The organism is Acinetobacter sp. YH12144, from assembly GCF_013418345.1.
GTDB classification, from domain to species: domain Bacteria; phylum Pseudomonadota; class Gammaproteobacteria; order Pseudomonadales; family Moraxellaceae; genus Acinetobacter; species Acinetobacter amyesii.
The window spans coordinates 1-57671 of the sequence record NZ_VPCD01000023.1; the positions used below are offsets into that span (position 1 = coordinate 1).

Here is a 57671-nt window from a genome sequence, read left to right on the forward strand (position 1 = left end):
GTTTCAGCTTAGACCAGTGTTGATCATTCAGCATAGTTCGAGGCATAGCGAGAAGTAAGTTTGGTTTGGCGATTAAATTTTACTTTCTCGCTATTTTTTTGAACAGCAAATGTCAACAGACCCTAATATTTTGGTATATTTTGCTTTTATGATTAGTAATGGCTCTTGATTCATTCTTTTGTGTAATATTGTTTGTTGTGGCAGTATGATATTTAAAGCATAAAAAATCACCCTAAAAGGGTGATTTTTTTGACTTTTGAATAAGTTTTAAAACTTATTTTTCAACGCCAGCAGCTTGACCTGCATATTTAGCGTTTGCATAGTCCCAGTTCACTAGGCTTTCTAAGAAAGTAGAGATGTATTTAGGACGAGCGTTACGGAAGTCGATGTAGTAAGCGTGTTCCCAAACGTCGATAGTCAACACAGCAACTTTACCGTGAGCAAGTGGAGTGTCAGCATTTGAAGTTTTAAGGATAGAAAGGTTGCCGTTTACTTCGTCAGCAACTAACCAAGCCCAACCTGAACCGAATTGAGTTGCAGCAGCATTTGCAAATTCTTCAGCGAATTTTTCGTAAGAACCGAAAGCTTCGTCGATTTTAGCTGCTAAAGCGCCAGTAGCTTTACCGCCACCGTTTTTAGCCATACAGTTCCAGTAGAATGTGTGGTTCCATACTTGGGCTGCATTGTTGAAGATACCAGCTTTAGAAGCATCGCCTTTAACAGCAGTGATGATTTCTTCTAAAGTTTTGCCAGCAAGGTCAGTACCTTCAATTGCTTTGTTTAGATTAACCACATAAGTATTGTGGTGTTTGTCGTGATGGTATTCTAAAGTTTCTTTGCTGATGTGCGGAGCAAGATCTTCGTAACCGTAAGGTAACGCTGGTAAAGTAATCGTTGTCATGTTTTCAATTCCTTGCATTTTGCTGGGTTTTGACATTAAGTGCCGTTATTGTAATAGATTCTTGCAGTAAAATGCGCATTGCTTATAAATAACAATACAGAATAAAGCCTGAAAATATACGTATAAGGACTGAGCCAAAGACCAAGACGATTTAAATTAAATCGGGTTGTTTAATTCGAAATAACTATACTCAATATTGAACTGTTCTGAAATAGCTTTTGCGAGTCGTTGTACACCATAACGCTCGGTTGCATGATGTCCACATGCATAATAATGCACGTTTAATTCTTCAGCCTCATAAAAAGTGCGTTCACTCACTTCACCTGAAATGTACGCATCACAATCTAATGCAGCCGCCTTGCCAATAAAGTCCTGTGCGCCGCCCGTACAAAAACCAATTTTTTGAATAGAGGGTTTATCTGCTGGCAGGTGAATGGCATCAAATCCTAATCTTTCAGAAACGAACTCTTTAAACGCCGCTGGAGTCATGGCTTGTTTTAAATAACCAACATTGCCAATAGGATTGCGCTCAGTAGGATCTAAGGCTTCAATATTCTCTAATTCGAGCAAATCTGCTATCGCTGCATTATTACCTAAAGTAGGGTGACTATCTAAAGGTAAGTGATAGCCAACTAATGAAATATCTTTTTTGATCAGGCTTTTGATGCGTTTGCCGCGCATACCAGTGATTGGGTAAGCTTCACCTTTCCAAAAATAACCATGATGTACCAATAGCAAATCAGCTTTCGCTGCTATCGCGGCTTCAATCGCTGTTTGTGACGCGGTAACTGCACATAAAATTTTATGCACTTCTGCTGAGCCTTCAATTTGCAAGCCGTTGGGAGCATAGTCCTTAAATTCATGTGCTTTGAGTGTGCTGTCACACCATTGAATAATTTCACTTAACTGAGCCATATACTGTCCAAAATCTCAAAAAGATGCATCAAAATTTACGATTGTTTAAATTGTAACTAAAGAATCACAAATCTCTGTGTTTATTTTTAAGTTTGTTGAAAATATTACATTACAATACGATATAAATTATTTAGCCATCAATGAATTATAAAATTTAGAGGATATAGACGTGCGTCGGACCTTTACATGGTTACCTTGGGTATTATTAATACTTGTGATCATCGGTTTCTTTACATGGCAACAGGTTCAAAAACCTAAAGCACCCATTGCCCCAGATGGGGTTAAAATGCCTGCAGAAAAGGTTGAGCCTCTCATTGATACGTCGCGTACAGGCGGTGTAGTTTCGTATAGTGCTGCGGTAAAAGTTGCTGCTCCAGCGGTTGTCAATATTTTCACTACGCAAAAAGTGAAACAATTGGATCATCCTTTATTAAATGATCCTGTTTACCGTGAGTTTTTTGGTAATCAACTTCCAGATCAAACCAATCAAAACGAAAATAGTTTAGGTTCAGGTGTGATTGTTCGTCCAGATGGCTATATTTTGACGAATAACCACGTGATCGCACAGGCCGATCAGATCGTTGTGGCTTTACATGATGGTCGTCGTGCTGAAGCGAAAGTTGTGGGTACAGACCCAGATACAGACCTAGCTGTGATTAAGATTGAAATGAGTCAATTACCGGTTTTGCCATTTAAGCTAAGTGGCAATGAAGTCGGTGATGTCGTCCTAGCGATTGGTAACCCTTTTGGCGTGGGTCAGACGGTTACGCAAGGGATTATCTCAGCTACAGGTCGTTCAGATTTGGGAATCAACACTTACGAAGACTTTATTCAAACAGATGCTGCGATCAACCCCGGCAACTCTGGTGGTGCTTTAATTGATGTTGCAGGGAACTTAATTGGTGTAAATACCGCGATCTTCTCGCAGTCAGGTGGCTCTTTGGGGATTGGTTTTGCCATTCCTGCAAAAGTATGTCAACAAGTGCTGAACGCTATTTTAAAAGATGGGCGAGTGGTTCGTGGTTGGTTAGGTATTAGTTTACTTCCAATTAAACAAGAAAATATTTTAGATCCACGTGTGAATGGTGTGATTGTCGCAGATGTCATTCGTAATGGACCTGCAGCACAGGCAGGTTTAAAACGTGGTGATAAAATCATGAAAGTGAATAATGAGCTGATTACCTCGACCTCACATTTAATCAATTACGTTGCACAACAAGCGCCATTGAGCACTATGCAAATTGAGATTGAGCGAGACGGAAAGGCGATGACATTACCTGTACAAGTGGGAGAGCGTAAACTGCAAACTCAAAACAGTGACTCGCAATATATTCCATTACCCCGCTAGCATAGAAAATCCCTCTTCATGAGGGATTTTTTTTGAGTTCCTTTTTTTGTATATCGCTTTGAAGAGCTTCGTTTGCGCCAAACAATGCGCTTTGAAATTGAAATATCAATTACAAAAATGCATTGCACGCTTTGCTGAATTTGGCTTAATTTATAAGCAATAATAATCAGATAAGCGTATAAGAATATGAGCTTTTTACCCGCAGAACATGCCAAAGTTTTATCCAGTCAAGCCAATTTAGATATCGCCTTATATAAGGCACGTTTGGCTTTGCTGATTGAAGAAAATGCCAAACAGGGGAATACCGCCGTATTTACGGTTTTACCCAAGCATTTAGCTTTAGAAGAGATTCGAAGTTTATCTGCTGAACTTACAGAATTGGGATATCAAGTTCGATTTGAAGTGAATGAATTTTTTTATAATTTTAATGTGTACTGGATTTGATTCGGGATTCACGACATTTAAGGTCCTAAGTTAAAAACAAGATGAAACCCTTTAGAAAACCACGATAATCGTAGTTTTCTAAAGCCGTTTTATAACGCAGTAACTTATTTAGATTTTTGATAGTCATTAATGACTTCAAGTGCCGCACGAAAGGCTTCTTGAGTCGCCGGTGCGCCACAATATGGCAAACTATGAAGTAACACTTCCTGAATTTCTTCTACAGTCGCCCCATTATTTAAAGCACCTCGGACATGACCCTTGAGTTCTGTTGGACTTTTTTGTGCAGTTAAAAATGCAATGGTAATCAGTGAGCGATATTTACGGGGTAAAACGCCTTCACGCTGCCAAGTTGAACCCCATGCATGCTCATTAATCCAATCTTGCAAAGGTTGAGTAAATGGCACGGTATTGTCTTGAGCACGTTTAACGAAACTTTCACCCATAACTTCAGTACGAACTTTTAAGCCATTTTCATAATCTTGTTGTGACATGTAGCAAACCCTCTGTGATGTAATTTTGCAGTACAGCCTATACCTTTGACTCTGCGATACCATTGGCTGATGGTCGTATAAAAAAGCCATCCCATTGTTTAACAGTGGAATGGCTTTTATTTTGAGAAAAATAAAGCTCAAAATCGATGAAGAAGTTGATTAATAACGCAGGAAGGCTTCTGGTTCATCATCAGTGTGTTGTTGCTTTTTCACTTCTGGTGAAATGGTTAAATGTGGATTGGATAGCTCAAGTTCGTGGATGAGCTGCATGTCAAATACATCTGTGAGCATACTGTCATAGCGTTGAATGTTGTAAGTGCTGAGCTGTTCAGCTTCGGAGGCAGTAATGACTTTTTGTGCAATTGCATCGGCTATATGTGCTTCAAAAGTTAAACCTTTGAATTGACCTTTAGATTCAGCTTTTTTAAATTGGTTCCACAGCGGTTCAATTTTTAACAGTTGTAAAAAGGCATTTTCCATACGACCAGAAACTTCATCTGCTGCTGTGCTGTAATACACGTGCTTTTTCAGTTCTTGGCGGAAAGTATTGTCTAGCATCATTTGAGTGGCAACTTCACGTTTTAAACGGTCTGTCGGTTTAGCAACAACTCGTCCAAACGGAAAGCAGATGATTTTTACTATACTTGCGGCTAGTCGCATTGGGAAGTTGTCAAATAAGCCCTGGAAAGCTTTTTCAACATTGTACAAAGCTTTATCTAATGCAAGTTGCGCATGTAATTGTTCAGCTTCACTTCTTTGACCTTGTTCATAATATTTAAGAATAGCCGTCGCGATAAATAAATAAGAGTGAATGTCTGCAAGTCGGCCCGAAAGCATTTCTTTACGTTTAATATCACCGGCTAATAGGCCAAGACACATATCTGCAGTCAGCGCGAAATCGGCACTGAATCGATTAATTTTTTTATAGTAGGGGCGGCTAAATTCATCTGCTGAAGCTGGTGAGTCTGATGGGCCACCAGTGAACGCATAAGCAAAGGCACGTGCAGTTCGGTTAAAAGTATAGCCCAAGTGCTTAAAGAGCATTTCGTTGAATGTATTGAGTGCAGCGTTTTTATCTTCGGCTTGAAGTAATTGTAGCTCTTCAAATAAATATGGATGACAACGCATGGAGCCTTGTCCAAAAATCATCAGAGAGCGACTTAGAATATTGGCACCTTCGACAGTAATTGACACAGGAATGGCCTGATAATTCAAAGCTAAAAAATTACGAGGTCCCATTTGCACGGCACGTCCACCGACGATGTCCATGCCATGATTGACTACTTTACGCATGGTTTCAGTGGCATAGTATTTGGCCATTGCAGTCATTACAGCAGGTTTGCCGCCTTGGTTTAAACCACAAGTCACCAAATAGCGGAATGCTTCAAGCATATAAGCATCTGATGCGATATCACTCGAAGCTTCTTGTACACCTTCAAAATTACCCACGGAAATTTTAAACTGCTGACGAACTTTGGCAAATGCACCGACATTTAGATATGCCATTTCACCGGCTGCCGTTGACAATGCAGGGAGTGAAATACCACGACCAACCGCTAAGCATTCCATTAGCATACGCCAGCCTTTGCCTGCATTTTCAATCCCACCAATGATCCAGTCTAAGGGAATAAAGACATCTTTACCTTCAACTGTCCCATTCATAAATGGTGAGCCTGGATTATGACGAGGGCCTGTAATGACACCGTCATGACTCGCCGGTAGCAGCGCGCAGGTGATACCATATTCCGTTTTATTTTTATCTCCCAATAAGCCATCTGGATCGTATAACTTAAATGCAAGACCAATGACGGTGGCAATTGGTGCAAGAGTAATCCAGCGTTTGGAGAAGTTCATGTTTAAGCCGAGCACCTGTTGTCCCTCAAAAGTGCCATAACAGACGACACCTGTATCTGGAATAGCGCCTGCATCTGAGCCTGCTTCAGGGCTGGTGAGTCCAAAACATGGAATTTCTTTACCTTTTGCAAGGCCAGGGAGGTATCGGTCTTTTTGTGCTTCGGTACCATAGTGTAGAAGTAATTCCCCCGGTCCAAGAGAGTTGGGCACCATACAACTGACTGCGGCAGTCAGTGAGCGAGATGCAATCTTGCTCATGACACGGCTTTGTGCAAATGAGCTAAATTCACGGCCCCCGTAAGATTTTGGAATCACCAATCCTAAGAAACCATTATCCTTAATGAATTGCCAAGCTTCTGGTGGGAGGTCTTTATGTTTATGGTGAATATCCCACTCGTTGAGCATGGCACAAAGTTGCTCGACTTCATTATCAATGAAGGATTGTTCTTCAGCACTAAGCTGTGGATAGGGATAAGCCTCAAATTTTTTCCAATCAGGCGCACCCATAAATAGCTCTTTTTCCCACCAACTTGTTCCTGCATCCAACGCTTCACGTTCCGTAGTACTCATACTCGGCATCGCATTTGCTAAGGTTTTATAGGCAGGTTTGGTGAGTAGATTGAGCCTCAGTGGGTCAATCAACACAACTAAACTTAAAGCAATAAGTGGGATGCCAAGTATTAATGACCATGGGGTTAAAAAGGCGAGTGCAATTGAAACAAATATCAGTGTTATTGCGCCTACAGCTCGTGAAAGTTCAAAGAAAAAAACGGCCCAAAGAGCAAAAATAAAAAGTACTGCACTGAGTATAAATAGCATTTGTTATGGCTCCAGTGACAAGGGCCAGAGCGTTATGCGTTTAAAACAGCCTACATGCGTTTAAAAATGATCTCATCTTTTGTCTTTCTGATTTTAAAGTGCATGAGACTGTCAAAATTGCATCACTCGGCTGGTGAGTGTGATTGGAAAATTGTGCGAATATAATGAAAGCGCAAATAAAGTGTTATCAATAGATTGATTAATAAATAATCACAATACAATCCCTATCGGGCAAAAAAATGTCACATTACGTAAACTTGGATGATTCGATATATTGGATAACGTTTAAGGAACGCACTATTTTCGAAAGATCTTATATTTGGAAACGAATTAGGCTGAGTGTGTGTGAAAGCCACAAAAAAAGCCCTCAATCAATGAGGGCTTTAATTTGCGATGTTTTAAATCTTTGCGTGATTAAGCTTCAATCGTTTGAACTGCAATTTTCTTTGCAGGATCAGTTTTACGACGTACCGCAGGTACTGGCTCACCATAGTATTGACGGTCAGCAAAGTAGCTTGAACGGACCATTGGTGCAGCCCAAATGTTTTTGAAACCAAGCTTTTGACCATGTGCTGTGTAACGATCAAACTCTTCAGGTGTAACGAAACGATCGATCGGTGCATGTTCTTTAGAGGGCTGTAAGTACTGACCAATGGTGACATAGTCAACATCGTGTGCTTTTAAGTCGTCTAATAACGCGATCACTTCTTCTTCAGTTTCACCAATACCGACCATCAAACCACATTTGGTTGGAACATCTGGGCAGTATTCTTTAAACATTTTTAATAAGTTTAGAGAGTGTTGGTAGTCAGAGCCCGGACGCATTGCTTTATACAAACGTGGCACGGTTTCAATGTTGTGGTTAAACACATCAGGTGGACACTCCGTCATAATACGAAGGGCAACATCCATACGACCACGGAAGTCAGGAACTAGAATTTCCAAAAGTGTTTTTGGACTCAAGTCACGAGCTTCTTTAATACAGTCAACAAAGTGCTGTGCGCCGCCATCAACTAGGTCATCACGGTCGACCGACGTAATTACGGCATATTTCAAACCAAGATTGGCAATGGTTTCTGCCATGTGACGTGGTTCATCTGGGTCAAGAGCATTGGGACGACCATGCGCAACGTCGCAGAATGGGCAACGACGAGTACAGATATCGCCCATAATCATAAAGGTTGCAGTACCGCCACCGAAACATTCAGGTAAGTTCGGGCAAGCCGCTTCTTCACACACGGTATGTAATTTTTGTGCGCGTAAAGTTGTTTTAATACGTTGAACTTCATCAGGGGCAGCCATTTTGACCCGAATCCAGTCAGGCTTACGAGGCGTTTCAACCGTTGGCACGACCTTCACAGGTATGCGAGCGACTTTTTCTGCGCCACGAAGTTTTACACCCTGTACAGGTTTACGGTTCTCAGACATATTCAACTTTTCCACTGTTTTTGACAAGGAGATATTCAAAAAATTAGCTCGATCATTATAGCGGACTTGAGCTTAAATAGGGGGAAAACGATATTCATATAATAAATGTGGTTATCACATAATATATGTGAGCTAAATATCCAAAAAAGTTAGGATATACGTCATAATACAGCCTAGATTAAAGAATATTTGTAAAGGAGCGTTGAATGCCACGTAAGAAAGAGGTCGTTAGTGGAACTTTCGTGAAATACGATGCGGTAGTTCTGGGTTCTGGCCCTGCGGGTGAAGGCGCTGCAATGAAACTTGCTAAATCAGGTAAGCGAGTTGCTATTGTAGATATGCGTGAACAGCTTGGTGGTAACTGTACCCATGTAGGAACAATTCCAAGTAAAGCATTACGTCAGACCGTTTCAAGCATTTTACGTTACCAACGTGACCCTATGTTCCAAAAAGTCGGTGAATGGAAACAGTTCACGATGAAACAGGTGTTACGTAATGCGCATAAAGTGATTCAACAACAAGTTGAAACTCATTCACGTTTTTATGACCGTAATAAAATTGATATTTTCCACGGCCGTGCGTATATCCAAGATCAAAACACTGTTTTGATTTTTAGCAATGAAGGTATGACGGAAACTTTAGTATTCCAGCAATTAGTGATTGCTACAGGTTCACGTCCTTACCGTCCAGCTGCTTTAGACTTTAATCATCCTCGCGTATTTGATTCAGACAAAATTTTGGATCTGGATTATTCAATCCAAAAAATCATCATTTATGGTGCAGGTGTGATTGGTTGTGAATATGCGTCTATCTTTATTGGTCTAGACCACAAAGTTGACTTGATCAATACACAACACAAATTACTCAGCTACTTAGACGATGAAATCTCAGATGCATTGTCATATCGTTTACGTGAGCAGGGTGTACTGATTCGCCACAACGAGCAGATTGATCATCTTGAAACACATGATGATCACGTGGTTCTTCACTTGCAAAGTGGTAAGAAAATTAAAGCCGACGCGATTTTGTGGTGTAACGGCCGTTCTGGTAATACCGATGGTTTAGGCCTAGAAAATGTAGGCATCAAACCAAACAGCCGTGGTCAATTAACCGTGAATGATCAATATCAGACTGAAGTAGAGAATATCTTTGCAGCGGGTGATGTAATCGGTTGGCCATCACTTGCATCTGCTGCATATGACCAAGGTCGCTGTGCCGGTTCTAACATGAGCGGTGAAGAAGGAATTGCACCTGTAACGGATATTCCTACAGGTATTTATACCATTCCTGAAATTTCTTCGATTGGTAAAACTGAACAACAGTTAACGGAAGAAAAAATTCCGTATGAAGTAGGTCAGGCATCTTTCCGTCATTTGGCACGTGCGCAAATTACGGGCGACACCGTGGGCGAGCTTAAAATCTTGTTCCATCGTGATACTTTAGAAATTTTAGGCGTTCACTGCTTCGGTAATAATGCTGCGGAAATTATTCACATTGGTCAGGCCGTGATGAACAGCCCGAACAATACGATTAAATATTTCGTAGAAACCACATTTAACTATCCGACTATGGCGGAAGCGTACCGTGTTGCAACATTGAACGGTATGAACCGCTTATTCTAAGGTTAAATTTAACTTAGATTGTGCAATGAAAGACCCGTAAGTTTCGGCTTGCGGGTTTTTTATTGTTAGAATAAAGTGCATGAAAAATATACAAGCAATCCACTTATAATCATCAACATTTCCAACTCATTTTAGGTAACCCATGACGATCCGTTCAGTGACTATTCAAGGTTTTCGATCTATTCATCATATGAATTTGACCTTGTCGCGTCTGAATATTGTCAGTGGTCCGAATGGTTGTGGTAAATCCAATCTATATAAAGCTGTACGTCTCCTACATGAAGCTGCAAATGGCCAATTATCCCAAGCTATTGCAAATGAAGGCGGGATTCAAAAAATCATGTGGGCAGGTGGTCACCGTGCGGGTGATCGATCGAAAGACCCTAAGCGCATGAAGCTTGCAGTGGAGATGGAGCATTATGAATATCAACTTGAAATTGGTTTTCCTGAACCGCTCATCACCTTGTTTGCACTCGATCCTTTGGTCAAAGTTGAAGGGATTTGGTTAAGCGGCTATCAACGTCGAAAAATGAGCGAGTTGTTGGAAAGAACCAACCAAGCGGCATTTCTTAAAAATGTTGATGAAGAACGGATTGCTTATCCGATGGCATTAACACCAGAAGAGTCGGTGTTTGGACAATTGTCCGATCCACACTTATATCCCGAAGTTTCACAAGTGCGTGAGACCATGAAAAACTGGCGCTTTTATCATGAGTTTTCTGTCAGTGGAAATTCACCGATCCGTGTCCCACAGGTGGGCATTCGTTCGCCAGTTTTAGCGCATGATGGTACAAATTTAGCTGCGGCTTTTGAAACCTTGCGTGAGCGGGGCAACAGTGAAACCTTGTTTGAAGTACTAGAAAAAGCCTTTCCGCAGACCCAATTTTATGTGCAGGAAATGGGTGGGCGCTTTCAAATGATGATGCAAAAGCAAGGGATCTTAAGACCTTTAGAAAGTGCAGAATTTTCAGATGGGACTTTACGGTTTCTGTGTTTAGCCGTGGCTTTGTTGAGTCCTAGGCCCCCAAATTTTATGGCACTGAATGAGCCAGAAAATAGCTTGCATCCCGATTTATTACCTGCCTTGGCGATGCTGATTGCCGAAGCAAGTCGCTATACGCAGCTTTGGTTGACCACACATTCCAATGAACTGGTTGAAATGATCAAACAGTATAGTGATGTGCAGCATTATCAACTAGATCAAGTCGAGGGGAAGACCGTGGTCAAGGGCGCAAGCTTAATCGATGAGGATTAGATTATTCCTTTAGCTATAGTTTTTTTGCTTAAGTTTAAAAAGGTAGAAAAGTTAAAAAAGCATAATAGCCGATAAAACTGCTTATTAAGCTAAACCAGACTGGCAGCTTGCTGCGAAGTAAAGCAATAACGACGGCAACAAATATAAAGTCCGTCCATTGAATGATGTATTTCTGGCCCATTTGAAATAGTAGGCACAGTAATAGACCGACGACAGCTGCATTGATTATTTTTAAGGTGCCAAAAAGCATCGGGTATTTCATCAACTTATTCCAAAACGGTAATAAGCCAAACAATAATAAAAATGATGGTAAAAATATCGCCACAGTCGCGAGTACAGCATTTAAGAGTAGCACATCAGTCATGGGTAAAAGTGTGCCGAGATAGGCGGCGAAACTAAACAAAGGTCCCGGCATGAGTTGTGCAAGGGCATAGCCTAAGTCAAAATTTTCATTACTGATCAGTCCTGTAGAGACAAAGTCCTGATGTAAAAATGGCAAAATAATATGTCCACCACCAAAGACGAGGGATGCTGTGCGGTAGAAGCTTTCTAAGCTGAAAGCCAATATATTGCTATGTTGTATATCGAAGAATGGCAGAACGAAAAAAGGGCTGATAAAGGCGAGAAGCCATAGCCAAGAGGTGCGAGTATTTTCATGTGCATTCTGGCTAAAATTGTCATGTTTGGGTGGAACTGTTTCGGCGATATTTGGCTTTTGGCTGTGTAATTGATTTGACGATAAAACTAAACCGATAATTGCAGTGCATAAAATCACCAAAACTTGATTTAAAGAAAATTGAAAGAAATAAATAAAAAATGCTGCTAAAAGCATGACTAGATACTGAAATTTTGTTTTACAGAAGCTTCGCATCATTTGCCAAAATGCCCATGCAACAACGGCTAGTACAATTAACTGAATAACATGAAAGAATAAAGTTGAGAGTTGATTACTGAGTTTTATACTTAAAGTGGCCGCGGCACACATCAGCAGGGCTGAAGGTAAAGTAAATCCTAACCATGCAAAACAAGCACCTTGATAGCGGTTGAGTTGAAATCCAATCGCCATGCCTAGCTGGCTACTGGTTGGGCCTGGAAGGACTTGAGCCAAGGTAAGCAAATGCGCATATTCATGCTCTGTTATCCATTTTTCTTGTTTCACAAAATATTGAAAAAACAACACCAAATGTGCCGCAGGTCCACCAAATGCAATACACCCTAATCTTAAAAAGGTGAGAAAGATGACAAGGTTTCGTTGTGGTTTGGACTGGCTCATGCGTTACCAATATTTAAAATCAAAAGTAAGGTTATGAATTTCTAAAGGATAAAATTATGAAAGTTAAAAGATCTTAAAGGCTGATTATTGCAGGAGTATGTAAATCCTGCTTCAAAAATATTTTGAAGTGCTTAGCAGGGAAAAAGATAATTGGACGAAGTGACATAGTGCTGTCCCACATGCACATGGCGTCGGTTTCCGCCGCTGATTAGCATCAGCACATACACATAAAAAATTGTCTAAAAATGACTTCTCCAAAATCAGACACCTTATCAGAAATTTTGAGCGCTTTATTGAAGTGGTTGATGAGTGGCATTGCATCGTTACTTTCAATCATGGCATTTGCAGATGATCAGCTACCGGCTACACAAGCATTAGCAAGTTATACAGATCAAAACAGTTGGCAGGGCATTCAGCACTATCTACCCAAAGAATACCATTTAACAGAAACGCAGCGACCCAAAGAAGAGTGGTGGAGTTGGCAGGGTCATACTGTTCACTTAGATACTTATCGGAATCCACAGGCAAAAGTGAAGGTGATTCTGTTTCATGGTGTGGGAACAAATGGTCGACAAATGTCGATGATTTTGGGTTATCCTTTGGCACAGCGTGGCTATGAAACTATCGCTATTGATATGCCCGGTTATGGCCTCACCCAAGTCAAAAAGGGCTCAAAAATTCGTTATGATGATTGGGTTCAAGCAGGTAATGACCTCATTGAAGCCGAGCTACAAAAAGATCATCGTCCTATCGTTTTGTATGGGCTCAGTGCTGGTGGTATGTTGACCTATCACGTGGCGGCAAAGAATAAAAAGGTCAAAGGCATCGTCGGGATGACCTTTTTAGACACTTCAAATCAAACCGTGCGTGATCAAGTCTCTTTAAATAAATTTATGAGCCGCGTGGGCAGTCCAATGGCTCATGTGACAGCACATACACCATTATCAGCATTGCCAATGCCGATGCGTTGGGTAAGTAAAATGCATCGTTTGGTGAATAATGACGCAGCATTGCAGGTCTTTTTAAAAGATAAAACGTCAGCTGGGAATAGTGTATCGGTTAAATTTCTAGATTCGTATTTATATTATAAAAATGATACGCCACCGGAGCAGTTTAATGTCTGCCCAATTCTACTGACGCAGCCTGAACAAGACCGCTGGACACCTTTGGCTTTAAGCCAGCCATTTTTAACACGGATTCATCAAGTTCCAGTCGATGTCGTCATGTTAAAAAACGCAGGACATTATCCTTTGGAACAACCGGGACTCGATCAAATGGTCAATGCAATCGATGCGTTTTATCAAAAAGTCACGCAATAATCTGTTGAAAGCGTGATGCGTAATTCATACCAACATAGATATAAAAAACCGCTAGAAGGCGGTTTTTTTATTGGGACTTTATCGTGGAAATATTTAAGCAAAATGACCATGTTGAAAATCATAAAATGCCTGACGTATTTCATCTTCAGTATTCATTACGAATGGTCCATGTGCCGCAATAGGTTCATTTAAAGCTTCGCCACTTAAAATAAGCAGTTTGGTTGCTTCAAAAGATTTAAGTTTCAAGGACGATACTTGGTCACTGACATATAAAGTCTGTTTCGCATCAAAGCGTTGACCTTCGATTTCGATCGCGCCACTTAATACAAAAATCATGTTATTCCACTGTGGGTTGAATGAAAATTCCTGTTCAGCATTTGCATTCAAGCGCACATCCAATACATTCATCGGGCTAAAGGTTTCAGCGGCGCCCAATGTATCTTCAAATTGGCCAGCAATGACGCGTACCACGCCAGCATTTTGTGCAAGCTTTACTTCAGCAATATTGGCTGTTGTCAGTTCTTGATAGCGAGGTTCAGTCATTTTGGCATGACGAGGTAAATTGACCCAAAGTTGTACCATGTCTAAATTTCCGCCAGTTTTGGCAAAATCTTTAGAATGGTGTTCTTCATGCATAATGCCTCGACCCGCAGTCATCCATTGCACTTCGTCTTTGGCAATGCTGCCGTGATTTCCTTTAGAGTCAAAATGCTCCAATTCACCTTCATAAACAATGGTCACTGTTTCAAAGCCACGGTGTGGATGTGACCCAACACCACGTTGATGATGACTTGGAGAGAAATGATATTGGCCGGTATAGCCCATAACGAGGAATGGACTGGTTTGATTGCCCATTTCTTGCATAGGGAGCATAGAGTTTGTTGGGAAGCCATCGCCCACCCAAGTGCTACGATCACTATGATAAACACGTTTGATTGAATTCATAATTCAGCCCTCAATATATTGCTTCTGAGATCTATTATTGAGGTATAGTGAGGGAATGACAGGGCGAAAAACTCAACAGATTATTCTAAAAATGAAACAATCATGCAAAATTTAAATGACTATTACTACTTCGTGCAATTGGTGAAATACCAAGGTTATACCAAAGCCAGTGAAGCATTGGGTATTACAAAATCTAAACTATCACGCCGTATTACAGAATTAGAGACCCGTTTGGGTGTACGTCTGATTCAGCGGAATACGCGAAAATTTACTGTGACTGAAATAGGACAACAGTTCTATTTACATTGCTTAAAAATTTTAGAGGAAGTCAGCGAAACGGAAAATTTTGTGCTCAGTACGTTGAACGATCAACTCTGTGGCCAGATTAAAATTTCTTGTCCTGTGGCTTTGGTGGAAATGCCTGTTGCAAAAATGGTCACCGATTTTATGCAGCAATATCCAGACATCAGTGTGCATCTGATGGCGACCAATCATCGGGTTGATGTCATTGAGGAAGGCGTAGATTTAGCCATTCGTGTGCGCAATATGCCTTTAATGGATAGTGATTTGATCGTTCGAGATTTAGATGCTTGGGATCATGTTTTAGTGGCATCGCCACAACTTTTCTTCGAGCGTGAAATGCCACAGCAATTGGCTGAGATTCAAAATTTTCCGTGTATTGGATTTGACCGGCCTAAACATTTTTGGGATTTCCGACATCGTGAAAAAAGTGAAACCCAACAAATTGAATTTCATCCACGCTTAAGAACTGACAGTTTTGGTGCGATGATTTCTGCTGCTATTTCTGGCGTGGGAATCGCTTCTTTGCCCAAAGTGTTTGTACGTGATGCTTTAAAAAGTGGTGAGTTAATTGAGCTATTTCCTGAATGGCAATTGCCGCAAGGGGTCATCCATGTTGCATACGCGACACGACAAGGTATGCTGCCGGGTGTACGTGCGATGTTAGATCATTTGATTTCAGGTTTTAAGGCCTTAGATATAGATCATCCGTAATTTGAGCAGTGTTCTTATTGTTTTCATATTCTAATTATTTTGGGTTATTGCTCAAACACGGATTTTACAGGGTTATTTATTTTTTATTGTTGGCATGAAGTTCAACATTAGTATGGTCGTCCTCCTGCTAAGCTAATTCGCTTTAATAAGCGGCGTTGGTCTGAAGGGAAAGGGCGGCGTGAGTGTAATGTCGCTTGGTTATCCCAAAATACAATGTCACCTTCTTCCCATTGATGTTCATATCGAAACTCAGATTTCAATAAATGTTCACGTAAAGATGCAATCAATTCACTGCCTGACTGATCATCGTAGTGAACCAATTCCACTTCAGATCGTTCATTTAACCACAGCCCTTTACGGCCACTTTCTGGATGGGTACGTACAAGCGGATGTGGATAGGCATGTCCAACAATCGGTTGGTCTTTGAAACGGTAAAGCGGTGTAGCGCCATATCCCGTTGTGCCTTTATTATTTTTGGCACGGACAAATGGGTTATAGGTAATGAGTTGAAGTTGGTCTAAATGTTTTTGTGTCGCTTCATCTAAAGCTTCATAGGCTTTAATGGTGTTATACCATGAGGTTTGTCCACCGTCTTGCGGTAGTTCAATGGCATAGAGTAATGAACCAAAAGATGGCAGCGGAGTCCACTGATGGTCTGCATGCGCAGCCAATTCACCATGTCCAGTGTAGTCACCTTTGCCGACTGCATTTGAAACAGGTACCACGTCTGGTGGTGTACCGGTATCATCTTGTGACGCCAGCACAGGAATATCTGCACCGGGACGGAAGATTGAACCGAAGTAACTTGCAAACGCGAGATACTGTAAATCATCTAGACTTTGATGTTTGAAAATTAAAATCAAGTGTTCTGCCAACGCTTGTTTTAAACGGTAGATGGTTTCCCCAGACTGTGCTTTACGCGCATCTAAACCATAAACCACAGCCCCCAAAGCTTGGTCATGTTGCGCTTCAATACGAATTTCATTGCCATCTTGAAATTGTTCTGCTTGATGCCAACGTGGAGCATCATGGATGGCTTGTGAAAGTTGAGTTAATGCGGTCATTTCATAAGTTCTCAAATTGTTCTTTATTGAGACTTAATCTATGGAAGAAAGCGCAGGATGGAAAATTAAAAAATAAGCTAAGTTTATGAAAAAACGTATGATTAATACTAATATGCTGAAAATGCAGCTTTTATTGAATCGTGTAGAAAATAGCTAAAAAACTGCTGTTGTAGTGTTGATAAAACAGCAGTTTGAATTGGAATTATTGCTTCAATACGTCTTTAATGTGCACAAAACGCTTGGTTAAAGTATTCGAATAATTCAGGCGTTTGGCTCCATAAGCCGATGGACAATGCCAACAAGGCCAGAATACTGATGCCAATACTGAGCCGGAACCACAGTGTTGAATTAGTCATGAATGACACTTTCCTCATTAACCATGAAATGTACCAATACCCCAAAAATACTCAGGACAATCGAAAAAATCCAAATGGCATTATAGTTACCGGTCATATCGTGGTTCACACCACCCAACCAGCCACCAAAAAATGAACCGACTTGGTGTGTAAAGAACACGATACCACTCAGCATACTGAGATATTTAACGCCAAACATATTGGCTACAATACCGTTGGTGAGCGGTACGGTAGAAAGCCATAGTAGACCCATAATGACGCCAAATGCATAGATTGTCCATGTGCTTAAAGGCAGCAAAAGAAAGGCAATAATGGCAATGCCACGTAAACCATACAGTCCCATCAACAGCTTTGGTTTGGAATATTTGCCACCGAGCCAACCAGCTGTGTAGGTGCCGACAATATTAAACAGTCCAACGAGCGCTAGGAAAATAGTGCCCGTAGTGGCATTAAAGCCATGATCGATTAAATATCCCGGAAGATGGATGCCAATAAACACCACTTGGAAGCCACAGACAAAGAAACCGAGTGCTAGAAACCAAAAGGGTTTATGCTCCCAAGCCAATTGCAAAATTTGTTTAAAAGTCAGAGAGGCTTCATGCGTATTGGTTGCATTTGGTGCAACATACATTGGTGCTTTTAGCATCCAAGCTAAAGGAATAATAAGTGCAATTAAAATGGCGCTGAGCACCAAAGCCGACGACCAACCAAATTTTTGCAACAACAGTAATGTAGAGGGCAGCATAATGAACTGACCAAAAGAACCTGCTGCACTGGCAATACCCATGGCTAAACTACGTTTTTCTGGATGCGCTGCACGACCTACGGCAGAAAGTAATACTGGAAAAGATGTGGCTGAGAGGGCTAAACCCAGGATTAAACCTGCACTTAAATTAAGCAGTAAACCGGTAGAGCTGATGGCCATGAGTAATAGTCCGAGGGCATATAATGCACCACCGACGGCGACCACGATCTTACTGCCATATTTATCTGCAAAAGCCCCAGTAATCGGCTGCACAGCACCCCAAATTAGGTTTTGCATGGCAATGGCAAGGCTAAATACGTTATGTCCCCAACCAAATTCATCACTCATCGGCACGAGATAGAGGCCAAATGCATGACGCACCCCTAAAGACAATGCCAAAATAATTGCACTGCCAATGAGCATGTAAATCAGTGGCTTTGAGAATCGAGTATCAGACATACAGCAGGCTACATTTTTTAAATTTAACCCAATGTTATTCGAATAAACGCAGAGTTGCGATTAAATTTAATTCACCAAACAATAAATTTTTTTTATAGGTAACTATGGATGAATAAAGGAAATTGCCTCAGCAGAAATTCAAAAGTGTTTAAAAGAGGTTGAAGGCATAATTCAAAATAAAAGACCATATATAGCCTAATAAAAAAGACGGCTGTAGCCGTCTTTTTTTATATTCAGGTTATTAATTAGAAACGCATACCGATACCTGCATACGCAAGAATTGGATTTACCTCAATATCTGCTTTAGAGGTAATTAAAGTTCCATGTTCGGCATTGGACACAGTAATCGTTGTTTCATTTTTTAAATGAGCATAACTTACTGAACCTACTGCGAACCATGTATCATTAAAGTCGTAAGTAAAGCCAGCTGTAGCAACGGGAGCAAAGACATCAGTAGCCTCAAGTTTAACTTTAGGTGTACTACCATTACTTTTCAGATTATCAGGAACTGATGTGCCATAAGGGAGTTCACCAATTTCCAGAGCTTTACCTGCTTGACCATCTTTAATATTTGCAATCATATGACCCGCTTTGATCAAGTCCTGCTCAACATTCTTATTCATTTCCAATTCGTTGAAATAAGCATACATCACACCCAGCCCTACATAAGGACGGAACTTATTTACACCTGTTTTACCAAAGTGATATTGGAATTCAAAAGCTGGTGTCCAAGCACGAGCAGAAGCAGCCTTATCCTGTGCACCTAAATCTGTAACTAAAATATCTTTTTTCAAGTCGATACTCTGTAAATCAATTGATCCGGGAATACTCGGAAAGAGGTCTATAGATGGCGTAGCTTGCGCAGAGAAAGGCGCATAAATTCTTCCTTTACCTTTTAAGTCCACTGTTGGTGGAATCCCGGCTTTAATTTCAAGAGAAATATTATCGGTAAAAAAGTAATTGGTCATGATCCCTAGGGTAGTCACATCCTCGGCTTCTAAACCTGTTCCTGGATTGTTCCAGCTTGAGAGATTATAAACTTCAGCAGAACCACTCAGATTTGCAGAAAGCGTATCGACCCCTAATCCATCTAGAAGTCGAAGGATTGCGGTGGTTGAATTTGAACCCATGTCAAGATCGAGATTATTTTGAACAGCTTGAATACTGACATTACCTACTGCAGATGTAATGCCTTCGTTAGCTGCGGTATTTACTTTGAAAGGTTGTGCTTTCCCTTGTGGCATAACATGTAAAGCACCCACCGAAACTGAAAAACGTTTAAAGCCATCGCCTTCTTGCAGGCTAAAATAAGGGGAATCGGCATGAGTCAAAATAGGCATTAATGCCATTGAGCCAATAAACGTCCCTAAAACCTTTTTCATTTGAACTCCTTGTTCAATTTATTCATCTTTGTTTTTGTTATTGTTAATAAACTAAACTTGGCTCAATTAATCTGTATGAAAAACAAGAGTACTAAGTAGGTGAAAAGTTAATAAATAAGGAAATGTATTTCATTAAGTTTAATTATTTTAGTAATTATGTAATTTTTTAATTTAAAAATAAAAAAATACTGGTTCGCTCTGCTTTTTAGAAAATATGAATAGCCATCGATTTTTTAGACATCTTTTAGTTAGATAAAATAGAACACTTAAGACGTATTTTTTATCCTGAACATGATATCGAAATTAAATGAATTGTTATGAGAGTGCATAATAAAAGACTTGTTTTTACATTCTGCTCTTTTTTTTTGTACAATAGGCTGAGTTATTATTGAGTCAGTCTGATGAGCTCCCCAAATACTCCCAAGAAAAAGCCTTTAGTTAATTTACCGTTTCCTTTGAAGCAAGCTGAACAAGGTGCGACAGATGAGATCCTTGAAGATCTTCGTCCTAAGCCACAACGCTATGCGGATAGAACCTGGATGCCACCACGTGGTACCCGCCGTTCGATGGGAAAACGCTAAGTTTTAAAATAAAAAAGCCATGGTATTTGACCATGGCTTTTTTATTCGCTGATATTTAAATCATGCAACTTACTGAGAGACTGACATTCTTCGGTCATTATTTTGGTAATGAGTTCTTTTCTGGTGATACATCTCTTGATCGGCACGTTTTAGCATGTCTTCAAGACGTTCATCTGCATGACTGGTTGCATGCCCGATCGACAGGCTGATTGGCTGATGTGAGTAAAACTGGTTATCGACCAGTAAAAGTTCATGCAAACTATTCAAACAGTTTTGCAAAGCAGTCTGATCTGCACCCGGTAAAAGGACTACAAATTCATCTCCACCAATTCGTGAGGCAGAATAGGGCGTATGTTGAATAAGTTGAGTCAGGATGTTGCCCATACGACGTAACAGGTTATCTCCGGCATCATGTCCAAGGCTGTCATTCAGCTCTTTCAGTCCATTGAGGTCCATAAAAATACAGGATACTGGGCGCAGTGAATTACGCTCTAGACGGTTCAGTTCCTGCATATAAAATGAACGGTTACATAGCTTGGTGAGAACATCATGTCTGCCTAAATATTCCAGATAATGCTCCGCTTTTTTGCGTGCGGTAATATCCGTCAGCGCAACTTGAACAACGCTCCAGTCATCTAGATAATCAGGAAACACGGTAAATTGCAGTAAAACATGGCGAATACTGCCATCCAGTGCATAATTTACCGCTTCACGCTGATGATGCAGATTGCCATTCCAAAGCTCAATAAGCTGTTCTTTAAAAGTTTGAAGCATTTCTTTGGCAAATACTTTATGTACATTTTTGAGCAAGATTTCTTTATCCGAAGCGCCAAACAAATCAAGGGTGGCCTGATTAACGTCAACGATCAATATTTCCTTAATACACTCTTGTACAAAATCGGGGTGAACATCCAAAAATGTCACAAAATCTTCTATACCTAAAGCGCGAAGCTGATCTAATTTTATTTTAATCCGGCTGAAATCTTCTACCCAAAGTGAGGTTGGAGAATAATGAAAACGCGCTTCTGCCAAATGACGACTTTGTTCTTGTAAACGGCAAGCTTCAGTATAAGAGGTGATATCTTCAGTCGTAATTAAAACGGCAGATAAATCCTGCTCATGACTCGGTAGCACGATGCCTTTGAGTTGAATGTCTAGGCGTTGTCCATTGAGCGTATAGTTCACGGCAGAATGGGAAAAATGCGTTTCACCATTCCACAATGCAACCAACTCTCTAATGTGTGTTTGACACATCTCCGCCTGAAAAACTAAATCAAGGTTTTGACATAAATGTTCAAAGTCACGTGCTTGATACAGTTCTAACGTTTTTGCGTTGACCTGTAAGAGTTTTATTTTTCTCGCACATTGCAGAATACGTGATTCATCTTGTTGAAGAAAAGTGGAGAGATCCTGCACACCTTGCTGACGCCAGAGATCAAATTGTTTTTTGACTTCACTGTAATCTTCAAGCCACATGGCAATGGGGGATAGCTCAAAAAAAGGAGAATCTAGCATGTCTATTTTATGTGCTCGTCATTCTTCATGATAATTACAGCATGTAGTATAAGACGAAAAAAATGATATTAAAATAATGTGATATGTAAAATAAACTTTATTTTTAATGTGACTTAAGTCGCTAAAAGTCATTAATCCACCTTAGATAAAAAGCCAATGTAGACTTTGGCTTTTTTGGGGGGAAATGAGGTGAAAATAGTCTTTAGCGGCTGGCTTTACGAGCTTTATTTTCAGGCTTTGGTGCAGCGATTTCACGTTCAGCTTTCCAAACATCAATAAAATCTTTTTCATTAATATTGTACAGTTCAAGTAGGGCTAAAATGACACCGCCAAACATCATTGGGCCTTCTGAGTTGCTTTGAAACTCAAATATTTTCCCATTCAGGGCATGCAAAATATCTTCAATTTCAAAAATACGGTCACGACCATTGCTATCTGTCGGGTACATTTGGGTATTCAGCACAATTTTCGCAAGACTTTTTTCATTATCTGTTAAGGCTAGAACATCAACCAATTCATCTGCCGAAGGTGCAAAAATTACCGAGTCTTGAAAAATTGTATGTAGAAGTTTCGAAGTAAGTTTAGGTAAAGCTTTTTCAACGAAAGGACGGAATGAAATTGGAAAAATAACATTTCTAGAAATCCCCTTAAACATGGGAGCAATTTCTTCAACTTTATAGCCAGCGACACCACAGCCAATCGAAGTAATGAAATATTTGGTCTTCGGATGATTCTTGGTATAGATTTTAAAATCATCAACATAATGTTGAATCTGAGACAATGGCATTTGTTGTAAATGCTCATTCATCGTTGGAATAGCAAAACTTTGACCAGCCCATCCACGACCAATACCATTCATTGCGCCAAAATGCTCTAGTGCGGTACGCGCTGCACCGCCAGCATGTTGACCTGCCATATTGCTGCCAAAAACAAAAATGGTATCTTCAGCTAAGTTTTTAACAATACTTTCGTCATGATATTGATAAGTCATAAAGTTTGATCTGTGGCGTCCTTTTGTCCATGTTGCAGGTGAAATTTACCTAGGTCAAGTATCAATCTGGGGTAAATGAACGCTTTATCTATGAGTTTTTTAGCTCAAAGAGTTTCTTCGAAAAAAATTGGCTCAATTAGGTGCTTTATAATTTTGAAGATGATGAAAAAATCTAGAAACTTATACTAAATAAAGATTAATTCTGTCTGTAAGAGACTTTGGCTTTTTACATAAATTTAGCGTTGTTTTGTGCAACTTTGCCCTCATAATAAAGCCCTATAAAAACTGTTGAAGAAGAGTGTGATGCAGGAACAGCCTTTTGAACTGGTAACACAATATCAGCCCGCAGGTGATCAACCTCAAGCGATTGAGAAATTGGTTAAGGGGATTGAGAAAGGAATGCATGACCAGTTGCTCTTAGGGGTAACAGGTTCGGGTAAAACCTATACCATGGCAAATGTGATAGCTCGCACGCAACGTCCAACGATTATTATGGCGCATAACAAAACTTTGGCTGCGCAGCTTTATGGCGAGTTTAAAGCCTTCTTTCCGCATAATGCTGTGGAATATTTCGTCAGTTATTATGACTATTATCAGCCCGAAGCCTATGTGCCATCTTCAGATACCTTTATTGAAAAAGACTCATCGATTAATGATCACATTGACCAAATGCGTCTTTCGGCAACACGGGCATTATTAGAACGACGTGATGCAATTATTGTAGCGTCAGTTTCAGCCATCTATGGTCTGGGTGATCCCAATGCCTATATGAGTATGCTTTTGCATATCGTTGAAGGTGACCGTATCAGCCGTGATGACATCATTCGGCGTCTGGTGGAAATGCAATACACCCGCAATGAACTCGAATTCCTACGCGGCACATACCGTATCCGTGGTGAAATTATTGATATTTTCCCTGCAGAATCGGATCAAAATGCCATTCGAATTGAGTTGTTTGATGACGAAGTTGATTCAGTTCGATGGTTTGATCCCTTGACGGGCAAACTGGTCCGAAAAGTGCCACGTATTACGATTTATCCAAAGAGCCATTACGTGACACCTAAAGATAATTTACAGCGTGCAATTGGGACTATTCGTGAAGAGCTTACAGACCGACTGGGTTTCTTTCGTGCAAATGATAAATTACTCGAAGCACAGCGTATCGAACAGCGCACACGTTATGACTTAGAGATGATGCAGCAGCTTGGCTATACCAACGGTATTGAAAACTACTCACGGCACTTATCTGGTCGACCTTCAGGTGAAGCACCGCCGACTTTGTTTGATTATGTACCTGATGATGCCTTATTAATCATCGATGAATCGCATGTGACTGTTCCACAAATTGGGGCCATGTATAAAGGTGACCGTTCGCGTAAAGAAAACTTAGTGAATTATGGTTTCCGTTTGCCAAGTGCGCTTGATAACCGTCCAATGAAATTTGAAGAGTGGGAGCGGATTGTTCCGTCGACCATTTATGTCAGTGCAACGCCTGCACATTATGAAATGGAAAAATCTGAACAAGTCGTTGAGCAAGTGGTTCGACCTACAGGTTTGGTCGATCCTGAAATTGAAATTCGTCCAGTCTTGACGCAAGTGGATGATGTACTGTCAGAAATTAATAATCGTAAAGATTTAAATGAACGTGTGTTAGTCACAACACTAACCAAACGTATGGCAGAAGATTTAACTTCATATTTGAAAGAATACGGCATTAAAGTCGCTTATTTACATTCAGATATCGACACTGTTGAGCGCACTAAAATTATTCATGAATTACGTTCGGGTGTATACGATGCAATCGTTGGGATTAACTTACTACGCGAAGGCTTAGATATGCCCGAAGTGTCTTTGGTGGCCATTTTAGATGCAGACAAAGAAGGCTTCTTACGTTCTGAGCGTTCATTGATTCAAACCATCGGTCGTGCAGCACGTAACTTAAATGGTAAAGCGATTTTATATGCAGATCGTATGACCGACTCCATGCAAAAAGCCATTGATGAAACGGATCGTCGTCGTAATTTACAGATCGCATTTAACCTTGAGCATTGCATTACGCCACGCAGTGCAGTACGTCAAAACGTCAATGATATTGATACAGGTGAAGTACTGACAGATGATGAAATCGATGCAAAAATTTCAGATCAGGCTAAGGCATTAACTGCAGATGAACGTCATTTGATGTCAGATCCAAAACTTTTAGCAAAACATATGAACAAGCTGGAAAAAGAAATGCTGAAGGCATCGAAAGATTTACAGTTTGAACAAGCCGCTCGATTACGCGATGAAATCTTGCGTTTAAAAGCACAGATGATTTCATAATTTTGTTAGACAAGATGCGGAATATTGTCTGAATTACATACATAATTCAGACAAGAAAATGATTTTTAGAGCAATCTTTCCGCTAGAGTAAAAACACGAGAGAAAGAATTACTTAATTTTCATCGAATGTTTTGCATCGAAATGAGGCATAAAATGACAACAACGAATCTTCCGAAAGCTGGTTTTAAGCTCGCAAAAATTGCACTTGTTGCAGCAGTGTTAATTGGTTTGGGTGCAGCCACAATGGCCTATGCACAGACGAAACCTTTACAGACTGTGGAAAAAGTCGAGCTCGATCGTTATTTAGGTATGTGGTATGAAGTTGCTCGTAAGCCTTTAGTCTTTCAAAAAAGCTGTGACCGTGATGTTACCGCGGTCTATACCTTAAATGAAAACGGCAATATTAATGTCAATAATCGCTGTGTATCGAAAGATGGCACCAAGAAACAATCAATAGGCGAGGCATTTGTACAAAATGCACCGTTTAACTCAAAATTAAAAGTCAGTTTCTTACCTGAAGCGATTCGTTGGTTGCCTGTGGGGCGTGGTGATTATTGGGTGCTCAAAGCCGATGAAGACTATCAAACAGTCTTGGTGGGTGAGCCTCGTCGTAAATATATGTGGGTGCTTTCTCGTTCGGCTCATCCAGATCAGGAAGTGATTCAGGAATATCTAAATTATGCTCAATCTGTTGGTTATGACTTATCAGATATTATTCATACCAAGCAGACAGTAAAACCATAAATCTAAATATTTGAACAAATGCTAAAAAACCATGCCTGTGCATGGTTTTTTATTTGCTAGAATGTCTCTGCGAAAAGCTTGATCAATCAAGCAAAATATCAAATTTATGGTGTATTTTGGACTGGAGTGAAAGATGTATAAAGGCGTTGCATTGTCTGTATTGGCATCGGTCACTTTTGGTATTTTGTATTTCTTTACCATCTTTTTAAAACCTCTAGATAGCGAGCAAACATTTGCATGGCGCATGTTAGCGACCTTACCATTTTTAACGCTATTTATGTGGTGGATGAAAGATTTAAACAAAGTCAGTGAAATTTTTTGGCGAGTGGTTAAGCAGCCGATTTTTCTGATTTGGTTAATCATCAGTTCTTTTTTATGTACTACACAGCTTTGGTTGTTTTTGTGGGGGCCGATTAATGGCCGTGGACTAGAAGTTTCTTTGGGATATTTTCTACTGCCTTTAGTGATGGTTCTGGTCGGATGTGTGCTGTATAAAGAAAAACTTTCTAAATGGCAGATGGCTGCCGTGGCACTGGCAATTTTAGGTGTCAGCCATGAAATTTGGCGTATTGGCAGTATCGCGTGGGAAACTGTTTATGTCGCTGTGGCTTATCCAATTTATTTCTTTTTACGTCGTACCTTTAAAACCGATCATTTGGGTGGTTTTTGGTGGGATCTTTGCTTAATTTTGCCTGTAGCCTTTTATTTAGGATTTATTCATAGCGATAGTTTAGAGCTAATGTCGTTATTCCCGTATCTGATTTTGGCGGTTTTAGGACTGGGTTTTCTGAGTGCGCTTGGCTTAGGTAGCTATATGTTGGCGAGTCGTTATTTGCCATTTGTGATTTTTGGTTTGTTGAGTTATTTAGAACCCGTGTTGTTAGCTTTTGCATCCATCGCATTGGGGGAGCGAGTAGAAGCCGAAGAATGGCTGACCTATATTCCAATTTGGGGTGCGGTATTGTTATTGGTGATAGAAGGCATCTTACATCTGTTTAAACAAAAGCAAAATGAACGTGCGCTAGCAAAAAATGTAAAAGCGTTAAATGATCGAATCGATTCTTAGACTGAAAATATTGGTACGGTAAATTGATCAGTTCACAATTAACACTTGCTGTTTTTTAAGAAAATCTTAAACTTAGAAAACTAAAACACGCCATGATTCAATTTATTGTTTAGGAAGAACAGCATTGAATGATGGTGTACAAAAATATTTATTTTAGATAAAAATAAACTGAAATCGATAAAAGATCGATTAAAGAACCAAGATACAGGAAGCAGTCAGTGGTTGTCCCATTTCATCAAAGCGCTAAACTTTTACAGCTAGAGCCTGTGTTGGATCAGCATTGGCGGAGTATTGTATCTGAAGTATGCACTGATCTTGATCAATCCAATTTAGCACAGATACAGCAGGTGTTATCGCAAAAAGGTATTCGTTGGGAGTCTTCATCACAGTCGTATCAAAGAGATGTACCGATGAATTTGGGCATGCTGATGAAAGTACTAAAATATGATGTCATGCGTGAGCATGCACAGTATTTGGCAACACAGCTCGAAGAACTTCGAACATTGACAATGAGTATTCAAGTTGCGCAAAAATTAGAAGAAAACCTAGCCTATATCAATAAAATAGATGCCGAAGAAGATTTTGAATTACAGCATGAAAAAAACGTATTACATCGGCATTTCATTTTAAATGCTGCACAAATCATCCGTGAAATGGATTTGATTGCGCCGAGTGATGCACGTGAACTCACTGCCCAGCAAGTCAAAATTTTCTTGATCGAAATTTTCTTAAAGTCACATATGTTGGGGCAATTTTTTGATGCCACTATCCCGAAATCGTCTGAGATTTGGCAACATCCGATTTTTAAATACTATTTAAAGCGTGAACAAAAAACGAGATATTTACAAATCGTACAAACATCTGAGTTTATTTATATTTTGTCACCTGATTTAGATTGGACGACGCAGTATTCAGCAACGCGGTTTTTATCGACAAAGCACAATGATGCCTTAGCAGACGACGTTTTTGATGGGGTGGCCATAGATTTAAATACTGCTTTAGAGAATCAGCAAATAGACGAATTAAAAATTCAAGTCTCTAAGCTGGCATCTATTGCAGGTTTTATACATTTAGATCTGCAAAATTTAATGCAGCAACTACATATACGGGTAGATAAGCATCTACTTTTAATGCTGCATGTAGAGGATGCCACTCAATTAGTGACGGTTTTACCTACTTTTGAGCAGCAGTTCAATACATTGATCTTGAAGCCATTGCATCAGACTGTTCAATATCAACTGAGTGAGCAGATACAGCATGATTTTTTATTTTTCCATAGCATGCAAATATCTCAGAAGCTCATCACGAGTCTAAACGTCTTAAGTAGCTGCCCGAAGTTTGAGGCGAGTTTGGAGTTAAAACGACTGCGACTTCAACTACAGGCTTGGCAGGTGCTTTTGTTGAAACGGCGTGCTCAAATTTTTCATGTTCAAAACGAAGATGAGTGGGAATTACATCATCAGCAGTCACAGCAAATTCATACGGCGCTGAAGGCGATCTTGCAGCCGGTCGATGATCAACAGAAGATCTTTGCTACAGACGCAACTGTAGAAAATACGGGTACCCATGGCGCGCATGCGCATGTTGGATTTTCCAAACGCATGACGAAAACAGGGGAGTATGAAAGCCTTGAAGCCGATGCTTTAAAAGCGCAGCAGCAAAAAAAGCGCCAGACTTATATGCAGGTTTTAATGTTGCTGAAGGAACATGCTTCACAGCTCGTCAATCTTGATTTTGAGCCATGTGAAAATGCCTTAAACGTGCGATCTTTTAGTGATCAGAGATATTTTGCGATTAGTGCTGGTGAGAATAGTTTAAATGCACTACCGAAAATATTAGAGCTGAGTGTAAATTTCTTTGATTTTAATCTGGAAAAGTTTGCTGATAATCTGAAAAATTAACTGAATTTTAAATATAGATCTGACTTTAAATAATTTTAGGCAGTAACATTAGAGGCGTAATTTAATTCAAATAAAAGAACGATACGCTGTAATGTCATCCGCAATTGTCTGAGACAGGGTTACTTCTAATAAAAAATGTTTTTGCGATACTTTGAATAAATTGACGGTAGTGAACGAGTTTTGCGGTGAGGAGCATTGCTCCGCAAGATGGTTTCCTTATGAAGCACGCTTCTCATTTTGCCAAATGAGAAACAACGTTTCGTAAGAGTACCTCCGACTGAAGGCTAAACCCTTTATTCAAACTTTAGATGTAAGACTCCGTCGAATAGTCTTAAAAATCATTTAAAAATGTGAAATTATTATTACGAGCTTAACATCAGTAAAAATACTATAAATTGAGCAAAATAAAAAACACCGCAATTTGAAAAATATAATTATTCGTTCATCTTAGAGCTAAATGTGCTGAGATCTGGTTGATAAAACTACATTTGAAATTTTGTGAAAAAAATCTGCGAAAAAGTCCGTTTTTCAACTTTCGGCTATAAAATCATAATACTAATCATGATTATTTTGAAAATTGATAGTGAATATATAACAAAATAACCTTGTCGAAATCTGCTTTTAGATTCATTAATTTTCAGTTTTCCATTACAATTGTGGGGTTTTGAAATTTATGCTTAGATTTACAATTAATTAGAGGACGTATCTGTGAGCAAAGACACTATCGTTGCCCTACATGCAGAGCACCAAGGTCGCTGGAAAAACCGTGAAGAAATCGCGGAACGTATGATTGCCCTAGTGGGTCAGTTATATCGTGAAAAAAACATCGTAGCTACAGTATACGGTCGTTCTTTAATTAACCGTTCGGTTATCCAAATTCTTAAAGCGCATCGTCGTACTCGCGTACTTGACGTTGAACTTTCAGTTGTGAACACTTTCCCAATTCTTGAAGCTTTGGCGAAAATCGAAAACATCGGTACTGCTGAAATTGATCTTGGCAAACTTGCTGTTGAGTTCAAAGAAAAAGGCGGTGATGTTGACGCATTCGTTGCTGACGCTGTGAAATCACTTGAAGGCAATGCAACTAACGTTGAAAACCGTGATGTTGTACTTTACGGTTTCGGTCGTATTGGTCGTATCCTTGCACGTTTGATGATCAGCCAATCTGGTCTAGGCCGTGGTCTTAACCTTAAAGCAATCGTTGTTCGTAAATCATCTGACGGTGACTTAGAAAAACGTGCGTCTTTGTTACGTCGTGACTCTATTCATGGTCCATTCGCAGGTACAATTTCTGTTGATGAAGAAAACGAAGCAATCATTGCTAACGGTAACTTCATCAAAGTGATCTATGCGTCTAACCCATCTGAAGTTGATTACACTGCTTACGGTATTAACAATGCACTTGTAATCGATAACACAGGTAAATGGCGTGATTCTGAAGGTCTTGCACAGCACCTTAAATGCGCTGGCGCTGCACGTGTAATTCTAACTGCACCTGGTAAAGGTGACATGAAGAACGTTGTATACGGTGTGAACCAAGCTGACATCCTTGATGAAGATACAATCATCTCTGCTGCAAGTTGTACAACAAACGCGATCACACCAACACTGAAAGTGTTAAACGACAAGTACACAGTGATCAATGGTCACGTTGAGACAGTTCACTCGTTCACGAATGACCAGAACTTAATCGACAACTACCATAAAGCTGACCGTCGTGGCCGTGCTGCAACATTGAACATGGTTATTACTGAAACAGGTGCTGCTAAAGCTGTTGCTAAAGCGCTTCCTGCTCTTCAAGGTAAATTGACTGGTAACTCAGTACGTGTACCTACTCCAAACGTATCTCTTGCAATTTTGAACCTTACTTTAGGTCAAGATGTTGATCGTGAAGAAGTGAATGAATACATTCGCCAAATTTCAATCAACTCTAACCTTCAAGGTCAAATCGGTTATACAAACTCAACTGAAGTTGTATCGTCTGACTTTATCGGTTCACGTACCGCAGGTGTATTTGACGCTCAAGCGACAATCACTTCTGGTAACCGTTTAACTTGCTACGTTTGGTATGATAACGAAGTAGGTTATAGCTGCCAAGTATTGCGTATTGCGGAACAAATGGGTGGCGTAAGCTATCCAAAAATTCCTGCTGAAACGAATGCATAATTTGTGAAAGCTAAAAAAGAGCCTCATTTGAGGCTCTTTTTTATTGTGGAAAATAAAGTTGGCCAATCAGCTTAATAAAATCATATACATTAATTGATGGAAAATTCACCTTGATACGCTCATATGAATCTGTTAGCTTACAAATGGTAAGTACATTAAAAATAGTAAGTAATAACTAAAAACCGTGATCAAGAAAGGAACTCTTCAATGACCAAGTATGCAATCAGTCCATTGTTGGGACAGGTGCTATCTAATGAATGCCCATCCCGTGAAATACTGGAACATCTCACCAATAAATGGTCAGTGCTAGTATTGCGCTGTTTAAGTGAAGGTGTACATCGCTTTAGTGAGCTGAAACAGCGAATTGAAGGGGTCAGTGAAAAAATGCTGGCGCAAACCTTAAAAATGCTGGAGCAAGATGGTTTTATTTTAAGAACGGTGTATCCGGTTGTGCCACCCAAAGTGGAATATCAATTGACCATTACCGGTTCGCAAGCAGCAGAAAAAATAAACTATTTGATTGGCTGGGTAGAGCGCAGTTTGCCAGAGATTTTGGAAAATAAAGAGCGTGTTACTAAATAAAAATTAAATTGCTTTTGGGGAAGCAATAGATGAAAAAATCAGAAAATTTGATTGCGACAGTGTTAGCAGTCTACGCAATTATCTTAACCTTATGCATCGCTATTTATGCAATTTTTAAAAGTTTAGAAGTTGATATTACTTTAGCGACAAATCTTTTGCTTTGGTCGGCGGGCATATTTGCTCCAATAGCGGTCTTAATGACTTACACGAATTGGCGAGAGCAAAAAGGCAGTGAATTAATTGCTGCTCAATCTAAAGATTTAATAATTTATTTAAAGGAATATAAAGCTCAAACTAATAAGCTTCTGGCGCTTGTACTTAATAACTATTTAAATGAATTAGATAATGAAATGATAAAAAAATTTTTAGGTCCTAAAATCGAGCCATGTGAAATCAGAAGGATATGGGGTTCTTTAAGTCCCCTAAGGCAAAATATAAATGATGCTTTGAGTTTTATAAATTTTAATCAAGATAATAAAAAATTAGGAAAACTGATCGACGAATATCGTGAGCTTGCTAGCAAAATTGACTCGCATATATATGGAATAAATAATGAGGAAATCTATCATCAGTTTTTTAGGATAGCATTTTCTGAAAAACTTGATGAATTGATTGAGGAGATGTACGAATATGCGTTATATCGAAAAACATTAAATTTTTAATTAGTAATGAGAAAAGGAATAAACCATTCGATTTATTCCTCATAAAACACTTAATTTTTAACCATCTTATTAAAATCCCACCGATCAATCAGTAAAATTCCAATCGAAAAAACCAAAGCTAGAATCACACAACCCATCCAACCAAAATGCTGCCAGGCATATACTGCACCGAGTGAACCTATAGCTGCACCAGTAAAGTAAATCGTCATATACACCGCATTAATTCGCGAACGGGATTTAAGATCAATCCGATAGACCAAATTTTGATTGAGCACGTGAAATGCTGTTAAACCAAAATATGCCATGAGTACGCCAATCGCATAAATCACGATATTTTGCTGGGCAAAAAATAGAGGGATAGTTGAGAAAAACATCAAAGCAATACAGAGTTTTGCTACAAAGTTTTCTCTACCTTGTCCCACAATTTTACCCGACCAACTTGATGAATAAATCCCGATCACACCAAGCAAGCCAAACAGACCAATTTCAAAATCAGTAAAGTAATATGGCGCACTGCCTAAGACAAAAGTCATAGAGGTAAAAATCATCGACAAAATACCAAAACCCAAAGCACCAGCACAGGCACGACGAATCAGATGTGGATTATTTTGAGCAATGATAAACAACGAGCGGTAAATTCCTATCATTGTTAAACCTGCTTGCGGCGTCGTGTTCGGAAGTTTTTTCCACATGATCATCGCAAAACCTAAAGTGATGATACCACTGGTGAAATACACAGCATTCCAGGACCAATAGGTCGATACAAAGCCTGCAAATGTTCGCGATAAAATGATGCCCATGACCAAGCCGCTCATGAGTTTACCTACAGTGGCTGCGCTGGATTCGGGTGGGCTAATACTCGATGCAAAAGGAATTAGGACTTGTGCCGAAATTGCGCCAAACGTCGCACAAAGGGTAAATAGATACAGCGTGCTTAAGTTGCTACTTAACGATAATAAAATCTGAGAAAGAGCAGCAAAGACCATTAAGCTAACAATGAGTTTGCGCTTATTTAAAAAGTCACCTAGTGGGACCAAGAGCATTAAACCTAAAACATAGCCAATTTGTGCAATCACTACAGTCAAACCAGCTTCACTGGTGCTAATGCCTAAACCTTTTTCAATCGAATAGATAAGCGGTTGATTAAAATATGCTGATCCTGCGCATAGACCACAAGCAAGTGCCATCAATAAAACAAATTGTGATGACAATGGACTGATAGTATTCCTTTCCTTAGGATTTGACATAACAAAAACTCTGATTGCAAGAATTGCACTATATGAAGATGTTACGACAAGCAGAAATAACAAAAAACAACCAACTTAGCGTTGCGAGCTATATGTACATCAGACGATCAATTCAAGCTGGATTGTACTTTTAAAATTTTGATACAAGCTCAAAAAAAATCTGCTTGAAATGCATGATCTTCATGGAATAGTGAATAAATATAGTCGAGAAATTCTTTAAAATATGGCAGAATAAGCGGTTTTAAAGTTTTTAGAGGATTGGCAAATATGCGCTTTGTTGATGAAGCAGTCATTACCGTAGAGGCTGGCGACGGTGGCAATGGCGTAGCCAGTTTTCGCCGTGAAAAATTCGTACCATTTGGTGGTCCAGATGGTGGTGATGGTGGTCGTGGCGGTAACGTATACGTTCAAGCCGACAACGACACAAGTACCCTAGTAGATTATCGTTATACACGTAAATTCCGTGCAGAACGTGCTAAAAATGGTCGTGGAGCGAACTGCTCAGGCCGTGGCGGTGAAGATACCGTATTGCTCGTTCCAGTGGGCACAACAATTGTAGATACAGAATCTGGCGATATCATCGGCGACTTAGTGGCTGACGGTCAGCGTGTGTTAGTGGCAGCAGGTGGTGAAGGTGGTTTGGGTAATACTCACTTCAAATCTTCAACCAACCGTTCTCCACGTAAATGTACACACGGCTCAAAAGGCGAATATCGTGAAATTCGTCTTGAATTAAAAGTACTCGCAGACGTTGGTTTGTTGGGTATGCCAAATGCGGGTAAATCAACCTTTATCCGTGCAGTTTCAGCAGCGAAACCAAAAGTTGCAGATTATCCATTTACCACTATGGTGCCAAACCTAGGTGTGGTTGATGCCGATAGTCACCGTTCATTTGTAATGGCGGATATTCCGGGTCTAATCGAAGGGGCTGCAGAAGGTGCAGGTCTAGGTATTCGATTCCTGAAACACTTGGCGCGTACACGTATTTTATTGCACATCGTAGATGTTCAACCGATTGATGGTTCTGACCCTGCGTACAATGCAAAAGCAATTTTGGAAGAGTTGAAAAAATTCTCCCCAACGCTTTCAAAATTACCTGTTGTATTGGTACTCAATAAAGTAGACCAATTGGCGGCTGAAACGCGTGATGAATGGTGTGATCACATTCTCGAAGAGTTGCAGTGGAAAGGCCCTGTATTCAAAACTTCAGGTTTAACATTTGAAGGTACTAAAGACGTTGTGTACTACCTGATGGATCAAATTGAAGAACAGCGCGAACGCGAAACTGAAGATCCTGAATATGCTGCAGAAGTTAAAGCGTTCCGTGATCAGCTTGAAGTTGAAACACGTGAGCAAACGCTTGCTGCGAAAGAAGCATATCGTGAAATGCGTCGTCAACAACGTCTGGCAGGTCAAGGTGAAGACTTTGATGATGAATTTGAAGACGGTGATGATGAGGCAGAATCGTACTACGTACGTTAATTGCTGAATAAGTGTCAAAGCAAACAAGTCTGAGGACAAGATGATAGAAGTGGTAGATGGGCAACGTCAGCTCAAGGGTTGTAAACGTATCGTTGTTAAAATCGGATCATCACTACTCACAGCAAACGGAAAAGGGTTAGATCTGGAGGCAATCTCGCATTGGGCGGGACAAATTGCAGAACTACACAATGCAGGGCACGAGATCATTCTTGTGTCTTCCGGTGCTGTGGCTGAAGGGATGGTTCGAATGAATCTGGACAGCCGACCCACAGATCTACCCAGTCTTCAGGCTTGCGCAGCCATTGGACAAATGGGTTTAATACATACTTGGTCAAGCGTTTTAGAACAATGTTCTATTCGTACAGCTCAAGTTTTATTAACCCATGATGATTTGGCTGACCGTCGTCGTTATTTAAACTCTTGTGATGCCTTGCAGCATTTGATTGATTGGCGTGTGATTCCTGTGATCAATGAAAATGACACAGTGTCGACTGACGAAATCCGCTTTGGCGATAACGATACTTTGGCTGCGATGGTGGCTGGACAGGTTCATGCAGACCTTTTGGTGATTCTAACTGACCAAGAAGGCATGTTTGACTCAGACCCTCGTTCCAATCCAGATGCAAAACTGTTCCATACAGTACGTGCAATGGATGAATCATTATTCGATATGGCTGGCGGCGGCGGTAAATTCGGTCGTGGCGGTATGTTGACCAAAGTTCGTGCGGCACGTTTGGCAGCCAAGTCAGGTTGTCCAACAGTGATTGCGAGCGGCGATAGCGACAATGTACTTTCACGTGTGATGGCCGGTGAATTACTCGGTACCTTATTCATTACGGACAATGATCGTGTCACAGCCCATCAACAATGGTTAGCTGCACATTTACAAACAGCTGGTCGTTTAGTGATAGATGATGGTGCAGTCAAAGCCATTCGTGATAATCACCGCAGTTTATTACCTGTCGGTGTGAAAGCAGTTGAAGGGCATTTTGAACGTGGTGATGTGGTGGAATGTGTCGATACACAAGGTCATCGTGTTGCCGTTGGTCGTGTAAACTTCAGTTCACGTTCGGCAGAAATCGTCAAAGGTTTGGCCTCCGATAAAGTTCATCAAGTTTTAGGGGAAGCCCGATCACTTGAAATGATCCATCGCAATCATATGTCAATTTACTAAATTGAAAGATCAAAATCCTGCTTCCGAGCGGGATTTTTTATGGCATGTCATTTGAATATAGCGATAAAAATAGTAATAAGAGGAGAAGAATATGAGCGAAATTCAATATTTAAACATTCAAGATCTAAAAGATGAGCAGGCTCAACTGTGTGAATTATTGGCACAATGCGTGCAAGATGGTGCATCACTGGGTTTTTTAGCTAAAGAATCTAAGTCGCACTATGATGAATATTGGTCTGCTGTGACAAAGGATATTCAAAAGCATAAAACCTTTTTGTGGGCGGCGCTACAAAGCGGTGAAATTGTGGGCACAGTACAATTGGTTCGTGCCACCAAAGCCAATGCACTGCATCCTGCTGAGATTGAAAAACTTATGGTGCATCCAAAGGCACGTCAAAAAGGCATTGCTCATCAACTATTCACACTTGCAGAAGATCAAGCAAAACATTTGAACTTGAAATTACTTGTACTTGATACGCGTACAGGCGATGTCTCTGAAAAGCTATATGAAAAATTTAACTTTATAAAAGCTGGGATCATTCCGCAATTTGCATTGAGCCATACAAGTACAATAGATTCAACGACATTATTTTATAAATTATTAGTTTAAGTTGAAACGGATGGATATTTTAGACAAAAACTCCTGCACAGATGCAGGAGTTTTTCATTAAAGGTTCTTTTGATTAACTCGTTTAGAGAGTTCTTCCGCACTTTCAACTCGTTCAGAATAGCGATCTGTGAGGTAGGCAGATTGACCACGTGTGAGCAGGGTAAATTTATATAATTCCTCCATCACATCGACAATGCGAGTGTAATAGGAGGAAGGTTTCATGCGATCATTTTCATCAAACTCTAAAAATGCTTTCGCAACGGAAGATTGATTTGGAATCGTGATCATCCGCATCCAACGCCCAAGGATGCGCATTTGGTTAACAGCATTAAAAGATTGCGAACCACCACTGACTTGCATTAACGCCAGCGTTTTACCTTGAGTAGCACGAATGGCACCTGCAGCTAAAGGAATCCAATCAATTTGTGCTTTCAATATAGAGCTCATCGCACCATGTCGTTCTGGCGAACACCAAACCATGCCTTCAGACCATGCAAGTAATTCATGTAATTCCTGAACTTTAGGATGGGATGTTTCAGCATCTTCCGGTAGTGGAAGACCTTTAGGATGAAAAATTTTGACTTCTGCACCAAAATGTTCAAGGATTCGACCCGCCTCCAATACCGTTAAACGGCTAAATGAGCGTTCACGGTTAGAGCCATATAGCAGCAGAATGCGTGGCGGATGTTCAAGTGCTTTAGCTTGAACTTGTTCAAAACGCGGTGTTTCAAGTAGATCTAGTTGAATATTGGGGAGCTTCATTTTAGTTCTCTTTATACCATTTGCGTTTTAACCATAGCGATACACTCACTAATGCAATAAGCACAGGGACTTCAACCAATGGGCCAATAATCGTGGTAAATGCAATCGGAGATGCAATACCAAAGGTGGCGATGGCAACAGCGAGGGCAAGTTCAAAATTATTACCCGCTGCGGTAAAGGATATGGCAGTGGTTTTGGCGTAATTATTGCCCATCCATTTGCTCATCAAAAAGCTAATGAAAAACATCACCACAAAGTAGATCGTGAGGGGAATGCCAATACGCAGTACATCCATTGGAAGGCTCAAGACATCTGCACCTTTGAGGCTAAACATCACCACAATGGTAAAGAGTAATGCGATTAAACTGATGGGGCTGATTTTGGGTATAAATTGATTTTTATACCAAGCCAGACCTTTTTGTTTTACCAATATGGCACGCGTCAGGAAACCGAGCAGGAAGGGAATACCTAGATACACCAATACTGCATGTGTGATGGTCCAAAAGCTGACTTGGATCACTTGTGCTTCTATACCAAAATAAGGCGGTAAAAAACTCAAAAAGAACCATGCGTAGGTACTAAAAAATGCAATTTGGAAAATACTGTTAAAGGCCACTAAAGCCGCTACGTATTGGTTATCCCCACAAGCGAGATCATTCCAAACCAGAACCATCGCAATGCAACGTGCTAAACCAATCAGAATCAAACCGGTCATGTATTCAGGGTAGTGTTGTAAAAACACGATCGCCAAAATAAACATCAGGCAAGGTGCGATTAACCAATTTTGAACCAGTGATAGGTATAAGGTACGTTTATCTTTAAACACTTCAGGCAGCGCTTTGTAATCCACTTTGGCCAAAGGCGGATACATCATCAGGATTAAACCAATGGCAATCGCAATATTGACATCACCGATATTGAGTTGATTTAAAGCTCTTGAAGCACTTGGAATATAGACGCCAATCGCAATGCCTAGCCCCATTGCGATAAAAATCCATAGCGTTAGATTGCGGTCTAGAAATGACAGTTTTGCAGCAGCCATTATTGGATCTCTGAAATTTTTTGGATTTCTAGGTTGAGTTCTTCACGACTTAATTGCGTAAAATCGAGTGCAAATAAAGCATCTAAACGGCGGTTAATATGCGCCACGGTATCAAGAAATGCTGCAAGTTTTATTTCATCTACAAGCTCTAAATGGGAAGGATCTTCTAAGCCCCAGTGGGCTTTGATGGCAGAGCCTAAGTAAATTGGGCAAGCTTCTTGAGCGGCAGAACCACAGACGGTAATTACCACATCGGGTTGATATTGTTCACATGCTGCGATGGTTTTACTCGACAAACCCTCAGTCGGTAGATTGAGGTTTTGTAGGGTTTTCAAGGTAAACGGGTGGACTTGTCCTGAAGGTTTACTACCTGCGCTATAGGCATGGAAACCTTCAGGGGCACGATGGTTAAAAAGTACTTCGGATAAAATGCTGCGGCAGCTATTGCCAGTACATAGAAATAAAAAATTCATAGCGTTTCACACAATGTTGTAGTGCCTTTCGGAGAGTTTAAATCGAGATTTTTAAATTGTTCTTGGTGACGCATGACATCAAGTATTTGTGTACACCAAGTAGGCAGTGCAGGGTGAATGGAGTAATAGACCCATTGACCTTTGCGTTGATCACTCAAAACACTAGATGACCGTAGTAGCGCTAGATGGCGCGAAATTTTGGGTTGGCTTAATTCAAGGGACTCGGTGAGTTCGCAGACGCAGAGTTCACCTTTACATGCCAACAGCATGATGATGTTCAGACGAGTCTCATCTGCAAGTAATTTGAAAAATTCAGTCTGTTCCATGTTTATCTGTATATATGGATTTGCATATATCTTTACATATGAATATATGGATGTCCATATGTTTTCTTCAATAAAAATCCCACACTTGGTGGGATTTTTATATTTAGATCAGTTTAAAAGTCGAATGAAGTTTGTAAGAAGAAAGTACGTGGCTGACCTATATATTTACCACCTGTTGCATCTGATGAACGGGTGAAATACTGTTTATCAAAGACATTCTTAATACCAGCAGCAACTTTAACCCCTTGTAGCGAACCGCCAAAGTCATAGCCGGTACGCACAGCAAAAGTTGAATAGCCTGGAATATCGCCCAGTTTACCATTTGCCGTTTCTTCAGTTTGGTAGATGCCAGAATCTTGGTTACCTGGGGCACGTTGTTTAGATTGAGCATACATGTCGGCATTGATTGACCAAGCATCGTATTTATAGCCTAAGCCAAAGTTTGCGACATTTTGTGAATAGAAGGGCAAATCTTTACCTTTAAAGTTACCTGCTTCAGCAACTGCTTTGGTATAGGTGTAATTACCATAGGCTTTTAAGCCTTCGAGATTGTTAGCTAAATGTCCAAAGTCATAGCTAAAACCGGTTTCGATCCCTTTATGACTTGTAGCACCGAGGTCAGTCCAAATGCCATTGTTTGCAGCATCACGTTCTAAAATCAGTTCTTTGTCAAAATCTAGATAAAACGCAGTCAATTCAGCGCTCAAACCATTGCCTAAATATTTGGTACCAATTTCATAGTTATTAGACTTTTCAGGATGTAAGCCATCTAAGGTGGTGACCGCTGTAGTGCCTTGTGTTGTCGCTAACTGGTTATATTGCTGTGGACCAAAAGAAACACCTGCATTAGCAAAGAAATTCCAATGGTCTGTTGCTTTATACAGGACAGCTAAACTTGGTAAAAATTCATCTGATTGGATCGATGGATGAACAGTATTTTGTAATACGCCATTTTTATAGGCACTAAAACTGTTTTGCGTATCAATCAATTCAAAACGAACGCCAGGTGTAATATTCCATTTACCTAGTTCTATACGGTTATCAATATAAGCTGCGTGTGCTTTGGTGCCACCCGCACTGCGGGTACGTGCTATAAACTGACCGGGTTCAGCATCTGCAGCGTATTCAGTACGGCCTGCGAACTCGGTGCTTTCTTCATCCATATAACGGTAGCCTACAGTCACTTCATTCAGCGTGCTTCCTAAGCTATAGCTACGTGAATAACGTGGCTCAATGGCAAAGACTTTATAATCACGTGGTGAGGTATCTAAGCGATGATTGCCATTGGCTAAAGTAGATTCAAGGTTGCTGGTACGGAATGAATCGATGTAATAACTTAAAAGTTCAAAGTTGTTCGTGTCGTCTTTATGTGTATAACGTAGGGATACATCTGAACGACGGCCAGTGAAAAAGTCACGATAATGCGACGTTTGATATGGATTTACTTCGAATTCAGCAGCGCTTAAACCTTCAGGCATTTCACCTGTACCATCGTAGTGATGGAAATTTAATGCGATTTTATCCTGATCAGTGATGTCATAAGCGGTTTTTAACATGACATCATCAATGTCATTTTTATTGTTCGCTTCACGATAACCGTTGCCTTTAGTGCCTGAATAAAGTAAGGCAAGACCTAAACCATTATCTAATGTTCCACCAACAAACAGACTAGGACCTAATTTTACCTGATCTGTACCTGTTGCATATTCAGAGTTTAATGCCACGGTACCTTTAAAGTCTTCAGGAATGCTACGTGTGGCAAAGTTGATAATACCGCCGACATTTTGTGGCCCAAAACGGACAGAACCTGCACCACGGACTACATCAACAGATTCTATATTTCCTAAAGAGACAGGCGCCATCGAAAGCTGTGGTTGGCCATACGGTGCAAATGACATTGGTATGCCATCGATCAACACAGTTGAACGTGGAGAGAGGCGAGAAGTTAATCCACGAACGCCGATGTTTAATGATACATCGCTACCGCCAGTACCATTATTTTCTTGAACCTGAACACCGGGAACTTGGCGTAACGCATCTTTTAGAGATGTTGATGCGCTTTCGTTTAAGCGTTTACGGTCAATAATGGTCCGCGCACCGGCATGCTTTTGCACCTTCTTTTCATTGGCGTTTTCCAGCCAGTTCCCTTGAGTTTCAATGGTGATGGTCGGTAAAACATCTGCTTGTACTGTCTCTGTATTTTCAGCAGCAGAAGCCATAGTGGCAACCATGCTTATACCTACGGCAATACTCAGCGGTAATAGCGGGAAATTTTGAAGCTTTAGAGATTTTTTGCTTGAACTATACATAAAAGTGTGAGCAATGGAGAGAGAGCGCGTATCATAATCTTGAGAGCGATAAATTTAAATAAGGATGATTATCATTTAAAACTATGAATTTGATTAAGCTAATAGACTTTTTAATTTAAATAAAGAATAGGTGGAATTTATAATCAAAAAAACCGTGCTAAAGCACGGTTTCTTAAAGTGAATTTAATTATTTGAACTGGATAGAGCCATTTGCACTGACCGTGATTTTAGATTCACCACCTGCCATTTCTTGTTCAGGAATAGCATCGGCACTTGCAGCTTTCATCATAGCCATACGCGGAACTGGCTGACCACCATAATTGCTGGTATTTAAATTAATATTAACTAAGTTGTAGCCTGATTTATTCCATGCCTGAGCGAGCGCTTGGGCACGTTGTTGAAAGTTTTTGGATGCTTCAACCATCAGTTCATTTTCAACTTTTTTACGTTGCGCATCTGAAATGCTGAAACTGATTGATTCCGTTTGGAAATTTTGTTGTAACTCGCTCACCAATTGGCTAGCTGCTTTAAAGTCTGTACTTTCTAAACGCACTTCGGCACGACCACGCCATTCTTTCAATTTACGACTGTCATTGTCATAAATCGGGTAGGTGCTTTGAGATCCCGTCTCGATTTTTACCGCAGGGTATTTACGGGCTGTGTTCACCGCTTGGGTCATCAATTGGTTGATTTGGGTAGCAAGTTCAGCCGGTTGTTTATTTGATTTTTCAATATATAAAACGGCATGCATTTGGTCATTCGACACTTGGCGAGTGGCATCCGCTTGAATGTTCACGATGTTGTAATTGAGTGGGTCGGCTGCTTGAGTTGCTGCTGCCAAACCTAAACCTGATGCTAATAAAACAGTAGATAAGATAATTTTACGCATTGTTATGACCTATTCTTCTTTCAGAATGACTAATTAAGCTTATGCCCTTATCTTAAAAGGGGATTGTGATGGATTAAAGGAAAATCTGTGGTGGGATTGTAAATCTTTCAAGAAAAATAAATGCAGTGTTTGATGAATATTTATTTAAATAATCAGTACTTAGTTGTTTAAATAATTGAAGATTACAATAATCATTCATAAGTTGTAAAAAAGCATAAAATAAAAAGGTTTTCTTTGTTTTGTCACACTGTAAGATGATAATTCAAGATATCCATGGAATAGATCTGTTTTTTCTCTAAATTATCTTTTTATTTGATCATAAAAGTGATTTATTTTCTTGAAAAAGTCTGTATCATCCGCCTCCTAGTTAGCCCATACTCAAAGAGCTTTTAAAGCTAACTAGAAACTCATAAAGCACCGAGTCAAAGGACCGCAAGTCACCCGACTTATTTCTTTCAACCCATATCAGAGATGGTAATTCGATATGAGCGTTTCTTCTGTAAACCCTGCCACTAATTCTACTAACGAATACTATTTGACTCGCCAAAGCCAGATGGAATCCAATGTTCGTAGCTATCCGCGTAAACTTCCACTTGCGATAGCAAAAGCTTTAGGTTGTTGGGTTACTGATGTTGAAGGTACAGAGTACCTCGATTGTTTAGCTGGGGCAGGAACATTGGCATTAGGCCATAATCATCCTGCGGTAATTCAAAGTATCCAAGACACACTTGCAAGTGGCCTCCCATTGCATACTTTGGATTTAACAACGCCTTTAAAAGATGCTTTTACTGAAGCACTACTTGAGCAATTACCTGGTGGTAAAGAAGAGTATTGTCTACAGTTCTGTGGCCCATCTGGTGCAGATGGTACAGAAGCAGCAATTAAATTAGCAAAAACTTACACTGGTCGTTGTTCAGTAATCAGCTTCTCAGGTGGTTACCATGGCATGACTCACGGTTCTTTAGCTATGACAGGTAACTTGTCTGCTAAAAATGCTGTGAACGGCTTAATGCCGGGTGTTCAATTTATGCCGTATCCGCATGAATACCGTTGCCCATTAGGCATTGGTGGTGAAGCGGGTGTTGATGCATTAACGTATTATTTCGAAAACTTCATTGAAGACGTAGAAAGTGGTGTAACTAAGCCAGCAGCTGTAATCTTGGAAGCAATCCAAGGCGAAGGCGGTGTAGTGACTGCACCTGTAAAATGGTTAAAGAAAATCCGCGAAGTGACTGAAAAGCACAACATCGTGTTGATTCTTGATGAAGTACAGGCTGGCTTTGCACGTTCAGGTAAAATGTTTGCCTTTGAACATGCAGGTATTGAGCCAGACGTCGTTGTAATGTCTAAAGCAGTTGGTGGTAGCTTACCACTTGCAGTATTGGGTATTAAACGTAAGTTTGACGCATGGCAACCAGCAGGTCACACGGGTACATTCCGTGGAAACCAACTTGCTATGGGTACTGGTCTTGCAACAATCAAAACCATCAAAGAACAAAACTTGGCTCAAAACGCACAAGAGCGTGGCGACTTCTTACAAGCTGAAATTAAAAAATTAGCGGTAGAATTCCCATGTATCGGCAACGTACGTGGCCGTGGTTTGATGATTGGTGTTGAAATTGTTGATGAACGTCAAAAAGCAGATCACATGGGGTCTTTACCAGGTGATTCTCAATTGGCAGCAGCAATTCAAGCAGCATGTTTCAACAACAAATTGTTGTTAGAAAAAGGTGGTCGTAACGGTACAGTCATTCGTTTACTTTGCCCATTGATCATTAACCAAGCTGAATGTATTGAGGTGATCGTTCGCTTCAAGAAAGCACTTGCTGAAGCACTTGTTGCAACTCGAGGCGCGTAATAATGGTTGATTTTGCAGAACATCGTAAAGCGTTATTCTGCAATGATGCACAATCCATTGCTGACTACCAGTCAGCAATGGGCGAAGCGGTAAAAGCCGTTTCTGCATGGTTGCAAAATGACAAAATGTACACCGGCGGTAGCATTAAAGAGCTTCGTAGTGCAATTGCATTCAATCCTTCAAAAGAAGGTATGGGTGTACAAAAATCACTAGACCGTATGGTTGAGCTTTTCTTAAACAAAAGCTTAAAAGTACATCACCCACATTCTTTAGCGCACTTGCATTGCCCAACAATGGTAACAAGCCAAATCGCTGAAGTGCTCATTAACGCGACTAACCAATCTATGGACTCATGGGATCAAAGCCCTGCAGGTTCATTGATGGAAGTTCAGTTAATTGACTGGCTTCGCCAAAAAGTTGGCTATGGTGCAGGTCAAGCAGGTGTATTCACCTCTGGCGGTACGCAGTCTAACTTGATGGGCGTTTTGCTTGCACGTGATGCATGTATTGCTAAAAACTGGAAAGACGAAAACGGTAGACCGTGGTCTGTTCAGCGTGACGGCGTACCTGCGGAAGCAATGCGTAACGTCAAAGTGATCTGTTCTGAAAACGCACACTTCTCTGTGCAAAAGAACATGGCCATGATGGGTATGGGCTTCCAATCTGTAGTGACTGTTCCTGTAGATGCAAATGCACGCATGGACATGGATGCACTTGAGAAAACCATGGCGCACCTTCAAGCTGAAGGTAAAATCGTCGCATGTGTAGTTGCAACTGCGGGTACAACCGATGCAGGCGCAATTGACCCATTGAAAGAAGTTCGTGCAATCACCAACAAATATGGCGCGTGGATGCATATCGACGCAGCATGGGGCGGTGCTTTAATTTTATCGAATGATTACCGTGATATGTTAGACGGTATTGAACTGTCTGACTCGGTAACGCTTGATTTCCATAAGCATTACTTCCAAACGATTTCATGTGGTGCGTTCTTGCTGAAAGATGAAGCGAACTATCGTTTCATGCATTATGAAGCTGAGTACTTAAACTCTGCTTATGATGAAGAGCATGGGGTTCCTAACTTGGTGTCTAAGTCACTACAAACAACTCGCCGTTTTGACGCGTTGAAATTGTGGATGACGGTTGAAGCGCTAGGTGAAGAGCTTTATGGTTCGATGATCGACCATGGTGTAGGTCTAACACGTGATGTTGCAGATTATATCAATGCAACTGACGGTCTAGAAATGCTGGTTGATCCGCAATTTGCATCGGTATTGTTCCGTGTAGTGCCAGCAGGCTATCCAGCTGAATTGTTAGATACATTGAACCAAAACGTAGCAGACGAATTGTTTGCACGTGGTGAAGCGAATATTGGTGTAACTAAAGTAGGTCAGGTTCAATCTTTGAAAATGACGACTTTAAGCCCAGTAGCGACTTTAGACAACGTGAAGAATTTGCTTGCTCTGGTGCTTGCAGAAGCTGACCGTATCAAAGGCCCAATCGCTGACGGTACATATACACCTGCAATTGACTAATTGTCATTTTGTAGTTGTAGAAGAAGGAGCTCATTTGAGCTCCTTTTTTTTGTTTTAAATGAAAAGGCGCTTAATTTATTACATGGCCACAATTTTTCATTGAGTGATGATAGTTTACTGTGTAGGCAGATTTTTACTTTGACGGATCAAAGTAACTAAAATCCTTCTCAGGGAAAAGGTACATCCATGTGACCATTACCTTATAGTGACATCCCTGTCGCCAGTCGCGATATTCATTGATGTTTATCATTTGATGAATGAGATACCACTTAATATTTATAACCAATAGAAGGCTTGTAAAGGAGTTTCCCTCTCCTTGTAGGAGAGGGTTAGGGTGAGGTGAATGCAATACGATATTGATGTTATGCCGCAAATAATGGACTAAAACCTTTCTTACGCAGCAGTTTGCGGTACATACTCGAACTGCGGTCCGCAGGGAAATGCGCTTCGATGCTTAAATCTAAGGGTAAATATTCAGGCTTTTGCGATTCAGAGACTAAACGGTCTTCTTCAAATATTTTCAGGTTAAAGTCATAAGCATCTTCGACAGGTAAGTCTTTGTCATAATTGCGGCAAATGGGAGCAAATAGACGGGTGGAGCGGGCAGTCATGGGGGATGCCGCATTCATAATCACTTGCTTGCTGTCGTTTGGAAAATGTATGGTGAGCGTTGCAGTAAAGGGTAGATGAATCTCAAAATGCTGTAGCCATTCAAAGCCATCTTGTCCTCGTTGTTCTAATCCAATTGGGTAGCGCCCAACACTGCTCCAATAGTCTGCATTAAAGCCAGTTGCTGTTTCCGTGGTTTTATAGTCAGGCACTTCTACATTTTCAGGGTCGCCAAAGGTATCAGGATGTACCCAAGCAAAATGCGCGACATCAATAAAGCCTTCAAGCTGACGGCCTGCAAAACATTGAAAATCGACCGTTGGGCACACCAATTGCTGAAACTCGGCTTCATCCCAATATGGCATGACTGGAATGTTTGGCGCAGCATCTTTAGTGGCAGTGAGCGAACACCATATCAGTCCATAGCGCTCAACAGCGGCATAAGTACGTAAGTTAAAGCGAGGTGAAATTTTGTGCTCAGGATGTGCAGGGATGCGGTTGCAATGACCGTGTTCACCAAAGCGTAAGCCATGATAGCGGCAGACTACCCCTAGACCATCATTTTTACCTAAGCTGAGTGGGACGCCGCGGTGAGGGCAGGCATCTTTAGCGACAATCAGTTCTTCTCCCATTTTATAAATGACGAGCGGCATATCTAAAAGCATGGTGCCATAAGGCTGTTCTGTAATGTCTCGAGCGAGTGCAATGGGATACCAAAATTCTGCAAGTAAGTGCCAGTCATGTTCTTCAAAAGTCATATGCACAGGCAAGTCCGGATTAAATGTCGCAATGGCTTTACTGGTCATTTTAGGCTCTGTTTTTATGTAAACTTGCATATTGAGCGAACTAAAAATGTAATGAAATTTCAATTATTGGAATACGAGGAAATAAAAAATAGAACATGCAAATCTGCATCATTCAGAAAAAGAGGGGAATTTGAAAAAAGAAAATAAGACAAAATATGACAAGGACATGAATTCTTACGAATATCAAAGTAGAAATAAATAAGACCAATACTTTGATAAATTTCATTACATGTTGAAAAATAAAGAATTATATTTAAATCAATGTGCAATCATCAATTATCATAAAAGCGTCATAAAGATGTAACCTAACTGTCATACTCTAAAATCAAAATGCGTATATCGAAAAAGTACAAGACTTTATTAGAAAGTGGCGTACTCCAATAAATGCATCAATAAAGAGAGATGAGAATGCGCTTAAATCATATCGCACTTGCTATGGTACTCACTACTGGGGCAACAGTCGCTACAACTGCAAATGCAGCTCGTGACACGATCCAAATTGCTGGTTCTTCAACTGTACTGCCTTATGCAAGTATTGTTGCAGAAGAGTTTGGTAATACATTCCCACAATTTAAAGCACCTGTTGTAGGTTCTGGTGGTACTTCAGGTGGTTTGAAACAATTCTGTAATGGCGTTGGTGATAACACAATTGATGTTGCAAACGCATCTCGTAAAATTAAAGGTACTGAATTGGCTGCATGTAAAAAAGCAGGCGTTAACCAAATCTTAGAAATTAAAGTTGGATATGACGGTATCGTATTTGCTTCAAATGCGAAAAAAGCGGCATTCAAACTTCGCCCACAGCACGTATTTGCTGCACTTGCTGCTGAATTACCTTCAAAAGGTAAATTGGTTGCAAACCCATACACACGTTGGAATCAAATCGACCCAACTTTACCAAACGAAGCAATCACTTTAGTTATTCCTGCATCAAACCATGGTACACGTGAAGTGTTCCAAGAAAAAATGGTCGATGCTGGCTGTGAAACTTATGAAGCTTTCGCAAAATTAGATAAAGATGCTCAGAAAAAAGCATGTTCAACATTCCGTAAAGATGGTCGTGTGATTGAAATCGCAGGCGACTATACAGAGACATTGGCACGCTTAAAAACTTCACCTAACGCTGTAGGTGTATTCGGTCTAGGTTTCTATGACCAAAACCGTGACAAGTTACGTGTAGCAACAGTGAATAATGTAGCGCCATCTGAGAAAACAATTCTGAATGGTTCATACCCAGTATCTCGTCCATTGTTCTTCTATGTAAAGGGTGAGCACTTAAAATCAATTAAAGGCTTAAAAGAGTTCACAGAATTCTTCCTAAGTAAAAAAGTATCAGGTAAAGGTTCTAAGCTAGAAAAAGCAGGCTTAATTTCAATGTCTGACAAAGAACGTGCTGCGGTACTTGCAAACTTCAAAGCGGGTAAAGCAGTTAAATAATTGGATTGAAACAGCCAATGGCAGGGTCGACCTGCCATTGGCTTTTTGCAAAGAAACAGTTTTTTCAAGAAGGGCTTTTGAAAAAACAGTGGAGATTACATGAATCTGCTACTTATTGGTGTGTTGCTCGCAATTATTGCAATCGCTTATCAAGTTGGACTGATCAAAAGTCGCAAACTTGCAGGTAAAGGCAATAACTCAGCAATGTTGCATTCACGACCGGGCTACTATGGTGTTTTGGTCGCTTTATGGTGTGGGATTCCCGCTTTTTTAATCTTGATTGTTTGGAACTTGGTTGAACCGAGTATTTTTCAACACGTTATTTTAAATAATGTCCCTGAAAATATTCGTTTAAGTTTAGATCCTGCAAGCACGAGCGTAATGGTTGACCGCGTTCAAGCGATTGCTTCTGGTTTTGGAGTAAGTGATACGCCAGCTGCATATGAACTTGCAGCAGCAGAACAGTTAAAGAAAATTGAGAACATTGGTTCATTCGCGAAATTAGCAGTTGTAGTAAGTGCGGCATTGATTGGTTTAGTGATGGCTAAACGTCGCATTGCAGAAAAATATCGTGCACGAAACCAAGTTGAAAAAGTTTTAAATGTGGCATTGGCACTATGTTCAGGCGTGGCGATTTTGACCACTGTCGGCATCGTAATGTCGATGTTTAGTGAAGCCATGCGTTTCTTTAGTTTTGTCAGTCCACTAGATTTCTTCTTAGGCACTGAATGGAACCCCGGTTTTAGTACATCAGGGAATGCTGAAGGTAGTTATGGTTTGCTGCCACTCCTTTGGGGCACACTCATGGTTAGTGGAATTGCGCTATTGGTTGCTGTTCCTGTTGGTTTGATGATTGCTATTTACTTGGCTGAATATGCAAAGCCAAGTTTCCGTGCTTGGGCAAAACCGGCCATTGAAGTTCTCGCAGGTATTCCAACGATTGTTTATGGTGTATTTGCCTTAATGATTATTGGACCCTTTGCAAAACAACTTGGCGCATATATCGGACTCGATATTAATGCAACCAGTGCTTTAACAGCAGGCTTTGTGATGGGGATTATGATTATCCCATTTGTTTCATCATTATCTGATGACATCATTACCCAAGTCCCTCGCGCGCTTCGTGACGGTTCACTCGGTTTGGGTGCTACAAAATCAGAAACCATTCGCCAAGTAGTGATTCCAGCTGCATTGCCGGGCATCATCGGTGCATTCTTATTGGCAGCATCTCGTGCAATTGGTGAAACCATGATTGTGGTGCTTGCAGCAGGGAACAGTCCTTTACTGCATATCAACCCACTCGAAGCGGTGTCTACCGTCACTATTACCATCGTAAACCAATTAACAGGTGATACAGACTTTGCGAGTCCTCAAGCATTAGTTGCTTTTGCACTCGGTTTAACACTGTTTGTGATTACCTTAGGGCTGAATATTGTTGCACTGTACATTGTGCGTAAATACCGTGAGCAATACGAATGAGTACTACGAATACATCAAACATGGATCAAAAATTTGATTCACATGCAGCCGCTGAGCTTCGTGAAAAACGTAAGAAAATCATTGAAAACTCATTGGCGAAAAGACACCGTAAAGAAAATACCTTCCGTGTCTTGGGCTTTAGTGCAGTAGTGACTGGCTTATTGTTCGTCGTGCTATTGTTTGGTAGTATTTTAGCCAAAGGTTTACCTGCATTTTGGCAAAGCTCAATGACGGTACCTGTGTTTTTTGATCCAAACATTGTCAAAGTTGGTGCGAAACCAATTCAAAAAGAAGGTGAATCACCTGCACAGTTCCAAGAGCGTTACATTGCTTGGCAAACTGAAATGGGCATGGTGGATTGGAATGCGCTCATCGTAAATGGCATCATAGCAAAAGATCCAGCGATTGCCTCACAACGTGATGATCTCAACAGTTTATATACAAGTTCAGAAGCTTATCGCTTACGTGACATGGTAATGGCAGATCCGTCATTGATTGGTCAAAAACAAGATTTTAAAATCCTTGCAGATGCTAATGTCGATGTCTGGTTGGCTGGTAATATTGACCGCAGCTTGCCTGATGAACAGCAACAATTGAGCCCAGAAGTACGCCAACTTGCAGATAAACTTAAAGCTGATGGTGTTATTACTAACTCATTTAATACTGAAATATTTAAGAATCCAGACTCTCGTAGCTCACCTGCAACTTCAGGTTTAGCTGGGGCGTTTATGGGGTCGTTATTTATGATGCTGATCGTGATCATTATTTCAATTCCAATCGGTGTAGCATCCGCAATTTACTTAGAAGAATTTGCACCTAAAAACTGGATTACCGATGTTGTCGAAGTCAACATTAACAACTTAGCAGCGGTTCCTTCGATTGTCTTTGGTTTGCTTGGTGCAGCGATCTTTATTGGTTGGATGCATATGCCGCTTTCGGCTCCTGTGGTTGGTGGTTTAGTCTTAAGTTTGATGACTTTGCCAACGGTCATTATTACCACACGTGCTTCACTAAAAGCTGTTCCTCCATCGATCCGTCAAGCCGCTTTAGGTTTGGGTGCATCACGTTTACAAACTGTATTTCACCACGTCTTGCCACTGGCATTACCAGGTATCTTAACCGGTGCCATTATTGGTGTTGCGCAAGCCCTAGGAGAAACTGCTCCATTATTATTGATTGGTATGAGTGCCTTTGTGGCAAGTGTACCAGCCACTCCTTTAGATCAATCCACTGCATTACCTGTACAAATTTTCCTTTGGCAAGGTAATGAGCTACGTAACTTCTTTGAAGGACGTACCGCAGCAGCAATCATTGTACTTCTTGCTCTCATGATCGGCTTAAACAGTTTAGCCATCTGGTTACGTAAGAAATTTGAAGTACGCTGGTAATTGAGGGCATTATATGAATAGCGTCATTACAACTGAAAAGAATTCCTTAGATCAGGATAAGTCCGTGAATCCAGAACAAACACAATTTACCTCTGCACAGGGCAGCCAAAAGCAAACCAATACTGCGTTTGTGTCACAATTCGATACGCAATCTAGCGCGAAAAAAGATGCGAAATCGACCAATGTGAAAATCAGTACCAATGATGTGCATGTGTACTATGGTGAATCTGAAGCGATCAAAGGCATTGATCTGAACATTTATGAAAATGAAGTGATTGCCTTTATTGGACCGTCTGGTTGTGGTAAGTCAACTTTCCTACGTACGCTCAACCGTATGAATGACACGATTGATTCTTGTCGTGTGACAGGGCAAGTGCTTATGGATAATCAAGATATCTATGATCCAAATCTCGATGTGGTGTTACTGCGTGCCCAAGTGGGTATGGTTTTCCAAAAGCCGAACCCATTCCCAAAGTCTATTTTTGACAATGTCGCTTATGGTCCAAAATTGCATGGTTTGGCACGTGACAAATACGACATGGAAGAAATTGTTGAAAATAGTCTGCGTAAAGCAGGCCTTTGGGATGAAGTGAAAGACCGTTTGAACCAACCGGGTACAGGACTTTCAGGTGGTCAGCAGCAACGTCTATGTATTGCGCGAACCATTGCTGTCAGTCCTGAAGTGATTTTAATGGATGAACCTTGTTCAGCACTCGATCCAATTGCAACAGCAAAAGTAGAAGAGCTCATCACTGAACTTTCAGCGCAATATACCATTGCGATTGTGACACACTCGATGCAACAAGCAGCGCGTGTTTCTGACCGTACCGCATATTTCCATTTGGGTGATTTAATTGAAGTGAATTCCACTGAAAAAGTCTTTACCCAACCGGATCATCAGCTTACAGAAGCCTATATTACCGGTCGTTTTGGTTAATCTAGACTGTTTGAAAATAGAGCCGAAAGGCTCTTTTTTTATGAAGTCAATAATTAGGTAGAAAAGGATTGATAGAAATAAAAAGCTCAATTTGACTCAATGAGAATTATTTTCAAAAAATAGATTGAATTTTTGTGATGTAACCCACATGTTATACAACATAAATATGAATTAAATGAGTTTCAATTTTATGCTATTTCATAATCCCAAGTTGCCTGCGGAAATTCGTGTAAGCCACTTAAATGCACGTATCAATGAACAACGAAAAAAAATTGCGCAAACGACTGCATCTAAACTTGAGCTGCTGCAACTAAGCCAACAATTATCAAAAGAAGCGCGCGCACGTAAAAAGAATAACCAAAAAATTTATGTAATCGATTTTAATGGTGATACCGCTGCATCTGCGGTAACGAGTCTACGTGAAGAAATTACCCTGATCTTAGCGACAGCAAAAGCAGGACGTGACCGCGTGGTTTTACGTTTAGAAAGTCCAGGCGGGATGGTGCATGGCTATGGTCTGGCCGCTGCACAATTGGTACGTTTACGTGATGCTGGATTTAACTTAACCATTTGCGTGGATAAAGTTGCTGCAAGTGGTGGCTATATGATGGCCTGCATTGCAAATGAAATCGTTTCAGCACCATTTGCTGTGGTGGGTTCGATTGGCGTGGTTGCACAAGTGCCAAACTTTAACCGTTTATTGAAAGAAAAACATATCGATTTTGAACTGTATACAGCAGGTCAGTTCAAACGTACCGTCACTATGTTTGGTGAAAATACGGCTGAAGGTAAAGCCAAATTTGAAGAAGAGTTGCAGCAAACGCATAACTTGTTTAAACACTTTGTTGAAAAATACCGTCCTCAGCTTAATGTCGATAAAGTTGCAACAGGTGAGCATTGGTATGGTCAAGATGCCATTGATCTTAATCTAGTCGATAAGCTCCAAACGTCAGATGAATATCTGTTAAGTCTCATGCCACAACATGATGTATATATGATTGAAACCCGCAAAAAGCCAACGCTTGGTGAGAAGTTAGGCTTACAAGCAGCACAAATTGCGGACTCATTGGTGCCTGCAGTCATGTCTAAAGTGATGGAGTCATTGAGCAAAGCCAATTCGAGCCTCGTGCAGTTGCGTGACCCTAAACTCTAAAATTGTTTTTGTTATGAAGCATTTAAAGCCCACTTTGGTGGGCTTTTTTTATGGAAAAATAAACGAATGTGTTAGATTGCTTTATAAATGAAATATTGACCGAAATCATGTCTAATTTTTTGATTATTCTAGGCTTAATTCTATTTTTCTTTTGTTTTTTGGGTTTATTGCAACTTTAGTGGTGTACTTGCCAAAAGCTGAAAAAGAAGGGGAAAAATGGGTAGTCTTGCCATTTGTGGTGATGGGCTTAATGTTAGTGTTTGGAGGGATGTCTTATCATTTTGGCATGTCGATGAAAAAAGAAAAGCCAATGGTACTTTCAAAAGCATGTGCTGTAGTGGTGGGCTATAAGCATTATGAAAACTGTAGTGGTCGAGCTCAGACGCGTTGCAATCCTTATGAAAAAATTTTATTAAAATTTGAAGGTTCAGCCTATACCCGTGATATGCGCTTTGATGCATATTTAGCACGTAAAAGTGCGAATGAAAAAGTCTGTTTTCGCTTTTATGACCGCTTTCAATATTCACATTTAAAGAGTTCAAATATTGTTGAGTGGCTTGCGCCTTAACATATCATCTCGGGGCATCATGTTTAGCTTTATGGTTTTGATAGGTTTACTGAGTTTAGTGATCGTCCCATTTTTGACGATCATTTTTATCGTGCCCAAGTTAAAGGATAAAAATCATCGGGATACTTTTCCATTTTATGCTTTGCTTCTTATGCTTTGCTTCCGGGCTGTTTAATTTTAGCTTTGGCTGCGTATTTAAAAGAAGAAAAAGTGATTTTACCGTCACAAACATGCGGTGTTGTACAGTTCTATAAGACCTATTCAATTAAGCATGATCATTTTGAGCGGATTACGATTTTATTTGATGGCCGAAAATATAATCGGCACCTGCGATTTGATGACACTATTCTTCGTAAAAATAAAGGTGAATATGTCTGTTTTGAATACTTAGATAAGTTTGAACACCCCGATTTAGCTGAATCTAAAATATTAAAATGGGTTGATCGCTAGTTCGGTTTATCGCAGCGGGTTGAGGAAATTGAACACATGATGGTATTGCTGTTTATTTTAGGTGGTGTCATTTGCCTAATGGTTTGGCCTTGGCTATATTTGCTGCATTTTCAAAGTGTGAAAAAATCTGTGCTGAAACAGTATGCTGCGCTGTTTGGCCCAGCAGCAACACTGTTGGCAGGCTATATTTATTGTTCATCACTACAGGCAGATGTTCGCTCTGAAGCCTGCGGCACTGTTGTGGCCTATCAGAGTTATATGAGTAGCGGAAATATAAATAAAAGACAGCCTTTTGAGCGGGTTGAAATTTTAGTGAATCATACAAAATATACACGGCATTTTCGTATAGATGATGATCTACAAAAAATGCCAGCGGGAGCAAAAGCGTGCTTTCAGTATTATGACCGAAAATTGAATCCGCAAATGTCAGATTCAATCTTAATTCAATGGACTGCTTAAATGCTTAAGGTGAAAAGTATTCAGACTTTTGCTGAACGTTATTTAATAGATTTTGATGTCATTAAACAAATACCACCAGTGATCATCGCACCAAGTGTTGCGAGCAGCATATCTTTATGCGCATCCCAAATATCACCTTGTTGCCCATTATAATTTTCAGCTTCTTCTGGTGATAAGCCAATGGCAATCAGCCATTCGATCCATTCATAAAATAAACTGGTCGCCATGACGAACTGTACGACCAATAAAAAGAGTGTTCCGGCTTTTAACTGCGGTAGCCAGATTTGAAATATGCGATAAAAGAACGGGTAGAGCAGCAATCCATAGGCAAGGTGTACAAGCCGATCATACATATTCCGAGACCATCCCATGCTTTGGTCAAGGTTGAAACCGAAGAGAGCTTGTGTCCATTCAGAATAAGGCACATAAGAATATAAATAATGGGCACCGATGACATGAATCAGTAAAAAGCCAAGATACAGGCAAACAGTTGCGAAACTTAGCCCTATTTTATAGAGGAAAACGAGCAGCACGATCAGCATAAACGCTGTGCCAATTTGATGGAGTATATACGCTTCCATTTCTAAAGGTTGGATACTGGCGATCGCAATAGCAAGAGTTAATAACGCAAAAGCTAAGATGTGCTTAAGTTTTAATTTGAAATCAATCATGAAAAGGCAAAGCTCAAATTTTTTATCGGTGTGCAATGTTTATAATTCGCGGCAAGTATAGCCATAATGCGATGAAAGGTGTTAGTTCGCCGGCGTTAGAATTTGTGCATTATTTTTTCAAATGTCATCAGCTAGCAACTAGGGATAAGTATTTTCAAAAAGATTGTATTAAACTCAGATGTATATCGAAGTTTATGTATTTGGAAGTAACTATGGCCGTTGTTGAGGCATTTATTGCGACTCAAAATTGTTATTTTAACTATGAGTTTGAAGAACTTAATTTAACAGATGATTTTCCAGAAGAGCTCTCTGTATCTTTGCGGGGCATGATGTTTCGCCATGAAATTCAGTATCCCAATGCCACATATTATATTTATTACTCAGATGTTTTAACGGGTTGTGAATTACAGCGAATGAAAGATGATTGGGCGAAATATTGCCCTGCAGAATAAAATTGCGTCTAAATTTTCTATCTCCTTATAGGAGATGAGAATCCTCAGAATATATTCTGAGTTCGCAAGGGAGAGTTGGATAGTCTCATCTCCTTGCGGAGCATGCTCCTCATCTCAAAGAGAGCAGAAGTATTATAAATAAAAAACGAGGCATGAAGCCTCGTTTTTTTTGATCTATCTAAAATTAGATTTTAGAAATAAGATCTTTAATGTTTGCTGCTTGAGTTGATGCATTACCTGTATATGTTGCAGGTGTCATTTCTGCAAGACGCGCACGGTCAGCAGCTGGAACAGCTTCTAATTCGTTACCATTTACGAAATCAACCATCATTTCGCGAGTCATTGCTTGACCACGAGTTAGGGCTTTAAGTTTTTCGTAAGGTTTTTCAACTGCATAACGACGCATAACAGTTTGAATCGGTTCCGCAAGTACTTCTTGCGCATGGTCAAGGTCTTCAAGAATACGTTGAGCATTCAATTCAAGTTTACCAATACCTTTAGAGCAAGCTTCAAAAGCGATCAAGCTTTGTGCAAAACCAACACCCATGTTACGAAGCACAGTTGAGTCAGTTAAGTCACGCTGCCAACGAGATACAGGAAGTTTTTCACCAAGGTGAGCCAATACCGCATTCGCAATACCCAAGTTGCCTTCAGAGTTTTCGAAGTCAATTGGGTTAACTTTATGTGGCATTGTTGAAGAACCAACTTCGCCTTCTTTCAAACGTTGTTTGAAGAAACCAAGTGAGATGTAGCCCCAAACGTCACGGTTAAAGTCGATCAAAATGGTGTTGAAACGACGTAGCGCATCAAAAAGTTCCGCCATGTAGTCATGTGGTTCGATTTGAGTGGTGTACGGGTTAAATTCTAAACCTAATGATTCAACAAATGCTTGTGAATGCGCAGGCCAGTTAATTTCAGGGTAAGCAGAGTAGTGCGCGTTGTAGTTACCTACTGCACCATTGATTTTACCAAGTAATTCAACTTGTTTGAATTGTTTGATTTGACGTGCAAGGCGGTAAGCCACGTTCGCCATTTCTTTACCCAAAGTTGTTGGGCTTGCAGTTTGACCATGTGTACGAGACAACATTGGTTGTTCAGCGTGTTGTTCAGCCAAAGCAACGATTGAATCGATGATTTGCTGCATTGCTGCAACTAAAACTTCACGGCCATTTTTAAGCATTAAAGCATGAGACAAGTTGTTGATGTCTTCAGATGTACATGCAAAGTGAATGAATTCTCCAGCATTTTTAAGCTCATCGATATGTGCGATTTGCTCTTTTAAGAAGTACTCCACTGCTTTTACATCATGGTTTGTTGTACGTTCAATTTCTTTAATGCGGTTTGCATTGTCTTCAGAGAAGTTCGCAACAATTGCATCAAGCGCAGCGTTA

Annotated in this window: 51 protein-coding genes (1 of these 51 running past the window's edge); 28 read left to right on the forward strand and 23 right to left on the reverse strand. The window is 40.3% G+C overall.

What is annotated here, in order from left to right:
* Window positions 1–274: 274 nt before the first annotated feature.
* Together FTU79_RS13975 and FTU79_RS13980 are read right to left on the reverse strand one after the other, a co-directional pair.
* Window positions 275–901, reverse strand: coding sequence for a superoxide dismutase (locus FTU79_RS13975; RefSeq protein WP_078192384.1), 627 nt, complete (start codon window positions 899–901; stop codon window positions 275–277).
* A 156-nt stretch (window positions 902–1057) separates the two neighbouring features.
* Window positions 1058–1816, reverse strand: a complete 759-nt coding sequence (locus FTU79_RS13980) for a Nif3-like dinuclear metal center hexameric protein (protein WP_180007670.1) — start codon at window positions 1814–1816, stop codon at window positions 1058–1060.
* 169 nt (window positions 1817–1985) lie between these two features.
* Here FTU79_RS13980 and FTU79_RS13985 point away from each other — a divergent pair, with 169 nt between their 5' ends.
* Entirely contained in the window at window positions 1986–3164 is a 1179-nt protein-coding gene (locus tag FTU79_RS13985) for a trypsin-like peptidase domain-containing protein (protein WP_180007671.1), read from the forward strand.
* A gap of 186 nt (window positions 3165–3350) precedes the next feature.
* Window positions 3351–3608: a hypothetical protein gene (locus FTU79_RS13990; protein WP_078190243.1), complete on the forward strand. Its 258-nt coding sequence runs from the start codon at window positions 3351–3353 to the stop codon at window positions 3606–3608.
* A gap of 104 nt (window positions 3609–3712) precedes the next feature.
* On the opposite strand, the gene FTU79_RS13995 is transcribed toward FTU79_RS13990, so the two are convergent.
* The 3 genes from FTU79_RS13995 to lipA all read right to left on the reverse strand — a co-directional run bounded on the left by FTU79_RS13995 (window position 3713) and on the right by lipA (window position 8200).
* Window positions 3713–4099 (reverse strand): carboxymuconolactone decarboxylase family protein, encoded by a 387-nt coding sequence (locus FTU79_RS13995; protein WP_168379173.1) that lies wholly within the window; start codon window positions 4097–4099, stop codon window positions 3713–3715.
* 159 nt (window positions 4100–4258) lie between these two features.
* Window positions 4259–6772 (reverse strand): acyl-CoA dehydrogenase, encoded by a 2514-nt coding sequence (locus tag FTU79_RS14000; RefSeq protein ID WP_180050838.1) that lies wholly within the window; start codon window positions 6770–6772, stop codon window positions 4259–4261.
* Between the two features lie 414 nt (window positions 6773–7186).
* Window positions 7187–8200: a lipoyl synthase gene (lipA, locus tag FTU79_RS14005; RefSeq protein ID WP_180004941.1), complete on the reverse strand. Its 1014-nt coding sequence runs from the start codon at window positions 8198–8200 to the stop codon at window positions 7187–7189.
* A gap of 206 nt (window positions 8201–8406) precedes the next feature.
* Between lipA and sthA the strand changes: the two genes are divergently transcribed.
* Both sthA and FTU79_RS14015 read left to right on the forward strand, forming a co-directional pair.
* Window positions 8407–9822, forward strand: coding sequence for a Si-specific NAD(P)(+) transhydrogenase (gene sthA / locus FTU79_RS14010; RefSeq protein WP_078190237.1), 1416 nt, complete (start codon window positions 8407–8409; stop codon window positions 9820–9822).
* Between the two features lie 142 nt (window positions 9823–9964).
* Entirely contained in the window at window positions 9965–11077 is a 1113-nt protein-coding gene (locus tag FTU79_RS14015; RefSeq protein WP_180004940.1) for an AAA family ATPase, read from the forward strand.
* A gap of 34 nt (window positions 11078–11111) precedes the next feature.
* Here the strand turns inward: FTU79_RS14015 and chrA are convergent, their stop codons facing one another.
* Window positions 11112–12350, reverse strand: a complete 1239-nt coding sequence (gene chrA, locus FTU79_RS14020; protein WP_180050840.1) for a chromate efflux transporter — start codon at window positions 12348–12350, stop codon at window positions 11112–11114.
* Window positions 12351–12685: 335 nt separating this feature from the next.
* Here chrA and FTU79_RS14025 point away from each other — a divergent pair, with 335 nt between their 5' ends.
* Window positions 12686–13669, forward strand: a complete 984-nt coding sequence (locus FTU79_RS14025) for an alpha/beta hydrolase (protein WP_257224323.1) — start codon at window positions 12686–12688, stop codon at window positions 13667–13669.
* A gap of 93 nt (window positions 13670–13762) precedes the next feature.
* On the opposite strand, the gene FTU79_RS14030 is transcribed toward FTU79_RS14025, so the two are convergent.
* Window positions 13763–14614, reverse strand: coding sequence for a pirin family protein (locus FTU79_RS14030; RefSeq protein WP_180050846.1), 852 nt, complete (start codon window positions 14612–14614; stop codon window positions 13763–13765).
* Between the two features lie 102 nt (window positions 14615–14716).
* On the opposite strand from FTU79_RS14030, the gene FTU79_RS14035 reads away from it, so the two are divergent.
* Entirely contained in the window at window positions 14717–15628 is a 912-nt protein-coding gene (locus FTU79_RS14035; RefSeq protein WP_180050849.1) for a LysR substrate-binding domain-containing protein, read from the forward strand.
* A 107-nt stretch (window positions 15629–15735) separates the two neighbouring features.
* Here FTU79_RS14035 and FTU79_RS14040 read toward each other — a convergent pair whose 3' ends face one another.
* The 4 genes from FTU79_RS14040 to FTU79_RS14050 form a co-directional block, all read right to left on the reverse strand.
* Complete coding sequence (locus FTU79_RS14040; RefSeq protein ID WP_180050851.1) at window positions 15736–16692, reverse strand: TauD/TfdA family dioxygenase; 957 nt, start codon at window positions 16690–16692, stop codon at window positions 15736–15738.
* Window positions 16693–16913: 221 nt separating this feature from the next.
* The gene (locus tag FTU79_RS16615; protein WP_257220694.1) at window positions 16914–17048 is read right to left on the reverse strand and encodes a hypothetical protein; all 135 of its coding nucleotides are present in this window, start codon (window positions 17046–17048) and stop codon (window positions 16914–16916) included.
* A complete protein-coding gene (locus FTU79_RS14045; protein WP_180050854.1) occupies window positions 17041–18252 on the reverse strand; it encodes an MFS transporter in 1212 nt (403 codons plus the stop codon). Before FTU79_RS14045 ends, FTU79_RS16615 begins: the two co-directional genes overlap by 8 nt.
* Window positions 18253–18497: 245 nt before the next feature.
* On the reverse strand, window positions 18498–19634 hold the full coding sequence (locus FTU79_RS14050; RefSeq protein ID WP_180050857.1) for an OmpW family protein: 1137 nt from the start codon (window positions 19632–19634) through the stop codon (window positions 18498–18500).
* 401 nt (window positions 19635–20035) lie between these two features.
* Here FTU79_RS14050 and FTU79_RS14055 point away from each other — a divergent pair, with 401 nt between their 5' ends.
* Complete coding sequence (locus tag FTU79_RS14055) at window positions 20036–20215, forward strand: hypothetical protein (RefSeq protein WP_099339550.1); 180 nt, start codon at window positions 20036–20038, stop codon at window positions 20213–20215.
* A gap of 69 nt (window positions 20216–20284) precedes the next feature.
* On the opposite strand, the gene FTU79_RS14060 is transcribed toward FTU79_RS14055, so the two are convergent.
* Complete coding sequence (locus FTU79_RS14060) at window positions 20285–21736, reverse strand: sensor domain-containing diguanylate cyclase (RefSeq protein WP_180050907.1); 1452 nt, start codon at window positions 21734–21736, stop codon at window positions 20285–20287.
* A gap of 196 nt (window positions 21737–21932) precedes the next feature.
* Window positions 21933–22721 (reverse strand): hypothetical protein, encoded by a 789-nt coding sequence (locus FTU79_RS14065; RefSeq protein WP_180050860.1) that lies wholly within the window; start codon window positions 22719–22721, stop codon window positions 21933–21935.
* 300 nt (window positions 22722–23021) lie between these two features.
* Here FTU79_RS14065 and uvrB point away from each other — a divergent pair, with 300 nt between their 5' ends.
* The 7 genes from uvrB (at window position 23022) to FTU79_RS16620 (ending at window position 32164) form a co-directional block, all read left to right on the forward strand.
* Window positions 23022–25043: an excinuclease ABC subunit UvrB gene (gene uvrB / locus FTU79_RS14070; protein ID WP_180050863.1), complete on the forward strand. Its 2022-nt coding sequence runs from the start codon at window positions 23022–23024 to the stop codon at window positions 25041–25043.
* 153 nt (window positions 25044–25196) lie between these two features.
* A complete protein-coding gene (locus tag FTU79_RS14075; RefSeq protein WP_180050866.1) occupies window positions 25197–25787 on the forward strand; it encodes a lipocalin family protein in 591 nt (196 codons plus the stop codon).
* 133 nt (window positions 25788–25920) lie between these two features.
* The gene (gene rarD / locus FTU79_RS14080) at window positions 25921–26853 is read left to right on the forward strand and encodes an EamA family transporter RarD (RefSeq protein ID WP_180050869.1); all 933 of its coding nucleotides are present in this window, start codon (window positions 25921–25923) and stop codon (window positions 26851–26853) included.
* A gap of 218 nt (window positions 26854–27071) precedes the next feature.
* Window positions 27072–28754, forward strand: coding sequence for a hypothetical protein (locus FTU79_RS14085; RefSeq protein WP_180040490.1), 1683 nt, complete (start codon window positions 27072–27074; stop codon window positions 28752–28754).
* A 708-nt stretch (window positions 28755–29462) separates the two neighbouring features.
* Complete coding sequence (locus FTU79_RS14090; protein ID WP_180050872.1) at window positions 29463–30920, forward strand: glyceraldehyde-3-phosphate dehydrogenase; 1458 nt, start codon at window positions 29463–29465, stop codon at window positions 30918–30920.
* Window positions 30921–31127: 207 nt separating this feature from the next.
* Entirely contained in the window at window positions 31128–31502 is a 375-nt protein-coding gene (locus tag FTU79_RS14095; protein ID WP_125278388.1) for a helix-turn-helix domain-containing protein, read from the forward strand.
* 29 nt (window positions 31503–31531) lie between these two features.
* Window positions 31532–32164: a hypothetical protein gene (locus FTU79_RS16620; RefSeq protein WP_257218977.1), complete on the forward strand. Its 633-nt coding sequence runs from the start codon at window positions 31532–31534 to the stop codon at window positions 32162–32164.
* A 50-nt stretch (window positions 32165–32214) separates the two neighbouring features.
* Here FTU79_RS16620 and FTU79_RS14105 read toward each other — a convergent pair whose 3' ends face one another.
* Entirely contained in the window at window positions 32215–33411 is a 1197-nt protein-coding gene (locus tag FTU79_RS14105) for an MFS transporter (protein ID WP_180026330.1), read from the reverse strand.
* A gap of 267 nt (window positions 33412–33678) precedes the next feature.
* Between FTU79_RS14105 and cgtA the strand changes: the two genes are divergently transcribed.
* The 3 genes from cgtA to FTU79_RS14120 all read left to right on the forward strand — a co-directional run bounded on the left by cgtA (window position 33679) and on the right by FTU79_RS14120 (window position 36677).
* Window positions 33679–34893, forward strand: a complete 1215-nt coding sequence (gene cgtA, locus FTU79_RS14110; protein ID WP_180007686.1) for an Obg family GTPase CgtA — start codon at window positions 33679–33681, stop codon at window positions 34891–34893.
* A 40-nt stretch (window positions 34894–34933) separates the two neighbouring features.
* The gene (gene proB, locus FTU79_RS14115; protein ID WP_180050875.1) at window positions 34934–36067 is read left to right on the forward strand and encodes a glutamate 5-kinase; all 1134 of its coding nucleotides are present in this window, start codon (window positions 34934–34936) and stop codon (window positions 36065–36067) included.
* 91 nt (window positions 36068–36158) lie between these two features.
* Window positions 36159–36677, forward strand: coding sequence for a GNAT family N-acetyltransferase (locus FTU79_RS14120; RefSeq protein WP_180007688.1), 519 nt, complete (start codon window positions 36159–36161; stop codon window positions 36675–36677).
* A 57-nt stretch (window positions 36678–36734) separates the two neighbouring features.
* Here FTU79_RS14120 and arsH read toward each other — a convergent pair whose 3' ends face one another.
* From arsH to FTU79_RS14150, 6 genes are all read right to left on the reverse strand, one after another.
* Window positions 36735–37439, reverse strand: a complete 705-nt coding sequence (gene arsH / locus FTU79_RS14125; RefSeq protein ID WP_078191860.1) for an arsenical resistance protein ArsH — start codon at window positions 37437–37439, stop codon at window positions 36735–36737.
* Between the two features lies 1 nt (window position 37440).
* Window positions 37441–38481: an ACR3 family arsenite efflux transporter gene (gene arsB, locus FTU79_RS14130; RefSeq protein ID WP_180050878.1), complete on the reverse strand. Its 1041-nt coding sequence runs from the start codon at window positions 38479–38481 to the stop codon at window positions 37441–37443.
* Complete coding sequence (locus FTU79_RS14135; protein WP_180007690.1) at window positions 38481–38954, reverse strand: arsenate reductase ArsC; 474 nt, start codon at window positions 38952–38954, stop codon at window positions 38481–38483. Before FTU79_RS14135 ends, arsB begins: the two co-directional genes overlap by 1 nt.
* Entirely contained in the window at window positions 38951–39280 is a 330-nt protein-coding gene (locus FTU79_RS14140) for a metalloregulator ArsR/SmtB family transcription factor (RefSeq protein ID WP_180050881.1), read from the reverse strand. Before FTU79_RS14140 ends, FTU79_RS14135 begins: the two co-directional genes overlap by 4 nt.
* A 113-nt stretch (window positions 39281–39393) precedes the next feature.
* Window positions 39394–41511 (reverse strand): TonB-dependent receptor family protein, encoded by a 2118-nt coding sequence (locus tag FTU79_RS14145; protein ID WP_373685664.1) that lies wholly within the window; start codon window positions 41509–41511, stop codon window positions 39394–39396.
* A gap of 265 nt (window positions 41512–41776) precedes the next feature.
* A complete protein-coding gene (locus FTU79_RS14150) occupies window positions 41777–42478 on the reverse strand; it encodes an SIMPL domain-containing protein (RefSeq protein ID WP_180007693.1) in 702 nt (233 codons plus the stop codon).
* 484 nt (window positions 42479–42962) lie between these two features.
* On the opposite strand from FTU79_RS14150, the gene FTU79_RS14155 reads away from it, so the two are divergent.
* Entirely contained in the window at window positions 42963–44336 is a 1374-nt protein-coding gene (locus FTU79_RS14155; protein WP_180050886.1) for a diaminobutyrate--2-oxoglutarate transaminase, read from the forward strand.
* A 2-nt stretch (window positions 44337–44338) separates the two neighbouring features.
* Window positions 44339–45871: an aspartate aminotransferase family protein gene (locus tag FTU79_RS14160; protein ID WP_180007695.1), complete on the forward strand. Its 1533-nt coding sequence runs from the start codon at window positions 44339–44341 to the stop codon at window positions 45869–45871.
* Window positions 45872–46233: 362 nt separating this feature from the next.
* Here the strand turns inward: FTU79_RS14160 and FTU79_RS14165 are convergent, their stop codons facing one another.
* Window positions 46234–47286 carry a Rieske 2Fe-2S domain-containing protein gene (locus FTU79_RS14165; RefSeq protein ID WP_180050889.1) on the reverse strand — a complete coding sequence of 351 codons (1053 nt, stop codon included), beginning with the start codon at window positions 47284–47286 and terminating at the stop codon, window positions 46234–46236.
* Between the two features lie 408 nt (window positions 47287–47694).
* On the opposite strand from FTU79_RS14165, the gene FTU79_RS14170 reads away from it, so the two are divergent.
* The 8 genes from FTU79_RS14170 (at window position 47695) to FTU79_RS14205 (ending at window position 55157) form a co-directional block, all read left to right on the forward strand.
* The gene (locus FTU79_RS14170) at window positions 47695–48723 is read left to right on the forward strand and encodes a substrate-binding domain-containing protein (protein ID WP_180009604.1); all 1029 of its coding nucleotides are present in this window, start codon (window positions 47695–47697) and stop codon (window positions 48721–48723) included.
* A 99-nt stretch (window positions 48724–48822) separates the two neighbouring features.
* The gene (gene pstC / locus FTU79_RS14175; protein ID WP_180050891.1) at window positions 48823–50202 is read left to right on the forward strand and encodes a phosphate ABC transporter permease subunit PstC; all 1380 of its coding nucleotides are present in this window, start codon (window positions 48823–48825) and stop codon (window positions 50200–50202) included.
* Window positions 50199–51590: a phosphate ABC transporter permease PstA gene (gene pstA, locus FTU79_RS14180; RefSeq protein ID WP_180009606.1), complete on the forward strand. Its 1392-nt coding sequence runs from the start codon at window positions 50199–50201 to the stop codon at window positions 51588–51590. Before pstC ends, pstA begins: the two co-directional genes overlap by 4 nt.
* 13 nt (window positions 51591–51603) lie before the next feature.
* Window positions 51604–52527: a phosphate ABC transporter ATP-binding protein PstB gene (gene pstB, locus FTU79_RS14185; protein WP_218945478.1), complete on the forward strand. Its 924-nt coding sequence runs from the start codon at window positions 51604–51606 to the stop codon at window positions 52525–52527.
* A 190-nt stretch (window positions 52528–52717) separates the two neighbouring features.
* The gene (gene sohB / locus FTU79_RS14190) at window positions 52718–53680 is read left to right on the forward strand and encodes a protease SohB (RefSeq protein WP_078190186.1); all 963 of its coding nucleotides are present in this window, start codon (window positions 52718–52720) and stop codon (window positions 53678–53680) included.
* Between the two features lie 187 nt (window positions 53681–53867).
* Window positions 53868–54248 carry a hypothetical protein gene (locus FTU79_RS14195; RefSeq protein ID WP_257224321.1) on the forward strand — a complete coding sequence of 127 codons (381 nt, stop codon included), beginning with the start codon at window positions 53868–53870 and terminating at the stop codon, window positions 54246–54248.
* Between the two features lie 156 nt (window positions 54249–54404).
* Entirely contained in the window at window positions 54405–54698 is a 294-nt protein-coding gene (locus FTU79_RS14200; RefSeq protein ID WP_257224322.1) for a hypothetical protein, read from the forward strand.
* A 36-nt stretch (window positions 54699–54734) separates the two neighbouring features.
* The gene (locus FTU79_RS14205; protein ID WP_180050894.1) at window positions 54735–55157 is read left to right on the forward strand and encodes a hypothetical protein; all 423 of its coding nucleotides are present in this window, start codon (window positions 54735–54737) and stop codon (window positions 55155–55157) included.
* Window positions 55158–55195: 38 nt separating this feature from the next.
* Here the strand turns inward: FTU79_RS14205 and FTU79_RS14210 are convergent, their stop codons facing one another.
* Window positions 55196–55828 (reverse strand): DUF2238 domain-containing protein, encoded by a 633-nt coding sequence (locus tag FTU79_RS14210; RefSeq protein ID WP_180050897.1) that lies wholly within the window; start codon window positions 55826–55828, stop codon window positions 55196–55198.
* Window positions 55829–56040: 212 nt separating this feature from the next.
* On the opposite strand from FTU79_RS14210, the gene FTU79_RS14215 reads away from it, so the two are divergent.
* Window positions 56041–56280: a hypothetical protein gene (locus FTU79_RS14215; RefSeq protein WP_180004910.1), complete on the forward strand. Its 240-nt coding sequence runs from the start codon at window positions 56041–56043 to the stop codon at window positions 56278–56280.
* Between the two features lie 184 nt (window positions 56281–56464).
* On the opposite strand, the gene purB is transcribed toward FTU79_RS14215, so the two are convergent.
* On the reverse strand, window positions 56465–57671 hold the 3' portion of the coding sequence (gene purB, locus FTU79_RS14220; RefSeq protein WP_168379206.1) for an adenylosuccinate lyase. It continues 182 nt past the right edge of the window; 1207 of the gene's 1389 nt are visible here — the last part of the coding sequence; its start codon lies off the right edge, out of view — the gene reads right to left on this strand; it ends in the stop codon at window positions 56465–56467.

Bases quoted from the DNA above. Each gene is read 5' to 3' on its own strand.
- rarD (WP_180050869.1), top strand. From the start codon at position 25,921: ATGTATAAAGGCGTTGCATTGTCTGTATTGGCATCGGTCACTTTTGGT.
- FTU79_RS14145 (WP_373685664.1), bottom strand. From the start codon at position 41,511: ATGGTTGCCACTATGGCTTCTGCTGCTGAAAATACAGAGACAGTACAA.
- FTU79_RS14025 (WP_257224323.1), top strand. From the start codon at position 12,686: ATGGCATTTGCAGATGATCAGCTACCGGCTACACAAGCATTAGCAAGT.
- FTU79_RS14155 (WP_180050886.1), top strand. From the start codon at position 42,963: ATGAGCGTTTCTTCTGTAAACCCTGCCACTAATTCTACTAACGAATAC.
- FTU79_RS14000 (WP_180050838.1), bottom strand. From the start codon at position 6,772: ATGCTATTTATACTCAGTGCAGTACTTTTTATTTTTGCTCTTTGGGCC.
- FTU79_RS14040 (WP_180050851.1), bottom strand. From the start codon at position 16,692: ATGACCGCATTAACTCAACTTTCACAAGCCATCCATGATGCTCCACGT.
- FTU79_RS16620 (WP_257218977.1), top strand. From the start codon at position 31,532: ATGAAAAAATCAGAAAATTTGATTGCGACAGTGTTAGCAGTCTACGCA.
- FTU79_RS14150 (WP_180007693.1), bottom strand. From the start codon at position 42,478: ATGCGTAAAATTATCTTATCTACTGTTTTATTAGCATCAGGTTTAGGT.
- chrA (WP_180050840.1), bottom strand. From the start codon at position 12,350: ATGAGCCAGTCCAAACCACAACGAAACCTTGTCATCTTTCTCACCTTT.
- pstB (WP_218945478.1), top strand. From the start codon at position 51,604: ATGAATAGCGTCATTACAACTGAAAAGAATTCCTTAGATCAGGATAAG.
- FTU79_RS14030 (WP_180050846.1), bottom strand. From the start codon at position 14,614: ATGAATTCAATCAAACGTGTTTATCATAGTGATCGTAGCACTTGGGTG.
- pstC (WP_180050891.1), top strand. From the start codon at position 48,823: ATGAATCTGCTACTTATTGGTGTGTTGCTCGCAATTATTGCAATCGCT.
- FTU79_RS13975 (WP_078192384.1), bottom strand. From the start codon at position 901: ATGACAACGATTACTTTACCAGCGTTACCTTACGGTTACGAAGATCTT.
- sthA (WP_078190237.1), top strand. From the start codon at position 8,407: ATGCCACGTAAGAAAGAGGTCGTTAGTGGAACTTTCGTGAAATACGAT.
- FTU79_RS14065 (WP_180050860.1), bottom strand. From the start codon at position 22,721: ATGACTTATCAATATCATGACGAAAGTATTGTTAAAAACTTAGCTGAA.
- FTU79_RS14140 (WP_180050881.1), bottom strand. From the start codon at position 39,280: ATGGAACAGACTGAATTTTTCAAATTACTTGCAGATGAGACTCGTCTG.
- FTU79_RS13990 (WP_078190243.1), top strand. From the start codon at position 3,351: ATGAGCTTTTTACCCGCAGAACATGCCAAAGTTTTATCCAGTCAAGCC.
- FTU79_RS14075 (WP_180050866.1), top strand. From the start codon at position 25,197: ATGACAACAACGAATCTTCCGAAAGCTGGTTTTAAGCTCGCAAAAATT.
- FTU79_RS14215 (WP_180004910.1), top strand. From the start codon at position 56,041: ATGGCCGTTGTTGAGGCATTTATTGCGACTCAAAATTGTTATTTTAAC.
- FTU79_RS14210 (WP_180050897.1), bottom strand. From the start codon at position 55,828: ATGATTGATTTCAAATTAAAACTTAAGCACATCTTAGCTTTTGCGTTA.
- FTU79_RS16615 (WP_257220694.1), bottom strand. From the start codon at position 17,048: ATGACTAATTCAACACTGTGGTTCCGGCTCAGTATTGGCATCAGTATT.
- proB (WP_180050875.1), top strand. From the start codon at position 34,934: ATGATAGAAGTGGTAGATGGGCAACGTCAGCTCAAGGGTTGTAAACGT.
- FTU79_RS14120 (WP_180007688.1), top strand. From the start codon at position 36,159: ATGAGCGAAATTCAATATTTAAACATTCAAGATCTAAAAGATGAGCAG.
- FTU79_RS14165 (WP_180050889.1), bottom strand. From the start codon at position 47,286: ATGACCAGTAAAGCCATTGCGACATTTAATCCGGACTTGCCTGTGCAT.
- pstA (WP_180009606.1), top strand. From the start codon at position 50,199: ATGAGTACTACGAATACATCAAACATGGATCAAAAATTTGATTCACAT.
- FTU79_RS14015 (WP_180004940.1), top strand. From the start codon at position 9,965: ATGACGATCCGTTCAGTGACTATTCAAGGTTTTCGATCTATTCATCAT.
- FTU79_RS14055 (WP_099339550.1), top strand. From the start codon at position 20,036: ATGAGCTCCCCAAATACTCCCAAGAAAAAGCCTTTAGTTAATTTACCG.
- FTU79_RS13995 (WP_168379173.1), bottom strand. From the start codon at position 4,099: ATGTCACAACAAGATTATGAAAATGGCTTAAAAGTTCGTACTGAAGTT.
- FTU79_RS14050 (WP_180050857.1), bottom strand. From the start codon at position 19,634: ATGAAAAAGGTTTTAGGGACGTTTATTGGCTCAATGGCATTAATGCCT.
- sohB (WP_078190186.1), top strand. From the start codon at position 52,718: ATGCTATTTCATAATCCCAAGTTGCCTGCGGAAATTCGTGTAAGCCAC.
- lipA (WP_180004941.1), bottom strand. From the start codon at position 8,200: ATGTCTGAGAACCGTAAACCTGTACAGGGTGTAAAACTTCGTGGCGCA.
- FTU79_RS14160 (WP_180007695.1), top strand. From the start codon at position 44,339: ATGGTTGATTTTGCAGAACATCGTAAAGCGTTATTCTGCAATGATGCA.
- arsH (WP_078191860.1), bottom strand. From the start codon at position 37,439: ATGAAGCTCCCCAATATTCAACTAGATCTACTTGAAACACCGCGTTTT.
- FTU79_RS14105 (WP_180026330.1), bottom strand. From the start codon at position 33,411: ATGTCAAATCCTAAGGAAAGGAATACTATCAGTCCATTGTCATCACAA.
- FTU79_RS14205 (WP_180050894.1), top strand. From the start codon at position 54,735: ATGATGGTATTGCTGTTTATTTTAGGTGGTGTCATTTGCCTAATGGTT.
- FTU79_RS14095 (WP_125278388.1), top strand. From the start codon at position 31,128: ATGACCAAGTATGCAATCAGTCCATTGTTGGGACAGGTGCTATCTAAT.
- FTU79_RS14045 (WP_180050854.1), bottom strand. From the start codon at position 18,252: ATGTCTGATACTCGATTCTCAAAGCCACTGATTTACATGCTCATTGGC.
- FTU79_RS14170 (WP_180009604.1), top strand. From the start codon at position 47,695: ATGCGCTTAAATCATATCGCACTTGCTATGGTACTCACTACTGGGGCA.
- FTU79_RS13980 (WP_180007670.1), bottom strand. From the start codon at position 1,816: ATGGCTCAGTTAAGTGAAATTATTCAATGGTGTGACAGCACACTCAAA.
- cgtA (WP_180007686.1), top strand. From the start codon at position 33,679: ATGCGCTTTGTTGATGAAGCAGTCATTACCGTAGAGGCTGGCGACGGT.
- FTU79_RS14135 (WP_180007690.1), bottom strand. From the start codon at position 38,954: ATGAATTTTTTATTTCTATGTACTGGCAATAGCTGCCGCAGCATTTTA.
- FTU79_RS14035 (WP_180050849.1), top strand. From the start codon at position 14,717: ATGCAAAATTTAAATGACTATTACTACTTCGTGCAATTGGTGAAATAC.
- arsB (WP_180050878.1), bottom strand. From the start codon at position 38,481: ATGGCTGCTGCAAAACTGTCATTTCTAGACCGCAATCTAACGCTATGG.